This is a genomic window from Chitinophagaceae bacterium, from assembly GCA_016710165.1.
Lineage (GTDB): Bacteria > Bacteroidota > Bacteroidia > Chitinophagales > Chitinophagaceae > Ferruginibacter.
Map to the genome: position 1 here is coordinate 346029 of JADJLJ010000001.1, position 57671 is coordinate 403699.

At 45.8% G+C, this 57671-nt stretch carries 48 protein-coding genes and 1 pseudogene (2 of these 49 cut by a window edge); 31 read left to right on the top strand and 18 right to left on the bottom strand.

The window, feature by feature from the left end:
- Positions 1-1331: the 5' portion of a M20/M25/M40 family metallo-hydrolase gene (locus IPJ02_01585; protein MBK7374294.1), read on the bottom strand. Its footprint begins 298 nt before the window's first position; 1331 of the gene's 1629 nt are visible here — the first part of the coding sequence; the start codon lies at positions 1329-1331; its stop codon lies off the left edge, out of view.
- A 143-nt stretch (positions 1332-1474) separates the two neighbouring features.
- Positions 1475-2245 carry a cupin domain-containing protein gene (locus IPJ02_01590; GenBank protein ID MBK7374295.1) on the bottom strand — a complete coding sequence of 257 codons (771 nt, stop codon included), beginning with the start codon at positions 2243-2245 and terminating at the stop codon, positions 1475-1477.
- Between the two features lie 477 nt (positions 2246-2722).
- Between IPJ02_01590 and IPJ02_01595 the strand changes: the two genes are divergently transcribed.
- Positions 2723-3697, top strand: coding sequence for a Gfo/Idh/MocA family oxidoreductase (locus IPJ02_01595; GenBank protein MBK7374296.1), 975 nt, complete (start codon positions 2723-2725; stop codon positions 3695-3697).
- A 168-nt stretch (positions 3698-3865) separates the two neighbouring features.
- On the opposite strand, the gene IPJ02_01600 is transcribed toward IPJ02_01595, so the two are convergent.
- Positions 3866-7273, bottom strand: coding sequence for a T9SS type A sorting domain-containing protein (locus tag IPJ02_01600; protein ID MBK7374297.1), 3408 nt, complete (start codon positions 7271-7273; stop codon positions 3866-3868).
- A gap of 581 nt (positions 7274-7854) precedes the next feature.
- Between IPJ02_01600 and IPJ02_01605 the strand changes: the two genes are divergently transcribed.
- The 4 genes from IPJ02_01605 to IPJ02_01620 all read left to right on the top strand — a co-directional run bounded on the left by IPJ02_01605 (position 7855) and on the right by IPJ02_01620 (position 10726).
- Positions 7855-8217 carry a hypothetical protein gene (locus tag IPJ02_01605; protein MBK7374298.1) on the top strand — a complete coding sequence of 121 codons (363 nt, stop codon included), beginning with the start codon at positions 7855-7857 and terminating at the stop codon, positions 8215-8217.
- Between the two features lie 132 nt (positions 8218-8349).
- Positions 8350-8550, top strand: a complete 201-nt coding sequence (locus IPJ02_01610; protein MBK7374299.1) for a hypothetical protein — start codon at positions 8350-8352, stop codon at positions 8548-8550.
- A gap of 109 nt (positions 8551-8659) precedes the next feature.
- Entirely contained in the window at positions 8660-9955 is a 1296-nt protein-coding gene (locus tag IPJ02_01615; GenBank protein ID MBK7374300.1) for a hypothetical protein, read from the top strand.
- Positions 9956-10480: 525 nt separating this feature from the next.
- Complete coding sequence (locus IPJ02_01620; GenBank protein MBK7374301.1) at positions 10481-10726, top strand: hypothetical protein; 246 nt, start codon at positions 10481-10483, stop codon at positions 10724-10726.
- A gap of 979 nt (positions 10727-11705) precedes the next feature.
- Here IPJ02_01620 and IPJ02_01625 read toward each other — a convergent pair.
- The 8 genes from IPJ02_01625 to IPJ02_01660 form a co-directional block, all read right to left on the bottom strand.
- The gene (locus IPJ02_01625) at positions 11706-12398 is read right to left on the bottom strand and encodes a hypothetical protein (GenBank protein MBK7374302.1); all 693 of its coding nucleotides are present in this window, start codon (positions 12396-12398) and stop codon (positions 11706-11708) included.
- Positions 12399-12808: 410 nt separating this feature from the next.
- Positions 12809-13252 (bottom strand): hypothetical protein, encoded by a 444-nt coding sequence (locus tag IPJ02_01630; GenBank protein ID MBK7374303.1) that lies wholly within the window; start codon positions 13250-13252, stop codon positions 12809-12811.
- The gene (locus IPJ02_01635; protein MBK7374304.1) at positions 13249-13980 is read right to left on the bottom strand and encodes a HEAT repeat domain-containing protein; all 732 of its coding nucleotides are present in this window, start codon (positions 13978-13980) and stop codon (positions 13249-13251) included. Before IPJ02_01635 ends, IPJ02_01630 begins: the two co-directional genes overlap by 4 nt.
- 16 nt (positions 13981-13996) lie before the next feature.
- On the bottom strand, positions 13997-15487 hold the full coding sequence (locus IPJ02_01640) for a hypothetical protein (GenBank protein MBK7374305.1): 1491 nt from the start codon (positions 15485-15487) through the stop codon (positions 13997-13999).
- 74 nt (positions 15488-15561) lie between these two features.
- On the bottom strand, positions 15562-16497 hold the full coding sequence (locus IPJ02_01645; GenBank protein ID MBK7374306.1) for a metallophosphoesterase: 936 nt from the start codon (positions 16495-16497) through the stop codon (positions 15562-15564).
- Positions 16494-17027: a hypothetical protein gene (locus tag IPJ02_01650; protein MBK7374307.1), complete on the bottom strand. Its 534-nt coding sequence runs from the start codon at positions 17025-17027 to the stop codon at positions 16494-16496. The genes IPJ02_01645 and IPJ02_01650 overlap by 4 nt, the downstream gene beginning before the upstream one ends.
- Positions 17028-17501: 474 nt before the next feature.
- On the bottom strand, positions 17502-18770 hold the full coding sequence (locus IPJ02_01655; GenBank protein ID MBK7374308.1) for an aminopeptidase P family protein: 1269 nt from the start codon (positions 18768-18770) through the stop codon (positions 17502-17504).
- Between the two features lie 366 nt (positions 18771-19136).
- The gene (locus IPJ02_01660; protein MBK7374309.1) at positions 19137-19967 is read right to left on the bottom strand and encodes an MBL fold metallo-hydrolase; all 831 of its coding nucleotides are present in this window, start codon (positions 19965-19967) and stop codon (positions 19137-19139) included.
- A gap of 342 nt (positions 19968-20309) precedes the next feature.
- On the opposite strand from IPJ02_01660, the gene IPJ02_01665 reads away from it, so the two are divergent.
- From IPJ02_01665 to IPJ02_01685, 5 genes are all read left to right on the top strand, one after another.
- Positions 20310-21974 (top strand): hypothetical protein, encoded by a 1665-nt coding sequence (locus tag IPJ02_01665; GenBank protein MBK7374310.1) that lies wholly within the window; start codon positions 20310-20312, stop codon positions 21972-21974.
- A 259-nt stretch (positions 21975-22233) separates the two neighbouring features.
- Positions 22234-25215, top strand: coding sequence for a caspase family protein (locus tag IPJ02_01670; protein ID MBK7374311.1), 2982 nt, complete (start codon positions 22234-22236; stop codon positions 25213-25215).
- An 85-nt stretch (positions 25216-25300) separates the two neighbouring features.
- Complete coding sequence (locus IPJ02_01675) at positions 25301-27721, top strand: PQQ-binding-like beta-propeller repeat protein (GenBank protein ID MBK7374312.1); 2421 nt, start codon at positions 25301-25303, stop codon at positions 27719-27721.
- Positions 27708-29003: a caspase family protein gene (locus tag IPJ02_01680; protein ID MBK7374313.1), complete on the top strand. Its 1296-nt coding sequence runs from the start codon at positions 27708-27710 to the stop codon at positions 29001-29003. The genes IPJ02_01675 and IPJ02_01680 overlap by 14 nt, the downstream gene beginning before the upstream one ends.
- 90 nt (positions 29004-29093) lie before the next feature.
- Positions 29094-29951 carry a diacylglycerol kinase family lipid kinase gene (locus IPJ02_01685; protein ID MBK7374314.1) on the top strand — a complete coding sequence of 286 codons (858 nt, stop codon included), beginning with the start codon at positions 29094-29096 and terminating at the stop codon, positions 29949-29951.
- Between the two features lie 90 nt (positions 29952-30041).
- On the opposite strand, the gene IPJ02_01690 is transcribed toward IPJ02_01685, so the two are convergent.
- Positions 30042-30626, bottom strand: coding sequence for a PhnA domain-containing protein (locus IPJ02_01690; GenBank protein ID MBK7374315.1), 585 nt, complete (start codon positions 30624-30626; stop codon positions 30042-30044).
- 127 nt (positions 30627-30753) lie between these two features.
- On the opposite strand from IPJ02_01690, the gene IPJ02_01695 reads away from it, so the two are divergent.
- From IPJ02_01695 to IPJ02_01705, 3 genes are all read left to right on the top strand, one after another.
- On the top strand, positions 30754-31203 hold the full coding sequence (locus IPJ02_01695) for a hypothetical protein (GenBank protein ID MBK7374316.1): 450 nt from the start codon (positions 30754-30756) through the stop codon (positions 31201-31203).
- An 89-nt stretch (positions 31204-31292) separates the two neighbouring features.
- Entirely contained in the window at positions 31293-32087 is a 795-nt protein-coding gene (locus tag IPJ02_01700) for an AraC family transcriptional regulator (protein MBK7374317.1), read from the top strand.
- A gap of 179 nt (positions 32088-32266) precedes the next feature.
- Complete coding sequence (locus tag IPJ02_01705) at positions 32267-33022, top strand: hypothetical protein (protein ID MBK7374318.1); 756 nt, start codon at positions 32267-32269, stop codon at positions 33020-33022.
- Positions 33023-33105: 83 nt separating this feature from the next.
- Here the strand turns inward: IPJ02_01705 and IPJ02_01710 are convergent, their stop codons facing one another.
- Both IPJ02_01710 and IPJ02_01715 read right to left on the bottom strand, forming a co-directional pair.
- Positions 33106-34137: a hypothetical protein gene (locus IPJ02_01710; GenBank protein MBK7374319.1), complete on the bottom strand. Its 1032-nt coding sequence runs from the start codon at positions 34135-34137 to the stop codon at positions 33106-33108.
- 319 nt (positions 34138-34456) lie between these two features.
- Positions 34457-34627 (bottom strand): hypothetical protein, encoded by a 171-nt coding sequence (locus tag IPJ02_01715; protein ID MBK7374320.1) that lies wholly within the window; start codon positions 34625-34627, stop codon positions 34457-34459.
- 207 nt (positions 34628-34834) lie between these two features.
- On the opposite strand from IPJ02_01715, the gene IPJ02_01720 reads away from it, so the two are divergent.
- The 4 genes from IPJ02_01720 (at position 34835) to IPJ02_01735 (ending at position 40728) form a co-directional block, all read left to right on the top strand.
- The gene (locus IPJ02_01720) at positions 34835-36313 is read left to right on the top strand and encodes a carboxypeptidase regulatory-like domain-containing protein (protein MBK7374321.1); all 1479 of its coding nucleotides are present in this window, start codon (positions 34835-34837) and stop codon (positions 36311-36313) included.
- Between the two features lie 129 nt (positions 36314-36442).
- Positions 36443-38182: a hypothetical protein gene (locus tag IPJ02_01725; GenBank protein MBK7374322.1), complete on the top strand. Its 1740-nt coding sequence runs from the start codon at positions 36443-36445 to the stop codon at positions 38180-38182.
- A gap of 169 nt (positions 38183-38351) precedes the next feature.
- Positions 38352-39296 (top strand): aspartyl protease family protein, encoded by a 945-nt coding sequence (locus IPJ02_01730; protein MBK7374323.1) that lies wholly within the window; start codon positions 38352-38354, stop codon positions 39294-39296.
- A 643-nt stretch (positions 39297-39939) separates the two neighbouring features.
- Positions 39940-40728, top strand: coding sequence for a hypothetical protein (locus tag IPJ02_01735; protein ID MBK7374324.1), 789 nt, complete (start codon positions 39940-39942; stop codon positions 40726-40728).
- 37 nt (positions 40729-40765) lie between these two features.
- Here the strand turns inward: IPJ02_01735 and IPJ02_01740 are convergent, their stop codons facing one another.
- Positions 40766-43408, bottom strand: a complete 2643-nt coding sequence (locus IPJ02_01740; protein MBK7374325.1) for a carbohydrate binding family 9 domain-containing protein — start codon at positions 43406-43408, stop codon at positions 40766-40768.
- 288 nt (positions 43409-43696) lie between these two features.
- Between IPJ02_01740 and IPJ02_01745 the strand changes: the two genes are divergently transcribed.
- From IPJ02_01745 to IPJ02_01790, 10 genes are all read left to right on the top strand, one after another.
- The gene (locus tag IPJ02_01745; GenBank protein ID MBK7374326.1) at positions 43697-43909 is read left to right on the top strand and encodes a hypothetical protein; all 213 of its coding nucleotides are present in this window, start codon (positions 43697-43699) and stop codon (positions 43907-43909) included.
- Between the two features lie 4 nt (positions 43910-43913).
- Positions 43914-44270, top strand: coding sequence for a hypothetical protein (locus tag IPJ02_01750; protein MBK7374327.1), 357 nt, complete (start codon positions 43914-43916; stop codon positions 44268-44270).
- A 25-nt stretch (positions 44271-44295) separates the two neighbouring features.
- Positions 44296-44832 carry a GNAT family N-acetyltransferase gene (locus IPJ02_01755; protein MBK7374328.1) on the top strand — a complete coding sequence of 179 codons (537 nt, stop codon included), beginning with the start codon at positions 44296-44298 and terminating at the stop codon, positions 44830-44832.
- A gap of 25 nt (positions 44833-44857) precedes the next feature.
- Complete coding sequence (locus tag IPJ02_01760; protein ID MBK7374329.1) at positions 44858-45127, top strand: DUF3303 family protein; 270 nt, start codon at positions 44858-44860, stop codon at positions 45125-45127.
- Positions 45128-45371: 244 nt separating this feature from the next.
- Positions 45372-46196, top strand: a complete 825-nt coding sequence (locus tag IPJ02_01765) for a hypothetical protein (protein MBK7374330.1) — start codon at positions 45372-45374, stop codon at positions 46194-46196.
- A gap of 50 nt (positions 46197-46246) precedes the next feature.
- Complete coding sequence (locus tag IPJ02_01770) at positions 46247-46465, top strand: hypothetical protein (protein ID MBK7374331.1); 219 nt, start codon at positions 46247-46249, stop codon at positions 46463-46465.
- 175 nt (positions 46466-46640) lie between these two features.
- Complete coding sequence (locus tag IPJ02_01775) at positions 46641-47444, top strand: hypothetical protein (protein MBK7374332.1); 804 nt, start codon at positions 46641-46643, stop codon at positions 47442-47444.
- An 85-nt stretch (positions 47445-47529) separates the two neighbouring features.
- Positions 47530-48381, top strand: coding sequence for a dienelactone hydrolase family protein (locus IPJ02_01780; protein MBK7374333.1), 852 nt, complete (start codon positions 47530-47532; stop codon positions 48379-48381).
- Positions 48382-48417: 36 nt separating this feature from the next.
- Complete coding sequence (locus IPJ02_01785; GenBank protein ID MBK7374334.1) at positions 48418-49596, top strand: aminotransferase class I/II-fold pyridoxal phosphate-dependent enzyme; 1179 nt, start codon at positions 48418-48420, stop codon at positions 49594-49596.
- Positions 49597-49639: 43 nt separating this feature from the next.
- Entirely contained in the window at positions 49640-50011 is a 372-nt protein-coding gene (locus IPJ02_01790; protein ID MBK7374335.1) for a hypothetical protein, read from the top strand.
- On the opposite strand, the gene IPJ02_01795 is transcribed toward IPJ02_01790, so the two are convergent.
- The gene (locus tag IPJ02_01795) at positions 50012-51046 is read right to left on the bottom strand and encodes a mechanosensitive ion channel family protein (GenBank protein MBK7374336.1); all 1035 of its coding nucleotides are present in this window, start codon (positions 51044-51046) and stop codon (positions 50012-50014) included.
- A gap of 133 nt (positions 51047-51179) precedes the next feature.
- Here IPJ02_01795 and IPJ02_01800 point away from each other — a divergent pair.
- A pseudogene (locus IPJ02_01800) lies at positions 51180-53899 on the top strand (peptidase).
- Positions 53900-53993: 94 nt separating this feature from the next.
- Positions 53994-54218: a hypothetical protein gene (locus IPJ02_01805; protein MBK7374337.1), complete on the top strand. Its 225-nt coding sequence runs from the start codon at positions 53994-53996 to the stop codon at positions 54216-54218.
- A 20-nt stretch (positions 54219-54238) separates the two neighbouring features.
- Here IPJ02_01805 and IPJ02_01810 read toward each other — a convergent pair whose 3' ends face one another.
- Positions 54239-55630 carry a tetratricopeptide repeat protein gene (locus tag IPJ02_01810; GenBank protein ID MBK7374338.1) on the bottom strand — a complete coding sequence of 464 codons (1392 nt, stop codon included), beginning with the start codon at positions 55628-55630 and terminating at the stop codon, positions 54239-54241.
- A gap of 247 nt (positions 55631-55877) precedes the next feature.
- Between IPJ02_01810 and IPJ02_01815 the strand changes: the two genes are divergently transcribed.
- A complete protein-coding gene (locus tag IPJ02_01815) occupies positions 55878-56786 on the top strand; it encodes a hypothetical protein (protein ID MBK7374339.1) in 909 nt (302 codons plus the stop codon).
- Positions 56787-56795: 9 nt separating this feature from the next.
- Here the strand turns inward: IPJ02_01815 and IPJ02_01820 are convergent, their stop codons facing one another.
- Positions 56796-57080, bottom strand: a complete 285-nt coding sequence (locus tag IPJ02_01820) for a hypothetical protein (GenBank protein MBK7374340.1) — start codon at positions 57078-57080, stop codon at positions 56796-56798.
- 551 nt (positions 57081-57631) lie between these two features.
- Here IPJ02_01820 and IPJ02_01825 point away from each other — a divergent pair.
- Positions 57632-57671, top strand: partial view of a tetratricopeptide repeat protein gene (locus IPJ02_01825; GenBank protein MBK7374341.1) — the 5' portion only. It continues 1361 nt past the right edge of the window; 40 of the gene's 1401 nt are visible here — the first part of the coding sequence; it begins with the start codon at positions 57632-57634; its stop codon lies off the right edge, out of view.

Genomic DNA, 57671 nt, shown 5'->3' on the forward strand with positions numbered 1-57671 from the left:
TCCGGGTCCTTCTCTACATCAAGGCCCAGGTAACCGGCCGCAAATTGTACATTACCCATGATGCTTGAATGTTCGGCACCCAGCGGTACTACAGACAGGAGCGGCGCTATTACCGTAGGCATGTCTGTATTTACATCGGCAACAATGGAAGCAGCGGGTACTGTCGGATTTGCAGCAAAATAGGAAGAGCCGAGCAATCCCATTTCTTCCGCAGTAACCATCACAATTAATATGGAGCGCTTTGGTTTTGCCCCGGAAGACCGGTATACCCGGGCGATCTCCAGTAAGGAAGCCACACCCGATGCATTGTCGTGTGCGCCGTTATAAATGGAATCACCATTTACTGCCCTGCCAATACCTACGTGATCAAGGTGTGCCGAATGAACAACATATTCATTCTTTAAATTCTTATCGGATCCCGGAATTAAACCGATCACATTATAACTTTCAAAATCGCTGTGTGTGGTACTGTAAGAAAAAGAAATACTGTACGGAAGCTCAAGCGAGGCGTTCTTCCCTTTTTTGATGTCGGCCAGCAGTTGCTCAATATTCTTGCCCGAATTCATCAGCAGGCGGTTGAACAATTGCCTGGAGCCGGCAAGCACGCCATTCAGGTTGCCGGTAAACCCACGTCCGTAAGCGACTGATTTATCCGGGTTTAAAGCAACATTGGATTGAAGCACCGGGCTGAGATTTGCAGATGGTCTTGCATTTGGATTCACTGCGATAATTCCCACTGCGCCCTTATTAAAGGCCGTATTCAGTTTATTGCCGCCATTTGAAAAATGAGCGGTCAGCGTGGAGGATAATCCATCCGGTGCACCGGCCAATACGATCACGATCTTTCCTTTTACATCGATTCCCGTGTAATCAGAATATTTACCAGGGATCTCAATGCCATAGCCTGCAAATACAAGTTGTCCTTCTGCCGAAGCTGCCTGGTTCAGCGGGTGAGGAAGCGGGGAAAAATCTTTTACAAAAACCAATGAGTCAATATTGCCGTTCTTATCCTTAAGTACGGCGACTGCAGAACTGTTATTCACGATGGATTTCCTGAGCACCAGTTTTTGGGTAAAGCCGCCATCGTCGCCACGGGGAGCTATGCCGATCTGTTTGTACTGGCCGATCACATAATCCACTGCCAGCTGGTAGCCTTCTGTTCCGGGCAACCGGCCTTTTAGCCGGTCATCTGCTAAATAGGCAATATGGGAACGGATCGTATTGGTATCGATCCTGTTCATGGCCTGCTGAATATTCTTTTCAATTTTAATTTGCTGTGCAGTTGCTGTAAGGGCAGCCAGGCTGCAGATAACCAGGAAATATTTTTTCATGCTGAAAAGGTAATGAAATTAATTTACAGAATAAACCACCTGTGCGGGTAATACCGGTGCATAATACTGTGGAAATGCCGGCTCGTCCCGGTCTCAGACCGGGATGCGTTGGTCAATGGACTTAGTCCAGAATAAAATCCCATTCACCTCCACTTGAATGCAAAATACGTACAGGGCTTATCCGATGCATTGGCAACGCCGTGCATTTTTCCGCTTTCTGCAAGGAAGAGGTCGCCGGCGCCGCCCCGGTAGGTCTTGCCTTCGATGGTCATTTCAACTTCACCGCTGATCAGTAAAATGATCTCGGTGTCTATATGCTGGTGGGGCGCATGACTGGGGCCGGTCTTATTCAGCGTGGTGGTATGCATTTCATAGTTTGCACACATGGCGGTAGGGCGGTCAAAATATTTACGGGTGCCCTTATCGTTCTTTTCGGTGTAGGCCAGTGAATCGATGTTGAGCAATAAAGTGCCGCCGGCCTTTGTACTTCTTTCCATGTTCATCGGTTGCCTGGAACGGAACATCAGCACGTAATAGGTGACGGGCCCGTCGCCGGTATTTTCAAAGGTCTGCATCTCCTGCGGAGGTATCAGCAGCACGCTGCCGGCAGTTAATTCGGCTGATCTGTTCCCGATAGAACATGTAAGTTTGCCTTCTTTGATGATGATGAGTTCTTCAATATCATCCTGTGCATGTGGCGGCCTGGGCAGGGCTCCCTTGTATTGTGTAGTTGCATGTATCTCAAAGTATTCAAACTCGTTGGTTGTACCTTCTGCAATTTTACGGGATTCCCGTTGTGCTTCTTTCTTTACAGGCAGGTCGTTCCAGACATAAACGCCCGATGGAACCGGTTTGAGTTGTGCAGTGCTGATAATGGTGGTCGTTAACAGTAAGGCAAATAATAAAGGCTTCATATTATGTGCTTGTCTTCCCAAGTTAATTTTTTCTTTTCGGATTTCATCGCCATCTTTATGTCCCTCGTCCCGGTCTCTGACCGGGATGCATTGGTCATTGGACTTTGTCCAAAAAAGCCAACTTGAAAAAATCAACACAGTAAGCCCACTCGTCCCGGTCTCTGACCGGGATGCTATGGTCATTGGACTTTGTCCAAAAGCGAACACCGGCTCTGACCGGATGCTATGGTCATTGGACTTTGTCCAAAAAAGTTAACTTGAAAAAATCAACACAGTAAGCCCACTCGTCCCGGTCTCTGACCGGGATGCAGTGGTTATTGGGCTTTGTCCAAAAAAGCTAACTTGAAAAAAGTCAACAAAATAAACGTATCTATTCCTGGGAAAATACTGAACAAGTGAAGGGATCATCACCGAATCCAATACTTCAGCATGCTGCATTCTTTGCTCAATATTGCCCATGCCTTCGTAAATTAGAGCATGAACACGATCAACTGGGGCATCATCGGCTGCGGCGATGTGACCGAACTAAAAAGCGGGCCGGCATTTAATAAAGTTCCCGGCTCTGCCCTGGTGGCTGTTATGCGTCGTAATGCAGAAAAAGCCGCAAGCTACGCCCGACGGCATAATGTTCCCCGCTGGTATAGTGATGCAGGTCAACTCATCAACGATCCGGGAGTGAATGCGATCTATATTGCCACGCCGCCATCCTCGCATGAAGAATATACGATCGCCGCCATCAATGCCGGTAAACCGGTGTACGTTGAGAAGCCGATGGCCCTGGATTATGAAGCCGCCAAAAGAATGGCAGATGCCGCAAAAGAAAAAAATATAAAACTGGTGGTAGCGCATTACCGGCGTGAGTGGCCGATGTTTAAAAAGATAAAAGAGTTACTCGGTAATAATGCCATTGGTGAACCCCTGCTTGTACAGCTTGAGTTTTATCGCCCTGCACTGACCAGCGAAGAGCTTTCCATTGAAAAAAATGCCTGGCGGGTAGATCCTTCCGTTTCTGGCGGCGGGCTTTTTCATGACCTGGCCCCACACCAGCTGGATATACTGTACTGGCTTTTTGGCAATGCAAAAAAGATACACGGCACCGCATCAGATCAAAACAAACTGTATGCAGCACACGATACCGTTGCCGGCGAAATGGTATTTGAAAGCGGAATGGTGTTTAACGGCAACTGGTGTTTTGCTGCTTCCGGAAGCAAAGACCATTGCGAAATAACCGGCAGCACTGGTAAACTGAGCTTTGGTTTTTTCAGCGGCAACAGCATTGAACTGCTCATCAACAACCAAACCACCCGTTTTGATTTTGAACCCCTGCAGCATGTACAGCAGCCGATGATCGGAAAAGTAGTGCAGTATTTTCTGGATGAGGTTGATAATCCCTGCAGTGCAGGGGAAGGAGTGGAGGTGATGAGGTGGATGGATAAGATGACGGTTAAATGAATAGCGAACCTGCCTGCCGGCAGGCAAGGAACGAAATGAATATTGAACAAGGAACAAGGAATTTTGAATTTTGAAGTACATCCGTTCAATATTCGGCATTCCTTGTTCCTTGTTCAATATTCCCGACTTGCTTTCGGGGGCATTAGTATCATGCAGTCATCCTGCTAATTACTGTATGATCAGCCTTTCTGTATATTTATTTTGTTTATCAACGATCAACACATTGTATATACCCGGTTGCAATCCCTGTAATGCGATCGTTTCTCCATTCATGACTGTTTTACTCTTTATCATTTTCCCGGTCATGTCATAGATGCTTATTTCTGCTTTCGCTGTTCCCTTTGGCAGACTGATGCTGGTGAAATCTTTTGCAGGAACAGGGTACAGCCTCGGCTCAGATTGTGGATCATCCACTTTTACCCTCACAATAATGGAGTAGCTCATCCGGCCATCCAGGTCCAGTTGACGGATGCGGTAATAAACCGTTCCTTCAGGCCTGGAAGCATCGGTTATGCTGTAATCATTCTGAACGGCATTTCCTTTTGGCAGCACTTTCCGGATGAAGCCAAAGTTTCCATCACCGGTACCGCGTTCAACAATAAAAAGGCCTACATTCATCTCCTGCGCTGTTCCCCATTTCACTACGATGCCTGCATTGGTTTGCGTGGCGTTCACGTACAACCATTTTAAGGGCAGCGGTGTTGTTACCAGTGTACTGGTACTTACCACATTGACAGTATTGTAAACCGGCGCATCAATACCATTGTATTCAAACACGCTGTAGTGATAGGTCTTGTTGACCTGCAATCCTGTAACGGTAACACTGTTCCCGCTTCCTGCATATACCACGTATTCACCGGCGGCAATTTGAGAACCGTTCTGGAAAACCGCATTGGCAGGGTACTTGCTCAGGTCAGCCGGCACACCGCTTACGGCACTGCCTTCTTTCATCACTACGATCCTTCCGTCGCCCGGGCCGCTGGTCCAGCTGATGTTGATCGTAAGATTTGTTGCTGTTCCGCTCAAGGCAGTACTTCCCGAAGCCGGGGCTGTTGCAGTGCTGCGGTTCGCTGTTAATGCGCCTGCAATTAAATAGGTAGTTGTTGCTGCGCTGCCGTTGTATTCAAACACAGCAAAATGATAAACGGTGGAAGGAAGCAGGTTGGTGATGGCAACACTGCTTGTTGTACCGTTGAATACCACATATTGTCCGCTGCCCAGGTCGGTGCCGGTACCAAATGCTGCATTGGCCGTGTATTCGGTCCCATTTGCCGGGGTAAAACTTACCGGGCTGCCTTGCTTCATCACTACGATCCGTTTGGCGCCATCGCCATTGTTCCAGTTAAACGAAAATTTATTGCCGTCGATCAGGCTGAACAAAGCGGCGCTGGCATTGCTGGTTGGCGGCGTAACACCCGAACCCGTTGTGGTAAAATTGAATGAAGATCCGGGGCGCAGGTATACCGGTCCGGTGGAACCGTTGAATTCAAAAGCACTCACATAATATTGTGTATTGGGCGACAGGCCGGTTACTACCGTACTGGTCCCTAAACTGGTTTTAAGCACCACGTAATTTCCTGTACCGATCTCCTGCACGCCATACACCGAAGAATAATTATAACTCACCAGGTCCTGCGGCTCCACGTTCACCGGCGAACCGGCACGCATGATGAGCAGGCGGCTGCCTCCGTTGCCTGCTGAATAATTTATAGTTACCTGTGTATTCTGAATATTGCTTGCCGACAAAGCAGCGGTTTGTACAGAAGGCGCTGATAAAGTAGTTATACTTGCTGCAAGGAATGAAGAACTAAGATAATCAGGCCCTGCTGCAGAAGTATTGTATTCAAATACGGCCAGGTGGTAGGTGGTGCCGATCTCCAGGTTCTGCAGGTCAACAATACGGTTCACATCGTCGTATACCACAAACTGGCCGGGAGCGATCTCCGTTCCGTTGCCAAACACATTGCTTGCCGTATAGCTAACGCCGTCAACAGGCATGGCTGTCACCGCTGTATTTTTTCTTGCCACTACAATTCTCCTCGCTCCATCGCCTCCCGTCCATTGCGCCCTGAATGCATTGCCCTGCATGATGCTGAACGTCATATTGGTTCCCGGGGCCGTTGGTTCGTTGGGAATGGTTATGCTGGCGGTTGCTCCCGGTATGGCATACACAGGATAGTTATTGCCATTGAATCCAAACACCGCCACATGATAGGTTAGACCGGGAGTAAGGCCCGATACATTGAGTAAGGTTCCATTCTGTCCGCCGGTGAGTACGTAGTTACCGGGAGTGATCTCTGCACCTTGCCCGAAGAGTTGGTTACCGGTATATTTTATAAGATTGGTTGGCGTGGCATCAACCGCTGATCCCTGCTTCATCACTATTAAGCGGAAAGTTCCGTTACCGGCAACGTGCCGGATGTTCATGGAAGACCCGGTAACGTTTTCAAAAGTTACATTGCTTGCCTGCACGGTAGGTGCGGTTGCTGTACTGCCGCTGTTCTGCGAATAGGATGAAGTAAGGTAATAGGTATTGCCCCCGGCATCCATGTCAAAATCATAAACCCGGAAATAGTAGCTGGTGGCGGGCAACAGGTTGGTGAATGTGCGGTCGGTACCCAGGGAGTTCACTACCCATTCGCCGGGAGCGATCTGTTGTCCTGCACCCAATGCGGTATTGGCGGTATAAACCTGGCCGTTCACCGGTACGGCTGTCACGGGTTGTCCCTGCCGGGCGATGATCAGCTGGTACCTGCCATTGCCTGGGGCAAAACTGGTAGTTACCCGGTTGCCTTCAAAATTGCTGAATGAGATGGTACCAGAAGCCTGTGTAGGCCCGGCATTGGTAAGCTGGCTGCCCGCTGCTCCCGGTGTAAGGTAAACAGGGCCCAGGTTTCCGTTGTATTCAAAAACGGTAAAATGATATACCGTATTCGGATCGAGGCCGGTAACGGTAACATTGGTTCCCGTGCCTTTATACACTACATAGTTATCGCCGTTCAGAACAGCACCGCTGCCAAAGATGGGGGAGTATGAATAGTCGGTGAGGTTTACCGGAACCGCGTTTACCGCAGCAGCTTTGCGGGCGATCAGCAATCTTCTTTCGCCGTTGCCATTGCTCCAGCTGATGGTGAGTTTGTTGCCGGTAATGGCGGTAAAGCTGGTGATGGTTGCCTGCACCGTGGGCGCCGACTTGGTGGTCACATTCCCGCTGAGTGCAATGGTAAGGTACTCCGTGAGTGCGCCGCTGCCGTTGTATTCAAACACCGCCACATGGTACGTGGTTGCGGCCTGCAGGTTGGTCACTACCTGCGAAACACTGGCGCTGCCATTGCTGCCGCGGAACACCACGTATCCATCGCCGGGGGCGAATTCGGTGCCGGCCGTACCGTATGCTGCATTGGCGGTATACTCTGTTCCGTTCACCGGCAAGCCACTAACCGGGCTTCCGGCTTTTACCACAATGATGCGGAAAGCGCCATTGCCCTTGTTGAAGCTCATGGTAAAGCGGTTGCCATCCAGGCTGGCCGCCGGGAAATGCCAGGTTGCTTGAGGGAACCGTTGGCGGTGCGGCAAACCCGCTGAATACTGATACTAAAAGAATGAAGGATAAGATAAAATTCCTTTTCATAAAATGTTTTTATGGTTATACTTTAAGTCCTGTATGGGCTGGCGCAAAGTTGCCGCCATTCATTTTTTATAAGAAGGGCAGGAGGGATGAATTGGGGGAACCGGGGGGTGAATTGAGGAGATAGAACACGGATGACACGGATGCGGCTGATAAAGAAGGATCCTGACATGCTAAATGGAATATCATGCTGTTCCGATAGCTATCGGGATACCGAAGCAGGATCACGGTGCAAATATTGAACAAGGAACAAGGAATGATGAATAATGAACGGGATGTACTTCGTGATACGATTTTCCTTGTTACTTGTTCAATATTCTATGCCTATCGCTGAAGCTATGGGGCATGTGACTGAGGCTACTCGAAGATAAGTAGGCAGGGTACAAAGCATCTAACATTAGGAAGAGCTACATTTTAGGTAGTTCTACTGTTGTGCCACTCATTTTTACGGCATATCTTTAAGATATTTTATTGAAGCAGAGACTACTAGTTAAAAAAGATCCAAATTAACAAGATTCAATTCATCTATATGCCAAACTTAATTCTTATTGATTATGATAATTTAAAAACTGTTGATAAAAGGCAAGGTTTATTATATGTGATCGAAAAAGTTATAAAGAAAATTAATCCACCCGAAATTAAAGGAGTAAATATTGAAATTCGGCTTTATGGAGGATGGTATGAGAATAATAACCTTACTAGATTAGCTCAGGGATTATCCATTGAAATTAGTGCCAATTTCCCAGCAAGAATGTATTTGTCAGATAGTTCCACTTCTGTAATTGTTCGAGTTGAAATGGCTTATAGCTTAATTTCTGAACCATTAAAGCATTTGTTTCATACGTTTCGAATACGAAGTGCCCCAAATGGACTTAGATGCAAGAATCCCTAACTAACGGTTGCTCCAACAATCCATGTCCAATATCAAGTATATAATTTCATAACAACAAATATTTGCTCAGTTTGCGGGATAATAAAACCTGAAAACATCCTTTACCGTAGTGAACAAAAACTTGTTGATACAATGTTAACCTCTGATTTAATTTATGCAGCATACCAAAATTCTAATGTTGGAATTGTATCTTCTGATGATGATTTTTGGCCAGGAATACTTACGGCATTAGATACAGGTGTCAAAGTGACCCAAATTCATACAAAAGGACAATATATAAACCCATTTTATTTAAGAACTGCAAATTCTAACTATATTCAAAAGCAACTTTAACTATGAATTATTCTGATTTAAAAGAGTTATTATTTCATTTGCTGTCCAGTCTGATGTTATTGTAGAAAAAGGAAGAATTTTAGCTGATATCAGAGGTGAATCAATCGATTTGAAAGTTGAGGAAAAAGATGGGGAATTATATGTTATAGAAAATGATACTAGTCAAAAAGCTATTCATTGGATCGCAAATCGATTAGCAAATCTGCATCAATTAGCTGATAGAATATTGGAGTATACGCCAAGAGTAAAAAACTTTGTACAGCCTAGTGGGTTACTATTAGATGATACTGAGATAGACCCAACAGAAACTGAATCCTTTGTTGAAAAAGCGAGTAACAAACTAAGTGAAAAATTAAATGTGAAAAGCCCTGGTTCGTCTAGTGTTATTTATTTAACTTCTGATGCAGGGGAAGGTAAGACAACTCTTATAAATGAACTTGCATGTCAACAAGCATTAGCTTATAAAGCTAAAACTACATCATGGCTTTTAATTCCAATTCCGCTTGGAGGAAGGCCCTTTCTTAGATTTGATGATATTGTTATCGCATCTCTAGTTAATAGACTTAGATTTCGTTTATTTTACTACGATTCTTTTATGGAATTAGTAAAGTTGGGCATGATAGTTCCAGCATTTGATGGATTTGAAGAAATGTTTATGGAAAGTTCAACGGGAGAAGCATTATCTGCAACCGGAAATTTGATGAACAAGTTAAGCTCGTCTGGAGCAATTCTAATTGCAGCAAGGAAGGCATATTTTGATTATAAAAGCTTCAGTTCACAGGCTAAACTGTTTGATACTATCGGATCAAATGCAGTTACTTTCTCAAGATTGTCAATTAATCGCTGGGACAAGCAAAGATTTATTGAGTATGCAGAGCTAAGAAATATTCAAAATGCAGAAGGTATCTATGAATTTATAGTAAGAAAACTTGGAAATCCAGAACATCCATTATTGACAAGACCGGTTCTTGTAAACCAATTATTGGATGTTGCTCAAGCTTCAAATGACTTGAATTTAATAGGCAATTCACTTGAAGATACAACTCAATATTTTCCTAAATTTATCAATGCTATTATTGAAAGAGAAGCAGAAACTAAGTGGATTGATCGATCTGGTGAACCTTCCAAACCATTGCTAACAATTGAGCAACACTATGAGATTCTTTCAGTTATTGCAGAAGAAATGTGGCTTAATAATACAGACTCATTGCAAGAACCGATCCTTGATTTAATATCTGATATTTTTTGCGAATCACAAAAAATAACTCCACTATTAGGAAGACAAATAAAAGAGCGGCTAAAGCAACATGCATTAGTAATTAAATCAGAAACTAACAATGGTCAGTTTCGATTTGATCATGATGAGTTTAGAGAATTCTTTTGGGATATATTGCTCAAAGTTTAACAGAAATGAGATTTTGGAAATTAAAAATTTAATGAGAAAGGGTGTTCTATTCGAGACAACAACTAATACAATAGTCTCGCTAATAAGGGTTTCATTGAGATACTAATTGTTGTAGAAGTCTTAAATAAGATACAGATTGGAGAGGTTATCCCATTTTATTAGAGAACAATGGAGGAATCGCAATTAAATTGCTTACTAACGAATTTGTCAAACATGCAGATGTTGAAAATTGTATTTTTCCATCAAATTCATTATACAAAGTAGTCTTAAAAAATTTGGAAATAAAGAATTCATATTTTCAATCTACAAGTATCCAATCCTCAATCTTTGAGAATTGTTGTTTTGTGAATTGTTTTTTTGATAGGGTTGAGTTTGATAACACAACTGAACCTCATAAGGCAGGGTCATTAAAAGATTGTCAAATCTCTTGCATTCAAAATATTGATACAGAAATTGCCTATTATGATCCTATAAAAATAACTCGTTTGATTTAATCTATTTCAGAAATAAAAAGAAGAGGAAACTATGCAAATCGTAGAAATAGATGAAGATTTACAACTTATTGAAAAAGCCTTGAGAAAATTCCTTCGAACTACTTATGTAAACGACAACATCTTCAGAGTCCGTCTTGGAGTTAGAGCTGAATATTTTTTAAAAAATATCCTTCCAATCTTACTTGAAAATAAAATTTTGACTGAAGTTGAATATCAAGGCTCTGGGATAAAAAAATTAAAACTTTCTGTTCCTTTTGAAAAATTAATTATGCATTGACCAATGCAAATGGCAGCTTGAAAATTTTTAGAGATAATCAGTAAGTAATAATTCAGTAGAGTCTTTTTGCACCATCGTAATTGCTTCTAAAGATGGACGCTGCCTATTGTTATGAAAAAATAAGTAGTTAAAACCTAAAATACTTAATTCATACTGGATCTCTTAAGTTTGTATCAAGATGGGACCTTGCTTTAATAAATATGCGTCTCCCAACAATACAAGCGTAAATTCCAAAAAATAAGGTTATCACGGTATCTAACCATTTTAGCCCCGAAATCCAAATCACGATAAGGTAAGCCAGCATAAAATAATAGTAATCAAAGTGCTTTCGGATAAATCTATACAAGTTCAATCCTAAAGTATTATTGTTGGTTTTAACCTTCAAGTACCAGTTAGGAAATTTTAATGGCACCCCAATAATAATAAATAATAAGATATAATGGGAGACAGCTTAATGGAATTGAATTGGTTTGCAAAAATAAATGGCAAAGAAAACCAGCAGGCCCCAATTCCTGAATAGATTAAACCTTGAATTGTTTTATAATAATATTTTGGTTCATTATTTAGACTTGAGCTTTTCTTTCGTTTTAGACTAATAAAAAGCTTTCGATTAATAAAAACAGATAAATATATAATCAAAGAAAATGCAACAAATGTCCATATATGGATAATTTTAAAAAGAAATAATTTACTATACCCAAAATTAATATGGTTACAGGCCAGAAGATATTTAATAACTTCAATTCATCTTTGGTAAAATCAAGAGTATTTAATTCGGGCAAATAAGTCTTTTTTTTATTTACGGTATACTTATACCTGTTAAAATAATAAACATACAAGAAAACATCAATAAGCATTGGGAAACCAAGGGAATAGGTTAGTTTATGATAATTAATCTTCACACTGCCAAAGCTATCAAACTCATCAGAACCTCTATCTTTAAAATAATTTAGCATAGCAGCAAACAGTGCTGCTTGTACTAAAAGATAGCCATAAATATTATCAAGTTAAAATTGGGTAGAAAATCGTAGGCATTTTTATTCAACGGATCATAGCTTTTTTTACCAAATATTTTAAAGTAGTCTGGCCCTTTGAGACTTGTTTGCCTTATACGATAAACTACCTGTTGATCTCTGCGATAAGTATATCCGGTATGGAGTATAATTGTTAATAGGATTAACAATACGATTTCAGCGAACAAGTATATACCAAGTAAATTTGAAACAGAAAAAGATAAGATCGCTCCATCCATATTTTTTTTCACGTTTGCAACATCCGGATATATTCTAATCGAATCTATTTGCATTTTTGGACTATCAGATTCGAGTTTATTTATACTTTTTAAAGAATCCTGGATATAAATAGGTATGATTAAGTTAGATCCTTTTTCTGTTTTTGTATTATATACTGCAATACCTGATTTTGTGGCAGTATTTGAGTAAACAAATGCAAAACCTATGATTACAAATAGAACCGAAGACAAGAATTGAATAAATAATTTCTGATTGTGATTTTGATTTTCTGCAAATTGAGCAACGAAACTCTTTCTTATTTCCACTTTGTCCTCCTTAATTTCAATGACATCACTTTTTAAATTATTTTCGGGATCTTCCTGCTCAGGCTTCAGGAGACTTGCTAGCTTGAATATGATATGCCTTCTATTAGATTTCATATAAAAAGGATTATTACAAAGTAATATTTAATACTAATATTTTTCTTTTTGTTTTATCTTTTTCCCCCAACTGGCGCAAGTGTTCCCTACCGCAATTCTTAAATTACAAACGAAAAGTTATTGGGATCACTTGTGCCTTTTTTTAATCTACCGTACTGCGTCCGGGTTTTGCAAACGGAAATTTTATATTTTACCGCAGCCCGGTAAATCGGTGATATCCTTTTGCAGGCAGGCCCGGATTTAATCCGGGCGAATTTAACTGGCACAAGTGACCCGCCTGGGGCGGAACACTTGCGCCAGTAAGGGGGATCAGTCCTAGCGATTTAACGACACAAGTGACCCTGGGGCGGAACACTTGCGCCAGTAAGAGAACCATTGCTGAGAAAAAATATCATCTGCTGTAGTCTCTGCTAATACTTCGTATCAAAAGCCCACTTATTCTTCTTAACCTTACCATTCAACTGCTGCATTAGCTTCCCCCTTTTGGTCAACGGGAACAGGGCTTCCAGCCTGGCTTCAGTCCGGGAAACAATGCGTACGGTTCCTTTTGAAAATAACCTGCCCGACCTGCGTATGACCATCATCTTATAGGTCAGTTTATTTTTTTCAGGCAGCAGCATTATTTCCTGAGCGCTATAGCCGTTATAGTCATTCTCCCGCAGAAGCAGCCAGGTATCGCCCATGGCCCCTGCCTGGGAAAAATCCACCGGCGGCACCAGCAGCATCTTCAGCTTATTGGCCATCGTGAACGTTATAGCTTTTGCATGATCAAATTGTTTTTTATCGAGGTGACCGGCCATGGGCAGGTCCTGGTAAGGCCGGGCATCTGTTCTTTTTACGGTTAACTTTTTCATCTTGGTAATTTTTTATGTAATGGAATGAGCAGGGGCTTTGCCGGCCTCCTGGTTTCTGTTAAACCGGGGAAACCCGCCGGCAAGGGAAGTTTGTATCGCCTGCTGATGGTATGTGCGGCATAAACCAGTTGCTGCAGCACACCGTGTGCGCTTTCATTTTTTGCATGCTCCACCAGAACATTCAACAGGCCAGGCCTGATGTTCCGTTGCAATGCAACGATCACAGATCTGCGGATCGCATCACTCGGGTCTTTTTTCAATACGTCCAATAACAACTTCTCCGATGCCTGGTTATTCATATATCCAAGGGACAATATGGCCTGGGCACGTGTTGAAATGTTTGCTTTGCGGTCGCCGGTTATTTTCATTAACCATTCCTGTACCTGTGGTTGCGGAAAATAGCGCATGGCTGCCACCGCCCTGTTGAGGCAGTTATCACAGCAGCCATTGCCGCTACCGAAACCGGCTGCGATCTTTAATAAGATACTGCCCACCTGCGGGCCCGACCGCTGCAAGGATGCCAGCCCATGCTTTGTACACCCATGGTGCAGCACTTCTTCAACACCTAACCTTAGTATGGTCAAAGAATGAAGGTCCTTGTCCAGTTTAACTTTAGTTGACCTGATGACAGGTACTTTCAGGTCGGGGCGTGGTTCATTATATTTCAGGCGGATCCAGGATTTTCCATCCGCACTTTTTACACTTATTGGCTGATCAAATGTTTTCATAAAAAATAGTTTAGGTTTAACGAACGATCCGTGTAAATCCGTGGTTGAAGAATTTTTTGTACTGGTCGTATGTGAATTGCCTTCCGCCGCAGATAGAATGCATTACATTATCCCTCCCAAGGCTATCCGCATGATCGTGGCCTCCCATATAATGTCCCAGTTCATGGGCCAGGCAAACCATGCTGTTGCTCACGGCCAATCCATCACTCTCACAGGTACCATCCTTACCATCGGGGCCGGGGGCCGGCGACAGTCCCGCCACTGAAGCATAAAAGCCCCTTACCACAAAGCAGTCAACACTGTTACCCGGAACGGTCCAGTCATCAACCAGGTCATCAAATTCATCATCATCATTTAAAACAGTATAGCCCCCGGCCTGGGCATTGGAGATCGACCAGAAGTCAACAGAAGAAAAAGTGAGTCCGAAGTTCTCATACACATTCCTGGCATCCGCAATCCCGTTGCTGATGGTTGTCTGTTCTGCGGCGCTATAGCTTCCCACCATTATGATATTGATGCCCCAGCCACCCATGATCCGGCAGGTTATCGTTGCCGTTACCGGAGTACCGTCTGATTTTGTAAAGATCAGTTCAAAGGTCATGTCTTCCTTTCCTTCGTATTTTTTAAAGATATTATTACCGGGTGGGGCAGAAACAGAGAACCAGCCGCCAACGCTGCCATAAGGGCCTACCGATATGGCTGTTCCCCATGTCCATGTTCCGGAATCAACCAGGGAGCCGCCTACGCCGCCATCCCAGAATTTCCATACCATATTCCTTTGCAGTCTTACCGTTACATTATCACCGTTGAGTAAGGTAAAGTTGAATCCCGTGTTCCAGTTGGTCCCGTCCCAATCGGGCCGCACACTTCCATTATAAATGGAACGGTTTGACGGTGACAGGAAAAGACTGAAGGGATTGGAAGGGTAGCCCCATTCATCCAGTAAATAACTGCTGGCTCCTCCCGCAGCATCATAAAGCGTCAAGGTAAGCTCAACGGGCCCGGGAGGCAATGCATGTTCCTTACCTGCACGCAGGATGACGGATCCCTTTTTGCTTTCTTCCGGGCTCAGCAATTGCTGCACTTCAAAAGGCCGGCCCTTCCATTTTACTTCCATGCGGGCCATCGTTACCTCTCCGTCAAACGCCGGCACAAAGTCTATCTGAAAAGCATAAGGCTTGCCGGAGAACAGGCGTTCCCCGTCAATTTTAACCGATAAGATATTTATTTGCCCGGGCAAAGGAAATACAACCGAGTTCTCCAGCCTGGCCCGGACGGCTGAACTGAGTTTGATCCTTGATGCCAGGTCATTTACACCCAGTAACGCACCATGCTCATGTTCAGCTTTGATTGTTTCCGCCAGTTTTCTGGAAATCTTTGCCGTTTTAGCCAGGTCGGCAACACTTGCACTGCTTATATGCATTTTTGGTTTTGTAAGTTCCCGCCTTTTCAGCAGGTGCAGCCACGGGACTGGCTGGTTCAACCGTGCTTTTAATTTTGTTTTCATGATGTAGTATTTAAAATTTTTATTTTCAGAAATGCCCCGACGGGGTTTTAATTACAGCGGCTGATCATTGCCCTTTAAAATATCTTCTTCGTCCACACCGGTTGCTTCACTTTACTCAGGTCATAAAAATTTTCGGTGATGCCTGTCAGCACGTTATTTGTTGACTGAAGTGTTATCATGGCAAAGCCATTATACAATTGTTTTGATGGCGGTGGCTGCAGGTTATTGGCTTTGTATGCAATGGGTTTGCCATTCAGCGATGAAGCCGGTCCGTAGGGAAGCGAAGCATGACCCAGGCATCGGGCAAATGTTTTGGTGCTGAGGCCGGGAATGCTGATGGGCGAATTATACACGATGCCATTATGAACGTGCCCCCAGTACCAGGCATAGGGATCACCCTTAAGCGCCGCCTTGATCTCCGCCCATAAAGGAGAAACGGATGTGCAATCATCGGCAAAGCCGTTGTGATGGGTAAGCACAATTGTCTTGCCCGGGGCCAGGCCAAGCTTTTGTATCCACTGGCCCTGGAACCCGGAGGTCCCGCCGATGCTGCCGTTCATGAATGCATTGCTGATACTGGCCATGTAGGCTGAGTCGAGGCCGAGGATCGTCCATCCTGCATATTGCAGGGCAAAACAACTGGCGCCTTTTTGGGCGCTGAAGGGGCTGCCATTACCCGGTGGATTTGCTTTGGCAGCCAATGCACGATAGAATAATCCATTTGCCCCGCTGTACATTTCATGGTTTGAGTTAAGGGTAAATGATCTTCCGGCATAAGCGGGTGGCCATTGAACAAGCAGGTTGTTTTGTTCTTCGCCGGGGTCAAAATAATACTGGCCATTGGGATCCGAAGCCAATGGCGTTCCTGCATAATATACGTCGCCCACATGAACAATATAATCGGGTTTTAAAGGCGTTACCTGGTTGATGATGGATTTGGAAACAGTGTCTCCCGTGCCCCAGTCGCCGATGATGGCGATGTTTACCTTACCGGGCACAGCGCCTTTCAATGGGATGATTGGGGAGTGGTAGTGGGTAAATATTCGCCGCTGTACCATAGTACACGTACCACCGATTCCAGCAGGTTAATGAATGCAATGAACCAGCCCTGGTCGTAAGTAGCCCATTTTCTCGTGCCAAGTACCGAACCGTCGGTATAGATCAGTTCTTTATTTGAAGTAAAGAAACCATAATTGGGCAGGGTCATCTGTGAAGGGGCAAGCAGGAAGTCGACCAGGTCGATGAAATCGAGGATGTCTTTCTTCTCCTTTGCGGTGAACTTGCTGAAATCGATCTGCCCCGGGTTCTTTAACCAGTAAAGGATCAATCCCAATTCAATACTTCCGTTACCGGCCTTGAAGCCGGAGGGGGGCGGAGGTACAAATCCCTGCCAGGTATTTTTCTGAACCATAAAAACTATCAGTTCATATTCACAGGCGGGTAAGTAATCCAGTAATTCTTTAAGGTCTGACAGGATCGATTGATCGGCATTGATGCGTTCCCTGAGTTCTGCAATGTCTTGCTGGCCTGGCTTCTCCATGTTGGTGATTTTTAGGAGTTATAAAATAAGTGGCCAGGGGCAGGATCGTTATCCGGCATTGGACAACGATTGATGGACAAAGTAGAACAAACCCATTAACAAAAAAACCGTATTTATACCTGTTTTTGTTAGCACAACTGTTCGCAAGCGGGATCAATATTTACCCGGTTAGGTTTTCAGTAACTCTCACTTGCGCCAGGAAAGAAAGTGCGAAAAGAATATTTTCGTCCCAGCGGGGTTTTCACAGACTACTTCTTAAGCTCTTAAAGCTCTTACGTGAAACCCCGATGAAGAATGCTGTAAAACCAGCATTCTGTCACTCTATAAATCTATACTAAAGTCAGAGAATTGGAAGAATTATTGTGCAAGAGTCTTTATTCATCGGGGTTTCACACAAGAGTCATATTATTCAGGTGTATGCAGTGAAAACCCCGCTTAGACAAAAAAAATGATCTGTACACGGAATTAAACCAACTACCCAAAAGGCTCGCTGACCGACTTACTTAACGGGGAAAACCATTTTGGCCCGGCTTCGGTCATATAAACACAGTCTTCGTGACGCACACCAAATTCACCGGGTATCGCGATGGTGGGCTCGATGCTGAAACATATGCCCGGCTCCAATTTCAGGGTATTTCCTTTTACGATATTGCCCCATTCATGTCCGTCCATGCCAATGCCATGGCCGGTGCGGTGCGGAAGTCCCGGTAATTTATAGCCGGGGCCAAAGCCGGCATCGGTGATCACTTTACGGGCAGCGGCATCCACTTCCTCACAGGGCCTGCCAATTTTTGCAGCGGCAAAGCCAGCAAGCTGGGAGCGTTGTTCCAGGTTCCATATCTCCAACTGCCGTTTGCTGGGCTCTCCAAATACGGTGGTACGGGTGATATCGGAGTTATAGCCTTCCACTTCACAACCGCAATCCATCAACACGACGTCTCCCATTTTTAACCGCTGAGGTTTGGTGGTGCCATGCGGAAAAGCGGATGCTTCTCCAAAAAGCACCAGGGCAAAACCGGGATCATTGCCCAGTTTACGCTGGGTGCCGGTGATGATCGCAGCCACATCGCCGGGTGACATTCCCTCTTTCAAACCCTTTATTCCTTCTTTGATGGCAGCCACCGTTATATCACTGGCTTTTTGCATCAGGGCAATTTCTGCAGCAGATTTTATCAGGCGGCAGGGGATGGTGACCGGGTCACCACTTACCATGTTCAGGTGCGGCGCTTCTTTTCTTAATCCATCCATTATAAAAAACCGCAGCCGTTCTTCCATGCCTATGTTCCCGGACCGGATGCCCGCATCTTTTAGTGCATTCGCCATTTGTTTATACGGACTTTCATCTTCCTGCCAGGCATACACCTCTTTTCCTGTTTTGATAAGTTCACGCAAACGGTCTTCTTCAAAAGCCGGGCAAACATAGCTTACTTCTCCCCGGGCGGGTATGATGGCAACCATGGGCCTTTCGCTGGGCCACCAGCTGATGCCGGTAAAATATATCAACGATGTTCCGGAGTCAAGTACCAGGGCTTCTATTTTTTGTTCATTGAGCAGGCGTTGTGCTTTTTCTACCCGTGCTTTTCTTTCTTCTACAGTGATGGGCACCACATCCGCCAGCATAGCGTGCATTTTATCCGATGATGTGTTGTTTGCGCCGGCATTCTTGGATCCAATGCCTGGAATGATCCCCGCAGCAGCAGCAAGTGCAGAAATGTTGATGAAATCTCTTCTTTTTAATGACATGATGGGGGTATTTGATGTTAACTTTAGAATAAGGGAAGTTAACATTTTTATTTATACAGGTATATTCCGGGAAGTTATGGTAGTATCCTATTTTGAATATTTTGCGACTTGTCATGCTGAGGAACGAAGCATCTCAGGTTAAGGAAACGATCCTGATCAGGAGATCCTTCGTTCCTCAGGATGACAATCATTCAAAATAGGACACTACCGAAGATATGAATATTGAGCAGCGAACCTGCCTGCCGGCAGGTTCATTATTTGCCCCGGAATCGATCCTTTACTGCGTTGAACTTTATTTCTGATCAGTTATTTTGGACAAAGTCCATTAACCAGTGCATCCCGGTCAGAGACCGGGACGAGGCATATTTATCCAAACAAAGCTAACTGCATCGGCTTTACAGGTACCGGATGCGTATTGGTTTCCACGGTTCCCGTTGCAGTAATGCTGTAAACCGCTGTAGCCTGGTACCGGGAAGCCACAATGACCTCTGTTCCGTTCGCATTTTCTTTGAACAGGGATCCAACGAGGTCCGGGCTATTGTTCTCTTTTGATAAATGCGCCAATAAAAGATGCGACATAAAGGAGGGCCGGTGCTGCAGGAATAATTCCAGCGCCTGCCGGTTCGATAAATGCCCCTTATCACCACGGATGCGGTTCTTTAAATGCAGGGGATAGCCACCGTTCTCCAGCATGGCATCGTCATAATTGGCTTCTAAAAAAGCAGCATGGCATTGCTTGAAATAATGTATGACCTGTTTGCATACGGTGCCGATGTCCGTAAATACACCAACGGTTATGCCCAGGTGACTAATGATAAAACTATGCGGATCGGCTGCATCGTGATTTTTAGTAAAAGGGGTTATTGTCAATTGACCAACCACTACAGGTTCGTCTGCAACAAATGTTTTTGAAAGATGCCTGATCAGCCGGGGGCCATTGCCGGCGGTCAGCCCGGTGATATAAACAGGCAGGCTGTACTTATTGGCCAGTGTGGAAACCCCTTTGATATGATCGCCGTGCTCATGCGATACAAAAATGGCCTTCACGGTTTTCATGGAGAGACCCAGTTGCTTCATCCGCTTTTCTGTTTCCCGGCAGGAAATGCCTACATCGATCAAAACAGCCTCCTTGCTGTTCCCGACATAATAACAATTGCCGTTGCTGCCGGAGTTAAGGGATGCGATAAATAAAGCCATAGAAGTTGCAAAGAAAAGTAATTTTAACGGACCCGGCGTATTTATTAGCTGCCGGTGAAGCTTATCTCCGGAAGGGGATACGGGGGTGCCGGGTAAACCGGTAAATTCCCGGAATTTAATTATTTAGTAACCGGGTGATCTTTACGCTTAACGGAAAAAACCGTGTTTTTACCCTATGAAATGAACCAGGAACTTACCACATTGTGGTATATGAATGTTCAGTGACCTGCAGTACATTTCTGATCCCTACCCGGCATTTTAATATGGCCATGCTTCCTTCCGTTGAGATCAAAGAGAAAAATACATCCTGGAAAATATTTTTAAAAAATTAAACAAACCTGTATGCGCTACTACAACACCGACAATGAACTGAAAGCCTATGCTGTGGCCGGTACACAAACCGTGCTGCTGGCACTGGAGATCAATAAAACAAAAGTTACCGGGCAGGGCTTTATGGGCTTTAAGATATCCCGGAAAGAAGGAAATGCCCAGCCTGTATTGCTGAACGGGTCCAAGCGCTTTGCTTCAGACGATCCCGCTAACCCGGTGCAAAAATTATCGCCGCTGCAGACCTTTTTATGGAAGGACTATACTGCCGACCCGGGAAAGACCTATAAGTATACCTTCGAAGCCATGTTTGGCACCTGGGATAATATGCAAGCCAGGTATTCAACCACCTTAAAAGTGACCACCGAAAAACTGCACGACGGGGAACATTCGGTATTCTTTAATTTCGGTGTAACGGGATGCCAGGCCTATGCAAAAAAGTTTGATAAGAAAAAGATCACGGCACTTCCCGCAGCAGATAAGGCAAGGGCCTTTGCCATTTTAGGCAGGGAATTGTATACCGAAGGCCTGTTGAAATTTGTTGCCCAGGCCAAGATCAGCAAATACAAACTGCTCTGTGCATTTTATGAACTGGATTATCCTCCTTTCCTGGAAGCGCTGAAGGAAGCAAAGAACAAAGGGGCCACCCTTGAAATAGTTTACAGTGCCCGGCCCGATCAGGTAACGGCTAATGAAAAAGAGATAAAGAAGGCCGGGTTAAAGAGCATCAGTATTCCCCGGGATTACCAGGTGGCACAGCCGCACAATAAATTCATGCTGCTGCTGGAAAATGGAAGCCCTGTGCAGGTCTGGTCCGGCTCAACCAATATAACCATCCGGGGCATTTTCGGTCACAGCAATACCGGCCACTGGATACGTAATAAGACGATTGCAAAGAAATACAAGGATTATTGGGATACCCTTGCACAAAATCCTGCCAAGGAAACTTTCACAGCCAAAACAGAGAGCATCCAGAAAGACATTGACGGCACAAACCTTACCCAGGGAACAAAAGTGATCTTCAGTCCGCGGAAAACAGACGCCCTGCTGAAGGAATATGTAAAACTGATGGACAGCGCCACGGATGCGGTCTGCATCATCTATCCCTTTAATATTGAAAAGATATTCAAGGATTTCTATGCGGAAGACCGGGGCTATTTACGGTTCATCATCACGGATAAGGGAGGGGATAAGAACAAGGTGATCACCAACGACCGGGATGTGATCAAGACCCAGGGCGCAGTGCTGAATACCGCTGTGGAGAAATGGGTGGTGGAAATGACCAGTAAGGCAACCACGGGGGCCAGCACATTGTATGTACACAACAAGTTCTTTATTGTGGATCCGTTGAGCGCTTCGCCCGTGGTGGTATCGGGCTCAGCTAATTTCAGTGATGAATCACTTACCCGGAACGACGAGAACATGCTTGTTGTAAAAGGGAATAAGCGGGTAGCGGATATCTACTTCACCGAGTTCTCCCGGATGTTCGATCATTTCATGCCCCGTTACCTGCAGAAGCTGAAAGAAGCGGAACCTTCCACACATAATTTTTCCACGGCAGGATTCAGCAAGCCCCTGGATGAAACAGGAACCTGGTGCGATACTTACTATGACCCGGAGCGCCTGGTAACAAAACGAAAGCAGATGTTCATCAAGATGAAAGGAGCGGTGAAGGGTTAAGAACAGCTTTCAATTCCATGTAACCACCCTTTGCGCCCTTTGCGTTGTAATTTCTTTGCGTCCTTTGCGGTTACTGTATTTTTACCGCAAAGAACGCAAGGTTATTCGCAAAGAACGCAATGGGAATAAAACAGTATCCCCGTTCTGCTTCCGGGAACACGAACCCTTTCACCGTTGAAAAAGACATAGCAACGATGGGAGATCATGGTAAAACAGCTTAAACCGGCAGTTTTGTTTTATCTTTTAGCAAAGTTTCCATATGCTGACCCGGACTGTATTAGTATTCTGCATTTATTTTTTATTCATCGCACTAAGTATTTGTATTGCACAGCCCCCCAGACTTGTAGTGCCGGTAGGGCATACAGGTTCGGTTACAGAAATTCAGTTCAGCCCGGATGGGAAAAAACTGGTCACGGTTTCCAATGATGGTACGGGTAAATTATGGGAGACCCGGTCGGGTAAACTGCTGATAGACTTCAAACCGTATGTAGATGCAACGCTGGCGCCATTGAAATCTGCCCGGTTCACGCCGGACGGGAATTGCATGGTACTGAACTTCCAGGATCAATATAATGACGCATATGGTGTTATGGAAATATGGGAGATGAACACAGGGAAGAAGTATTCCCAATACTATCATGATGAATATATTTCGGGCAGTACAAGAATAAACCAGTACAATGCTGCCGGGAAAAAAACCGGCACTGTTACCGTGGATGAAACAATGGGGAAAGGAATTCAAGGCAGTAAAAAAATGGTAAGCGTTTTCGAGGCTCTTGTTGATACCGTAACAGCCCTTAACAAGTATGTACAATATGTTTCAAGCCCCGACGGGAACATAGCAGGACAGATCACCCAGTACGAAATTGACTTTGACGACCCCCGGAAGAATTATTCAACGGCCATATTCTTTGATGCACGCAATGGCAAACGGCTTTATACGTTAAGCAACCTGGTTTATAAAAGCATTGATGAGAATGATTTCCTGCTCTTCTTCAGCCAGGATGGGGAAAAAATGATCATGCCCGAACGGGATTCCACCGTTTCTGTCAGGAAGGCAGAGAACGGGAATGTCATTATGAAATTGAGGGGTTTTACCGACCGGGTTAACATTGCCCGTTTCAGCGGGGATGGAAGAAAAATAATAACTGCTTCGGGGAACCAGGTTAAGATCTGGGAATCTGCTACGGGAAGATTCATCATGGAATTAAAAGGACATGCCGGACAGGTGAATGATGCCCTGTTCAGTCCCGACGGGAAAAAGATACTGACCGCATCTGCTGACCAAACTGCTAAAATATGGGATGCAGTTTCCGGAAAGAACACGGTTAACTTAACAGGCCGCACCAATAAGATTCTGAATTCAGTTTATAGTGCTGATGGAAAGCAGGTTCATGTCTTCACTTCCAGCGGTACCCTGGTATTAAATATTGAGAATGGTAATTTTCAAATTGACAATTCGATAAAGCCGGTTACCAGGAAAAGGATCAAAGATCCCCGCTATGCAGATATGCTTGACGAAAGAAGAAAATTCGTAAGAGATAGTACCAGTCCCGACGGAATGGTACGTATTGGCTGGGGCGCAAATGTTGTGAATTACTGGTCTGTACCGGAAGAGACCAGGAACGAGATCATTAATACAGTAATGAGTATTGCCGGGATGCCAGTAGATACATCTAAGCACTATCCGGGAAAACCGGATCACGAAGATTTAGAGGGTGGATTTGGCCTGGATGATTTTGTCACTGATATACACTTCAGTCCCGACAGTAGAAGACTACTGATAACCTGCGAAGACAATACGGTTCGTTTGTATGATATGTTTAAGCATGAATTTGTATTTTCATTTTTTCCCGTGGACAGTGCGGATTACCTGGTTCGGATCCCCTCCGGTTATTATCAAAGCACTCCCGGGGCGGCCCGGCTGCTTCATTATGTTACCAATGACCTGGAAGTGATCAGCTTTGAGCAACTGGATGTAAAATATAACCGGCCCGATATCGTGCTGGAAACCATTGGCAATGCAGATACATCCCTGGTATCCACGTATCGCAATGCCTATTACAAACGCATAAAAAAACTGGGCATTGATACAACCAGTTTCCGGGACGGGTACAGTGTACCAGCAGCCAATTTTTTAAACAGGGGATCCATTGCATCGGAACAAAAGACCGAAACGCTTACCCTGCAGATCACAGGCCGTGATAAGGCTTACAAACTCGACCGCTTCAACCTTTGGGTAAATGAAGTGCCGGTATTTGGACAACGGGGTATCAGTATCCGCAAAAAAAATATCAACAGTTTTGCCAGAACAGTCAGCATTAAATTATCGCAGGGAGAGAACCGGATCGAGACTTCGGTTACGAATGTAAACGGTACCGAGAGTTACCGCATACCATTAACCGTTACTTATATCCCTGCAGCCAGGCAAAAGGAAAAAACGTATTTCATCGGCATTGGTATCGATAAGTTTGCCGATGCAAACTACAATCTCCGCTACAGTACAAAGGACGTACATGACCTGGCTGACAAACTGAAAGAGAAATACGGGAATGCGATCATCATCGATACCCTCTTTAATGAGAACGTTACCATCAGTAATGTGAAAGCGCTGAGGCAAAAGCTACAAAAGACCACGGTGAATGATAAGGTCATTATTTCGTATTCCGGGCATGGATTGTTGAGTAAGAACTATGATTATTATCTCTCTACCTATTCTATAAAATTTGATGACCCGAAAGAGAACGGGTTGGCATATGAGGAATTGGAAAATTTACTGGACAGCATTCCCGCCAGGAAAAAGCTGATGCTGATCGATGCCTGCCACAGCGGTGAAGTGGACAAAGAAGAATACCGGCAGGTGGAAATAAATAAGGCTGAACTCGATTCCAGCCACGTGGTTTCAAGAGGGGTGATCCTTACCGGAACAGGGGATGGGTCAAAAAAGCTGGGATTGAAGAACAGTTTTGAACTGATGCAGAATCTTTTTGTGAATGTAGGCAAGAGCACGGGAGCAACTGTCATATCAGCCGCTGCAGGAACCGAGTTTGCACTGGAAAAAGGAGATCTGAAAAACGGCGTGTTCACGTATTGTGTGATGGAAGCTATGAATACATATCCCACCATGAAGATCAGTGATTTGAAAAAGATAGTGGGAGCAAGGGTAGTAGAACTTACCAAAGGAATGCAGAAACCAACATCAAGAAATGAGGCCATTGCGGTGGACTGGAATGTCTGGTAGTTCTACATAAAACTGCTAATTGACTTATCCTTTTATTTGATAAGTATTTGGCAAAAAGATATACCTTTTAGTAAATCTTCGTAATATGCTAAAGCCTTTTTTTAAGGTTTGTATTTGTTTTATTGCATCTTCCTGTAATTATTGTTTTGCACAGCAACTTCAATTGGTATTGCCGATCGGGCATACCGGTAAATTATATGAAGCCCGTTTCAGCCCCGATGGGAAAAAAGTTGTTACTGCATCTAAGGACAATACAGCTAAAATATGGGATGTCAGCTCCGGAAGCCTGTTGGCAGATCTGAAAGGCCATACTGATTTCGTTATTCATGCACAATTCAGCCCGGATGGGAAAAAGGTTCTTACACAATCGTATGACCTTACCGGCTGGAAAGATAACCAGGGACGGGTTAAGATCTGGGATGCGGTATCAGGTACATACATCGCAGACCTGACAGCTGAATTTGGAATCACCACTATGGCCTGTTTCAGTCCGGATAGTAAAATGATCCTGACGATCGCTGATAGCGGTAAAATATGGGACGCTGCTACCGGCAAACTTATTTTTAAGTTACAGGGACAAACAAACAGGGTAAGTAGTATACACTTCAGCCCTGATGGTATTTGGATTGCGGCTGCCCTCAGAGATAATTCCCTTCAGATCTTTAATGCGAAAACAGGCAAGGTGGTACACAGGTATAAAAATCATACATCCTTGCCCAAGACCATGCAATTCAGCCCCGGTGGGAAAAAGCTCATCACAGCATCATTCAATGAGACCATAACCTGGGATGTTGCTGCATGGAGGCCGAAACGTACTGTTACCGTTAAGATAAACGGCGATTCAAATGAATTCAACGACGATCCTTTCTTCTTTACACCCGACCTGCAGAAGATGATCGTAGCCGATTACCGGCCCGATACTAAAGCAGTAATGGTTTGGGATGCTGCAACCCGTAAATTAATACAAACAAAAAAAGGGAATACCAATAAGGTTGAAAATTCCGAAACAATGCTGGAAGATGGAGGCCCCAGGGGAAATGTGGCCGCCGCATCCGGTAATGCATTTGCTGCGGTTTTAAATACTGCCATCCATAATAATTTACAGCTAGGACCAGAAAATGAAAAGACCGCTTACCTGTGGACCCTGGATAAAGGGCTGTTGGTTGATTCACTCACCGGTCATACCGATGCGATCAATTTTATGCAGTTCAACAAGGATGGTACAAAACTAGTAACAGCTTCGGATGACGGTACAGCCAAAATATGGGATGCGGGCACCGGGAAACTGCTTGCTGACTTGCGGAGCCATACATTCAACAGCAGGGCGGCAGATTTTAGTCCCGAATACGTATTAGACCCAACAGCCGCAAAAAAAATGATCACCGCATCGGATGACGGAACCCTTAAAACATGGGACAGGGAAACAGGAACATTGCTGAAAGTTTTTTCAAAACACGATGCAGCTGTTTTCTCGGTTCAATACAGCCGGGATGGAAAAAAGATCGTAAGCGGATCGGAGGATGGAACCGTTATAGTATGGGATGCCAATTCCGGCAAACATATTGATCTGAAAGGAACCTCCCGGGTAGTAATAGATCCCACTTCTGAATCAGACCTGGAATCTGTAACCAGGCTTGTTCCTCCAGAAATGAGCCCGGACGGGTTAAAACTGCTGACAGCCATTCAATCACCTGTTGCAAAAATATTCGATGCCACGAATGGAAATTTACTTTTTGAACGAACCGGTACCCGTTACCCGGGAATGGCCTTTGCACATTTCAGTAATGATGGCAGTAAGATAATAACCGGCTGGAGCTATTATGATAATGAACCCGATAAGAAGGATACAAACACGGTAATAATGGATGCCAATACGGGGAAGCTATTATTTAAGATAGAATCAACTGCTTCACAATTCAGTTCAGATGACAAAAAGATATTTGCAAATACTACCAGGGCACCCAGGGTATTTGATGCAACAAACGGAAAATTCTTATTTGGATTAAGATGCGATACCTGCAGAGAAACTACCTGGGGCATGATGAGCCCCGATGGGAAAACGATATTTTCAACGGATTGGCAAGAGGGAAACGGTTATTTCTGGAATGCAGAGAACGGTAAGTTCCTGTATAGTATGAAGGGCCAGGGCTCGTTTGTAGGTTCAAAATTCAGTCCCGACAGCAGGTACATACTCAATTCAACAGCTGACAACGGGATGGAACTATGGGATGCAACGAACGGGAATTTCCTGCAGCACTTCACGGGGCATACCGATGTTATAAATTATTTTGGCTTCAGCCCCGATGCAAATAATATCATCAGCACATCCAGGGATAACACATCCAAATTATGGGATGTACAAACAGGGAAATGCCTGTATACTTTTTTTGCAGTGGACAGTGCAGATTATTTTATCCAGCTTCCTTCTGGCTATTATCAAAGTACTCCCAATGCATCAAAACTCCTCCATTATGTAACAAAAGGATCTAAAAGTGATCTCCTTTGAACAGCTGGATGTAAAATACAACCGGCCCGACCTGGTTCTGGAAGCCATCGGCAATCCGGATACAAACCTCATCAATGCTTACCGGCATGCGTATTATAAACGCATCAAAAAACTAGGTATAGATACCACTTCATTCCGTGATGGCTACAGTGTGCCCGAAGCTGATTTTGTAAACAGGGAGGAAATTGCACCTGAGCAAACAAACGAAATACTTTCCCTGCATATAAAAGGAACAGACAGCACTTACAAACTTGACCGGTATAATGTTTGGGTAAATGAAGTGCCGGTGTTTGGGCAAAAGGGAATCAGCCTGCTTGATAAAAACGGTAAAAAATTTGATAAAACCATAACCATTCAGTTATCACAGGGCGTGAACCGTATTGAAACCTCTGTTACCAATGTCAATGGAACGGAAAGTTACCGCATGCCATTGCTGGTGAACTATGCTCCCCCGGTAAAACAAAAAGAAAATATCCATTTTATCGGGATCGGGATCGATAAATTCGGAGATGCCAAATACAATCTCAATTACAGTGCAAAGGACATCCGTGACCTTGCGGTAAAACTAAAAGAGAAGTACGGGAACGGCATACGCATCGATACGCTGTTCAACCAGCACGTGACCACTGCAAATGTGAAGGCTCTTAAGCAGAAACTGTTGCTAACGGGGGTAAATGATAAGGTCATCATTTCCTATTCGGGCCACGGACTGCTTAGTAAAGAATGCGATTATTATCTCTCCACGTATTCAATCAATTTCAGTAAGCCACAGGAGAACGGGTTACCGTATGATGAACTGGAAGCTCTGCTGGACAGTATTCCCGCCCGTAAAAAACTGCTGATGATTGATGCCTGCCACAGCGGCGAACTCGATAAAGAAGGATACCTGCAGTTCCAGGTTGAAATGAAGGAAATGACCCCTGATTCAACGAACAATGTAGTATCCCGTGGAGTGATCGTTACCGGTTCGGGAGATGCTTCCAAAAAGATCGGGGTAAAAAACAGTTACGAACTGATGCAGAACCTTTTTGTGAATGTAAGCAAGCGTACAGGCGCTACGATCATCTCCGCAGCAGCCGGAACCGAATTTGCCCTGGAAAAAGGGGACCTGAAGAACGGCGTGTTCACCTATTGTGTAATGGAAGCTATGGATAAATACCCCACCATGAAGATCAGTGATTTGAAAAAGACAGTAGGAGCAAGGGTGACAGAGCTTACCAAAGGAATGCAGAAACCAACATCGAGAAATGAAGCTATTGCAGTGGATTGGGATGTGTGGTAGTATATTGGTTCATTCTTCCTGCTTCATTTCTTATGGATCATTTGCCGGTTTTTAGAATAAAAGGATCGAACAGAGATACAAGTATCAATCATGCAGGGAACCAGTGAAAAAAATATCGCCATCGTCTGCAACCCGCTTGCAGGGGCCGGAAGGGCAGTACTATTTGCAGAAAAGGTCTGCAGTGAACTGACTAAACGGAATAAGACATACCGCTTATTCACCGGGACCTGGCCAATCCATTTTGATGGATTTACCGATGTGTTCATCGTGGGTGGGGATGGCACGCTGAATTATTTCATTAACAAGTACCCGGGTATTCAATTACCATTGGCTGTTTTCAATGCCGGCACCGGCAACGATTTTCACTGGTTGCTTTATGGCCATAAGACATTGGAGGAACAGGTGCAGCTCATATTGGATGCCGCTCCCAGGCCGGTAGACATCGGCAGGTGCAACGAAAATTATTTCATCAACGGGGTAGGGATCGGTTTTGAAGGAGAAGTGGCCAAAGCATTGACCGGCCGGAAAAAACGTCCGGGTAAGACCTCTTTTCTTTTCTGTATCCTCCAAAAGATATTCACGTACAAGTCAAAAAACTATAGGATACGATCAGCCGAATGGGAAACAACCGGAAAGAAACTACTGGTTGACATTGCCAACGGCCGACGGGCAGGTGGTGGATTTCATATTGCACCGGAGTCGGATGCAAACGATGGGTTATTTGATGTGGTGGTTGCGGATGCACTCAATTCCCTGGAGCGCTTACGCTACCTGCCCGTTATTGAAAAGGGCAAACACCTGGGCCTGGCAATTATTCATCACCACCGCACCCGTAAGATCCTGGTTGAAAGTGATGCTGTTATTCAATACCACCTGGATGGGGAATATGGGGAAGCAAAAAAACTGGACATCGAGATATTGCCTGCCCGCCTGCAATTCCGGTATTAGCAGTAAAGTAATCATTGTGACCGGGTGGCTGGTGAATGGTCCGTGGAGACACGAACCATGGAGGATGGAGACACGAACCACGGCGGGCAATTAAGCCTGTTGCTTACGCACATATTTGGTAAGTATCACGATCTGCTGCCCTTCGATCCTTCCCTCGATCTGTTCGGTATTGTCTTCCACGATCCGGATATTTTTTACTACGGTTCCCATTTTGGCATTCAGGGTGGAGCCCTTAACGTCCAATGATTTTATCAGCACCACTGAATCGCCGCTCTGCAATTGATGACCGTTGCAGTCTTTGTGCAGGTCCACACTGGCGTCATTCTCATGATCACCGGTTGCTTTTGCCCAGGCAAGTATTTCGTCCGGCAGGTAAAGCATATCCAGGTTTTCCATGGCCCAGCTTTCATTGCGTAACCGGTTAAGCATCCGCCAGGCTGTTACCTGTACAGCCGGAACTTCACTCCACATGGATTCTGTCAAACAATGCCAGTGCTTGCTGTCCAGTTCTTCTTTCTTTTCGATCTGTGCCAGGCATTTGGGGCAGATCAGTATGGAAGTATCGGCCGAAAGGCCATCCTGGGGAGGCACTTCATACAATTTCAGGTTGTCTCCGGATTTACATAATTCACATTTATTTCCGCTCCGAATCGCCAGTTGTTCTTCTACTTTCATTATCCTTTTTTTAAAATTGCTGCAAATGTAAGGATATTTAAACCACAGGGATCCTGCTTTGTATTTCACAGTAACGATCTGCCGCTGCGGTTCAGTCATTCAATGCGTATCTTTACTGCCCTCATCAATGAACCTGAAACAAAAAATTCACGATCACTACCTGCAGGTATTAAATGACCGGGAGGCGATGCTGCAGCAGGTATTGGCCGGCCTTAAGGAAAGCGGCAGCAACGAAACAAAAAGTACGGCAGGCGACAAACATGAGACCGCCCTGGCCATGCTGCAGATAGAGCAGGCAAATACCCGTGGGCAATTGCAGGAATTATTGGTACAAAAAGCAATGCTCAAAAAACTGGATCCTGCACTGTCGGCTGCCATGATCGTGAACGGCAGCCTGATCAAAACCAACCGGGGATATTTATATTTGAGTGTTGCGTTGGGCAAGGCCGTGATAAATGATATTACCGTGATGGCACTATCGCCTCAGTCACCGCTCGGACAGAAACTGCTGGGTTTAAAAGCCGGTGAGTTTGCCAGGATGAATGATACCGAATACCTGGTGGAAAGCATCGGATAAGGAATACAGGCCCGGTAAACGATTGACAATTCTTACGTACTTTGTAAAAAAATCACCTGGTCACCAAGTTCTATACGCCGCATCCGTTGTTGCAGGATCTCATCCAGTGCATCATGGTGGTGCATGCAGAAATGAATGCTGCTGCAGGGCCGGTCATTGTTCCGTATCCCCCCACACCGCAAAACTCATTGTTCTTCTATATCAACGACCGCATCAAAGTACAGGTAAGGGCGGAGGAAGGTTTTTTATTGCAGCCACGCAGTGTACTTGTTGGCCCCCAACTGACCCGGGTATTGCTCAACCTCAATCAAAACCACAAAGCAGTACGGGTGGGTTTTCATCCCGGCGGCCTGCACCGGTTACTCGGCATCTCCCTGTGTGAAATGATCGATGATAATTACGATGCAGCCGATGTTTTTGGCCATGAAATGGAAGAAGTGAATGAACAGCTGCAGGAAGCAGAAAGTTTTGATGAGATAAAAGAAGTGGTGGAGCAATTCCTTCTGCAGCGATCAAAGATACTTAAGCCATCCCTGCCATTTGATAAAGCCATGCTGGAACTGATGCGGCAGAACGGGAATGTTCCCATTGAAAAGATCGCCTCCTTATCCTGTTTAAGCCTGCGCCAGTTTGAACGGGTATGCAAGACCCGTATCGGCATCCCCGCCAAATCTTTTGCCAGGCTGGTCCGTTTCTCCAGGGCATACCGGCTTCATGAAAGCAGCCCGCAAATGGCCTGGACAGCCATTGCCTACGAATGTGGCTATTTCGACCAGATGCATTTGATCCGTGACTTCCGGGAATTTGCTGCGGCCACACCGGGTGAAATTGAAAAAGAACTGCAGCACATACCGGTACGGATGCAGGCAACCATGCGTTTATAATGTCGTTTTTGTACTATTTATGATCAGCCAGGACTTTGAATTTTGTATTCAAAATTTAAAGTTATGCAACGCAACCTTTTTCTTACAATGCCCAGAACGGGGACAAATTAAATCAATTAAAAAATGTTCCCGTCAGAACATTCTACAGCAATGGCGGGCATGAACAACGGGCAACGGGTATGGCCATTCGCATCGGCAAAGCCATCCGGTATCAGCAGCAGCTCACCGGGTTTAAACCGGAAGTGACATTATTGGTGCTGGATACTGCCGACTGGAAATTGTATGCTGCCAATCCCGTTTATGGAATGCCGCATTACAAAGGTGTTGACAGCCTGGTGGTGGCAGCAGAAGACAACCCGTTCTGGAAAGGGTTTTTACCACCACTGAACCAGCTGCCCGAACAACTTAGCAAACAGGTACAGGCCGTTTACCGTGTTGAAGACGGCACGGTGAGCATGCGCCCTTTTTTTGACCTGCTTGCCATTCATGAACTGGGGCACGCTTTTCATTTCCAGGGAGGGCTTAACATCCAGCGCTTATGGATGGGTGAGCTGTTCTGTAATATTTTACTGCACACCTATATTGCAGAGAACGAACCGGAGCAATTGCCTGCCCTGACCCTTTTTCCAAAAATGGTAGTGGGTGCCGGCACAAAAGAATATACCTATACCCGGCTGAATGACGTGGAAGAATTGTATGAAGAGATGGGCAGTAAGCACCCGAAGAACTATGGATGGTTTCAATGCCGCTGGCATTCGGCTGCTGCCGGCATTTATGATACCGGTGGCAAGGAACTGTTTACAAAATTATGGAAGGCATTGAAAGCGCAGAAAGAAAAATTACCGGATGCATTGCTGGTTGATTTCCTGGAAACAAAGGTCAGCAGGTCCGTTGCAGATGTCATGCGTAACTGGGACAGAGAAACCTTACAATAAATATACTGTTCCGCATTGCTGTAACCTATAAATAAAAACAGGAAGGACGGATCCTTCCTGTTCTGTTTATTTGTGCCCGTTGATCAATTTGCTTTTATCACTTCATACCAGATCTCGCCGTTCTCAACCACCACGGGTTTGTATTGGGCGCCATCAACCACGTAATAGGTCTCGCCGTCGATCACCACGGTCTCATAACCATCGGGTAAGCTTTCCACAATGGCTCCCAGCGGCGGAGAAACAACATAGTAATTGCTTCCACGCTGGTCATAGTACGTGCCGTTGTAATAGTAGTAAGGATAATTACGTACATATATCCTGCGGAATCCAACCGGCAAAATATTTATATAGATACCGACAGGAGGAGCGCAAACGGTAAATAGGTTATTGTAAGGACGGTAGAATACACCATCCCAGTAACGGTAACTGAACCCGCCAAAACTTATACTGAAATAAGTTGATGGCACGTTATAGAAGTAACTGTTTCTCCTGGGCAGGTAATTATATCGCCAGCTTGGATCATAACGGTTATACACCGGCCTGCGGTCGTACTGGTAAACAGGGCGATAACCCGGCCGGTCCCTTGTGTACATGTTGCGGCGATAATCATTTCCACGCCCGGCAATATTATCATTGCCACCCCGGTTGATGTTGCCGGGATTGTCATTTCTCCTCCTGTTATTTATGTTGTCATTACCAGGGCGGTTGATGTTACCCGGGTTATCGTTTCTCCGGTTGTTCTTCCAGTCATTGTTACCTGGACGGTTGATGTTACCCGAATTGTCATTTCTCCGGTTATTCTTCCAGTCATCATTTCTGCCCTTGTTCATGTTGCCACCTTCATAATTCCTGTTGCGGTTGAAGTCGGGTGCATCATTTTTTTTCCAGTCACCACCCTTGTTGCCCCTGCCCATGGCCACATCGTTCCTTCGTTCGCCACCCGGTGGCTGGTTCGATCGTTCTTTCCAGTTGCCATTCCCTTTTTCTCCGCCACGCCGGTTGCCCTGGGCTGTTGAAGTCCCGGCGTACAGAACCGATACTATGAATACAGTGATAATGGATGCCAGGGAAAGTTTACGGAAGGTAACGTTCCTGATCCGGTCGTTCGTTTTCATGTGTTTTTATTTAGATGTAAAAAATGAATTCATATGTAGTGTTTGTAAGACAGGAAATAAATACAAGAACCTTACCACATTAGGTGCTTTCACAGAAATATAACTATTGTAAAGAACCGGTTAACAGGACCGGGGAATGGATCGTATGCAACAGCCAGGGCATGCCACACGGGCCTGGCATTTTAGTACAAGCTTACTTGTTTAGTGCATTTCCATTAAAGTCAGACTGTGTTTATGGGAAACAGATATATACATTTGCGGTATATCCATCCGGAAATCAATTCCATAGGTATTGGGCGATACTTTCCTGAAATGAGGATCATTTCATTACTTCATCAATTTCTATATCGCCTTTGTCATCCCTTGGTTTGCGGTAATCGTGCTTGATCTCTTCTTCCAGTTCCTTTTCATCTTTCTGGTTACGTACCACCAGGAATACGATCAACCCAACAGCAAGGATGCCAAAAATGATAAGTACAGGCCAGTTCATGGTCTTAAGTTTCCATAAATCTAATAAAGCTTTTTGATGTCCAATGTTAAGTTTCTGCATGGCCTTCCGGACCGGTTCGGGTACCCGGGAATTATCTGCTGCTTAAATCACCCGGCCAAAAAACGGTGAAAACCCCGCACTCTTTTGCCTGGCGGCAGGGTAGGTTTGCATACGTATTACATCTTACATCACCCGTAAAACATTTGTATGCATATTACCTTAAACAAACTCATTTCAATAAAACTGTGGCCGGTGCTGGCGGCAGCCTTCTTATCCGTTGTTCTTTTGCAATGCAAAAAGAATGAAGTGAACGATAAGACCTTTACCGTTTCGGGCATTGTCACCGATGAAACCGGTTCGGCTGTTTCGGGAGCCACCGTAATACTGGGCGGACAGACCACCACTACCGGTGGTGATGGCAGGTTCAGCTTTTCCGGGCTGCCCGATATGGCCAGTTACCAGGTAGAAGCATCGGCCACAAACTATTTCACCGGCTACAAGAACGTGGATAATATCGACGGTTCCAGCCTGGAAACAGAAATTTCACTGATGGCAAAAAACAACCTGGGCACATTGCCTGCAGGGGGTGGCTCCGTTGGCAGCACGGGCCTCCGGGTAACAGCAGCACCCGGTGCTTTCAGTAATGCAGATGGTTCACCCTATGCCGGGCAGGTTAAAGTGGCGGCCAGGTATATCCGGCAGGATAACCCTTCCCTGGCTTCACTGATGCCCGGCGGAGATTTTATGGCAAGAGAAGGAAATGATGTGGGTGCCATGATCAGCTATGGATTTGTTGCTACTGAATTTACGGATGCAGCAGGTAAAAAATTAGTTGCCAATGCCAATGTAAAAGCAGCGGTGACGGTTCCGGCCGGTGCAGGCAACCCGGTCACCAATGGTGCCAAAGCATGGAGCTACGATCCGGTTTCGGGCAAATGGAATAATTCAACCGGCATTACCCAAACCGGGAGCGAATATTTTTTCCCGGTAACAACCCTTTACCAGAATATTGACCGCTTTGTCCTTGGCTTTGGAACAATTGAAGGCCAGGTGAAATGTACGAACGGAAGCCCGGTTGCGGGTGTGAAGGTCACATTGGCTTCCACACAATACAATAACAAATACATCACCTACACCAATGCCAATGGAAAGTACCGGGCTAAAGTGGCTGTGAAGGATGGGAACATCACGTTCAACTACAATGTATCCACAACCAGTTCCACGGTATATGCCGGTACAGCCCCTGTTGGCGGAACGGTTACCGCACCGGTGATAACCACCACAAACTGTACAGGATCCGGCGGCGGTGGGGGTGGAGGGACCGGTTCGGGAAATTATACAGCCGGCGGAGTTTACCGTTCCGGAGTATGTACATCTGTACCGGATGTGGGCACCGGCGGTCCGCTGGGTAATATTGATGTGGCAATAATCACATCGAACGGCGAAAGTTTTATCATATACAACATGCCCCAGCAAAGCAGCGGCAGCTATGCATTCAACGATGGGTATAATTCAAGCGGAGGCAGCGTGCTCTATGGTTTGATGAGCCAGTCCTCCAATGTATATGGCACAAGAAGCGGCGGTACGGTCACGAAAACCGGGGCAAAGAGTTTCACTTTTTCCTGTACCGTCTACGATATAATCACCAAGCAGAATATCAGCGTGACAGGAAGCGGAAATTATTAACCCTAAGATCACTTTTAACAAGGGCTGATGGCTTTACCAGCTATCAGCCCTTTTGCATCATCCCTGTGAAAAAATATTTGGATTCCTGCATGGCTTGTTTGTATCTTTTATGCTGATAAATCATTCCATATGCCAACACGGTTATTTCTTTCAGCAGCAAGCCTGTCGCTCATCATTATGTTTGCATTCCGCTTCAGCGGATCAAAAAAAGAAGTTTCCCTGAACATCGATGCGTACAAGGCAAAAAAGGCCATACGATGCAGCCCCGACTGGAATGAACTGAGGACATGGATCGAAGAGATCGATATTCCCCCCATGCCCGGCGCAGGAAAACACCAATGGAAGATCTCTACAACAAATGACAGCGCCCAGTTCTACTTTAACCAGGGCATCAACATGTATTATGGCTTTCACATCATTGAAGCAATGGCTTCGTTCAAGAAGGCGGCCCGTTTCGACCCCAACTGTGCCATGCTTTACTGGGCGCAGGCCTTGGGCTATGGGCCCAACATCAATGACTTCGGTTACCGGGCATCGCCCGATGCACTGGCTGCCGTGAACAAAGCAAATGAACTTGCCGGCCATGCAACCGCCTTTGAAAAAGGATTGATCGGTGCCATGTCGGTCCGGTACACTGCCGACTCAACGGATGTGACCAGGGCTCAACTGAACCAGGTTTATACCGACAAGATGAAACAGTTGTATGAAAAATATATTTCCCTTTCGGATGCCCAGGCTCTTTATGCCGATGCCATGATGCTGCAGCATCCCTGGGACCTGTGGAATGCCGACGGCACACCCAGGCCATGGACGCCGCTGATACGAAACGTGCTGGAAAAATTTCTGGTGGAATTTCCTGAGCATCCCGGCGCCAACCATTATTACATTCATGTGATGGAACCTTCGCCTTTTGCATCGCTGGCATTGCCGAGCGCCAACAGGCTGGGCATTACCAACCCGGGCCTCTCACACCTGGTACACATGCCTTCGCATATTTACCTGCGTACCGGTAATTATAAAAAAGGAGTGGAGGTGAACATCCATGCGGTGAACAGTTACCAGAAATACATTCCCTTATATGCCCCGGTAACGGGCGCCGATTTCCTGTACATCATCCATAACCTGCACATGAAAACAAACAATGCCATGATGATGGGGGATTATGCGGTAGCGGAAGCGGCTGCCATGGAAACAAAGAACAGCATCCCCGCCGATTATTTATCCATCCCGGCACCCATGGGAACCTATGTACAATACATAAACATGACACCCGTGCTGCTGTACATCCGTTTTGGGAAATGGGATGAACTGCTGCAGGTAAAACAACCCGATGCATCGCAGGTGTACGCAAACCTGTTGTATCATTTCGGCAGGGGTATGGCTTTCTCTGCCAAAAGCAATTTTACCGGGGCATCAACCGAACTTGATAAATTGAGGGAATGGATGAAAGACAGCTCGCTGAAAATACCTTTAACGCCTTTTTCACCGCTGACCGAAGGAGCCCGGGTTGCTGAGCAACTCTTGCTGGGAGCCGTTCATCTTGACCGGAAAATGTATGACGGCGCAATCCGGCATTTTAAACAGGCCGATTCCATAGAAGCCAATATGGTTTATAACGAACCCCGTGACTGGTTACTGAGTCCCAAGCATTATTTAGGCACCGCTTACCTGGAAAGCGGCGATGCGGCCAATGCAGAAAAGATCTTCCGCAAAGACCTGCTCTATAACAATGAGAACGGCTGGGCCTTATTTGGTTTATACAAGGCGTTGCTGGCACAGAAAAAAAATGCAGAAGCGTTGCGGGTACATACAAGATTCAAAACAGCCTTTGGCAAATCCGGTATTAAAATATCAAGGCCGGTATTTTAATTGCCATGTCCAGTTAATACAGAGCCGGTTTCTTTCGTAAAGAAACCGGCTGTTTTATCATCCGGGTTCAAGTATGCAACAACAAGTTAATTCTCCCGGGGTATTGTCCCTTTCATTTAAATTAGCATTTCAATAGCCGGTCATAAGCCCTGTAACACGATATATCTGTTTGATCATTGCTGCCGTATTTGCAACAGCAACACTGCATGCTGCCCATGATAAAACAGGGCCGTTGCCGGTAAGGAAATCACCGGTCCGCATCGATGCCCTGGCAACTGATACGGTTTCCTGCACGATCCCTTTCAGCCGTGCCGGCAATCTCATTCTTATCCGGGCCATGGCCGATACCACCGAGGGTAATTTCATACTTGATACTGGTGCGCCGGGCCTGGTGCTGAACCTTACCTATTTCAGGGATTACCCGGTCAGCACCGATCTGAATGAAGAACAAAGCGGCATAACAGGAGCAGTAACAATGGTACAAAAGACCCGGGTAAATGAACTCCGTTTTGGCTGCATAAAGCGCAGCGTTCTTACTGCAGACCTGGTGAACCTGGGACACCTGGAGAATACAAAGGGAGTACGGATATTCGGCCTCATCGGGCTGTCGCTTTTGCGGCAGTTTGAATTGATCATTGATTACGAGAACAGCCTGCTGCATTTCCGCCGGGTACTTAAAAAAGACAGTTTTAAAAATCCCCTGCTTGCCGATACATCGGCATACAGCATTGTTCCGGTTGAGATCTGGAACAACAAGTTGGTTACCCGTACCACCATGGCCGGTAAAAAATTAAGACTTATGATCGATTCCGGTGCCGAATCGAATTTGCTGGACAGCCGGCTGCCGGATAAGATCTTTGATAACGTAGAGATCTTAAGGCGCATTCAACTCACCGGGGCAGGAGCGAAGAAGGTGGAAGCCCTGTACGGGAACCTGAACAACCTGCAGATCGGAAGACAGAATACCGGTAGCCTGCCTGTGATCATCACCAACCTCGAAAAAACCTGCCTGGCGGATAACAGTTGTATTGACGGAATTTTAGGTTTTGATTTTCTTTCGTTGCATAAAATAGGATTTAACTTTGTAACCAATAAAATGTACATATGGAAATGAGGAGCACTGAAATGACCTGGAAGAAAGTACGGAAGATCTGCTGCTGCATGGCACTGGTGATGGCTTCCTTGCAAATGCATGCACAGGTACCGGTGCGTTCTTACACCGTCAAGAACGGGAAAATGTTCATTGCACTTGGCAAGGACATTGAAAGATCTTCCCTGGACAGTTTTATAACAAAGTATGAACTCTACGACCTGGACCTGCTGAAGTGCATGAGCCTGGGTTCTACCGATACCCTGAAAAAACTGGGCTGGAACATTGACATAGATAATAAAGAACTTCTCGTCATCAGCAAACCCCTGTTCAGTGCAGACAACATCAGCAACGTTGCAGACAAAATAATCTTTACCCAAAAAGGACGTGAGCCGGTACCCGAAGCCCAGGTGCATTTCGGGTATAACCGGTTTAAGAACAAAGCAGCTTTTGCCGTTGCCGATTCTGTTGTTGGTTTTTTTCTCCGGGGAAATGTACATGCAGGTAACGTGAAGCTGGCGGGAAGCTTTACCAACTGGGAAAGGGGCGCACTGCCCATGACAAAGACCGACAGCGGCTGGGTAACGAATGTAAAGCTGGCCCAGGGAAACACCTCTATAAATTCATCATTGACGGGAACTGGACAGTTGATAAGGATAATCCGAATGTGGACAATGACGGAATGGGCAATGACAACTCCGTTTATTTTAAAACCAATCATACATTCAGCCTGGAAGGATATACCGGTGCAAAACGGGTTTACCTGGCCGGCAGTTTTAATGAATGGAAGGAAAGGAACCTGCTGATGCAACGTACCCTCACCGGTTGGGCATTGCCGGTCTACCTGTCTGAAGGCACACACACGTACCGGTATATTGCCGACGGAAAATGGATCACCGACCCGGGCAATACTGAAAAGTTACCGAATGAATACAACGAATATAATTCGGTGATACGGATGGGTAATCCGTACCTGTTTGTACTGGATGGCTATCCCGATGCAAAAAAAGTGATCCTGTTCGGCTCGTTCAACAATTGGAAAGAAGGTGAACTGTTCATGAATAAGACAGCATCCGGGTGGGAGTTACCTTACACCCTTGGTCCGGGCAATTACGAATACCGGTTAAAGATCGATGGAAAGGATTTTGCTGACCCCGTTACAAAGAATAATCTTATACTGGTCATCCGGCCCAACTTCATTTTCCGGTTAAAGGGTTTTGCAAATGCAAAAAAGGTTTTTCTTGCCGGCGACCTGAATAACTGGAACCCGGGATCTTTCCAGATGAAGCGGGAAGGAGACGAATGGGTCTTCAGGGCCCACCTGAACAAAGGAAAACACCGCTATAAGTTTGTAGTGGATGGTAACTGGATACTTGATCCTGCCAATAAATTATGGGAACAGAATGAACACCAGACAGGCAACTCCATTTTGTGGATGGATAAGGATGAACAATAGTTTGTTTCCGTTTACCGCAGGAACCGGTAGGTCCATTTCACCAAAAAGATATTGCGGGCATTGCCCCCGCTGAAAGCATTATTGAACATGCTTGTAAAGAGGGGGCTGTCCAGGTCATCATACGCATCTGCTGTATTTCCTTCAGACCACACAGGTACAACTCCGAACCGGGCCGGTATTCCCACCGTATGACCAGGTTGGAACGGAACTGCACGAAATTAAAATCGGGTTTGCTGAAACTGTAATCGGTGATGCCGTCCCTGTTCGCATCCACCAGGTAGCTGCCATTCACCTGGCTGAGCTGGTCTGCAGAGAATTGCGTGAACCTGTCATCCAGTTTTTTTACCAGTGGATCGGAAACATAGGCAAAATGGCTGTACAGGGGACGGGTGATAAAAGGCTGCCCGTAATATTGTACCGTCAGGTCCGGCGTGATGTTGAAATTGATCCTTCCGGTAAAACGCAATGTTCTTTGTTTTACCTGTGCCACGATGGTACGGGTTGAATTGTTATAAGATACATTCCGCACGAACTGGTCCTGCCGCCGCCAGTTTTGATCGTAATTGGCGCTTAAACTTATGCTGAGGGCATTGATGGGTACAATGTTGAGCGTAAGTCCTGCACTGTTAACGGTCATGCTGTTATCAAAGCCCCACCATTTAAAAAGGGTCAGGTTTGCATACACTTTTTTCCGGTAGTCGCTGTTCACATAATAGCTCCAACCGATACCCGGCGGCCTGCGCAGGGAACCGGCGCCTCTTAATGCCGTATTGGAAACATCATACGGGTTCCAGGTCACGCCGGTACCGCTCGGCCAGTTACTGCGGAAAGTTGCATGGGCATTTACATTGAATTGTTCATACAACAACTGTCCGCCAAAATCCCAACGGAACCAGTGATTGTAATTGAACCGTGCATTTCGGAAAAATGCAAATGGTTTCTGGTAATGCAGCCCCAGCCATGTCCAGTGATTTATTTCATTGGACGTGAGCATGAAGCCGATATCATTCAGCTCCAGTTGAGGAGAACGCAGCGTAAGGCCTGTCTCAAATTTAAATACCTGTCCTTTTTTACCTACCCGTCCGCCTATCTTGCCGATACGGAACGTTCCGCCGGTGCCCGTAAGGTAGGTACGGCTGCTATCAACCGAAAATTCTTTTGCACCCGGCCGCTGGAACAGGTGTTCAAATGCGGTTTGTGTCCGCAGGATCGCTTCTTTGGTCCCGGTAACATGACTGTATACCAGGTTGCCCCGGATATACCAGGTGCGGTGTTTCCAGTAATGTAAGAAATCGAGCCCGCCGGAATAAGCGCTGCGGTGAAGCATGTTGTCCAGTCCATGCTCCCGGTTTACCGCTGTGAATATCCCGCCAATGATCGTATTACCGCTGTGGATGTCCTTCTGCAGCCTTCCTACAAAAAAATTTGTAAGGGGCTCTACCAGTTCTTTTCTTCTTTTACCATTATTGTCAACGGTCGCTTTCTCTCTTTCCGTAACAGTTTCCAATACGCCGATGCTCCACCCGTTCTTTGTTTTACCGCTGAATTTGGCTGCGCCCAGTATGCTGGTGTTTTGTGGATGTTTTACATATTCGCCATTGGATAAGCTGGCATACCCATGCGGTGAACTGCCTATGCGCCGGGAATAAAAAAGAAGGTCTGAATCGTACTCCCCGCCGGCCTGTGAACCCGTGATCTGGTATTCAAAAATATTCCGGCTTTCAATAAAGAAGGGCCTCCGTTCGCTGAAGAAATTCTGGAACCCGTCGATCCGAACCTGTGATGGGTCTGCTTCCACCTGCCCAAAATCGGGGTTGATGGTAAAATCAAGTATCAGGTCGTTCGTTACGGCTACTTTACCATCCAGCCCACCCGTGAGTTTCATATCAAACCCATCGGCAAAAGGATTGCCGGGCTGCTTCCTGTATTTATCTGCCTGAACGGTCATATAAGGCGCAATCTCCACCTGGCGGTGAAAAGGAATATCATTCAGCCCGTGCAGTTCACCAAAACGGCTCACCCAAACCCCTGAGTTTTGAGGAATGAGTTGCCAGGTGGAGCGTTCCTCTTTCCGGAATATCCGCCGCATTAACTGTATGCCCCACACTTTTTCTTTTTCATTCCCGTAGCGCAACTGGCTCAGGGGTATCTTTACTTCAGCCGTCCAGCCCGAACTGTTCACATGGGTCTTTGCATACCAGATGGGGTTCCAGTTTGCATCCCAGTTGTTGCCGTCGTTGCTCACAAACTCATCGCCCCTTACCCCGGAAACAGACAGTGTAAAAGAGAATGCGGTACGAAGGTCGTGGTAACTGTCGATGTTTATCTCTACAAAATCTCCGGGAAAAGCATCCCGCCTGCCCATTCGTTTATCAATGGAATCGGGGGCCCGGTCAATACAGTTGTAGGCAATGTAAAGGAATTTATTATCGTACAGTATCTTGAACTGGGTAGGCTGGGACGGGGGTTTCCCTTCTGCAGGCTGCCATTGTGTAAAATCGCCGCCCCATTCCACGGCATTCCAGGTTTCTTCCGAAGGGATGCCGTCTAAAATAACGGGAGTGCCGGTCAGCCGTTTCGTATGATACTGCTTTCGCTCAATAACCGTATCTGCCGGGTTGGCACTGGCAATAGAAATGGCTAAAACAAAAATGAAAAAAAGCAGGCTATACTTTTTCATCCAACAATTTAAAAAGGGATAGCATGGTCAAAATCATAAAATATTGCAACGGTTATTTTTAGCTATGTGTGGTTTGCTGTTTGAAGCAGATGTAAAAAACGGCAATGGCCCGATTGGCCGGGCGGTAAAAAAAAGTACCGGGAATGTATTAACTTAACCAGCCATTAAACAGGCTGGTATGAAGATACCGTTGTTCATATGCGGGTTGGGTATTTGGTTTTGCTCCTGTGACCCGGTACAGGAGGCGGGCAGCCTTTCAAAAACACCCATTTCATCAAAACCGGGAAGGTGGATTTTAAGACCCAGGTTCAGCCCATTCTCCGCAAGATCTGTTCACCCTGTCATTTTCCCGGCGGCAGATTATATGACAAACTTCCTTTTGACAAAGCAGAGACTATCATCAGCCATGAGGCCGGCATTTTAAAAAGGATAAAAAAGGAAGCGGATATAAAACTGGTCAGGCAGTTCATGGCGCAAAATAAAGCTGTAGCTTTAAAATAAAAACATGAGCAGGTATAATATATTCCTTTTACTTTTCATCCTGTCTGTTGTGGCAGCGGTTGTTTTTATGGTAACCTACCTCAATGCCATCTTCGGATTCGTATTTCATATAGATGATCATTCGGGTGCCGATCCCTTTGAATTGCTGGCCAACATCTTCAGCCCGGCCGTGCTCATCCCGGGACTTGTACTCGGCCTCAGCAGCCTGGCTTACCGCATACTGGGCATTGTATATGTTGCAAAAAGCAAAACGGTCTCCGACGGGGAAAAGGCATTATGGATCGTTGGGTTCATCATCATGGGTTTTATAACCGGCATCGTTTTTTTGGTAATGGCCAAAGGCCGGAAATTTGTTGAATAGTGATCCTTCGCTTTATTTTTACCGCATGACAGTCTCATTTTCCGATCCACGTATTGCCGTTGCTGCTGCAGCAGACATTGCTGCCATAAAACACCTGCTCAACAACACGTACCGGGGAGAAGCGTCCAGGCGGGGGTGGACCACGGAAGCCGACCTGATCGAAGGTGATACACGGGCGGATGAACCGATGTTGCAGGAAGTAATGGATAAACCCGGTTCGGTAATGCTGAAATATGCTGACGACGCAGGGCATATCATCGGCTGTGTGAACCTGCAGCAACATGGTTCAAGGATCTACCTGGGCATGTTCAGCGTTTCACCGGAACTCCAGGGAGGTGGGATCGGTAAGCAGTTATTAAAAGCATCCGAAGAATATGCCCTTGACCAGCATTGTTCATCCATTTACATGCGGGTAATATCGGTACGTACCGAACTTATCAACTGGTATAAGCGGCATGGTTATGCAGATACCGGATTACGGGACCCCTTTGAGGAAGACGGCATGACCGGCAAACACCTGCAAAAACTGGAATTCATGATACTGGAAAAAGCTTTGAAATGAATTCAAACCGATCAAAACGATACACATGGTTTATATGATCATTGAAAGATTTCACCCGGGTAAAGTAAAAGAACTTTACAAACGCTTTGATGAACGGGGAAGAATGTTGCCCGAAGGCGTACATTATATCAACAGCTGGATCAATGAGGAAGTTAGTGTCTGCTACCAGGTAATGGAAAGCAGTTCCGAAGAAAAACTGAAGGAATGGATAAGCCATTGGAATGACCTTGCCGGGTTTGAAGTGATCCCGGTCATAACATCCGCGGAGGCAAAGGCTAAGGTTTTTACGAAGTAGAACTACTGTTTTTTTTAATGATCATCCATGCTGCGTTCATTGGCTTGATTTTTGGGAATTCATTCCGGCTAAAATCCAGTCTATGAGAACCAGTTTCTGCTCACTCATTTTTCTTCCGGGTATTGCACTGATCCTTTTTACCGCCACCTCCTGCAGCAAAAACACGGAAGCGGTTCAACCAATGAACACAACGGGTGGTGGGGGAGGAACTGTTTGTTCAGCCACCAAAACAGCGGCAGAGAACATCCAGGTATTCCCGGCAGATAATCCATGGAACCAGGATATATCGGCCTCGCCTGTTGACCCGTACAATACACAGATCATTGCAGCCATATCCACGCCGGCCATAAAAGCAGATTTCGGAAGCGGTCTATGGCAGGGTGCTCCCATTGGTATTCCTTACATAGTGGTATGCGGCAATCAGCCGAAAACGGCCATCCACTTTACGGATTATGGCGATGAAAGTGATCCCGGTCCTTACCCGGTTCCGTTGAATGCGCCCATCGAAGGCAATGGCATCGGAGATGCGCATGTGATCGCCCTGGATGTTCAGAATAAAATGCTGTATGAACTTTTTAATGCGCATGTCAACGGCAATCACTGGGATGCATCATCGGGCGCTGTCTTTGACCTGAATTCAAACCAGATGCGCCCCGAAGGATGGACATCCGCCGATGCAGCAGGCCTTCCCATATTTCCGGGCCTTGTACGCTATGATGAAATTGTAAAAGGAGAGATCGATCATCCCATACGTTTTACACTGGCGGGTAATAATGTAAAACCTGCCTACATCTACCCGGCCCGCCACAAAGTGAACAGTACCGGCGGACAGTACGCCTTGCCATTTGGTGCACGAATAAGATTGAAAGCAGGTTTTGACATCAGCGGGTATTCGGCCACCAACCAGGTCATCCTGCGTGCCATGAAAAAATACGGGCTTATCCTTGCCGACATTGGCAGTAACCTCTACATAAGCGGCGCCCCCGACGAAAGATGGAATAACGATGACCTGCGCAGGCTTGGCCAGGTACATGGAAGTGACTTTGAAGTGGTGAAGTTCAATAATTGAGCTTGCAGGTTGTGCCTTAATAAAGTATATTTAACAGGTAAAAACCTCCCATGAAAAAGCAATACATACTGATGCTGTCAGCCATCTTTTTTGTTTCCGGTGCAAATGCACAGAATATAAAAAGCCAGGTGAAAGATACCGGGAATACATACCGTGCCAATGACCGTCTCAGGAATGCAGGGCCTGTGAATGGCAACAAACCCGATTCAGTAAAAAAAATAAAAAGTAAAGCCATGCCGCCCCGCAGCAAATCTTCCGGCGGCAGGTAACCCTTTCTTGACCGCCGCTGGGCGGAATGCTTCCGGGTTCTTATTTCCTTTGAAGACCCCACCTTTTATACCAGGGAACAACAATGCCTTACAAACGGGCCGGTAATACCCACAGCTGTCCGGAAGATTTTATAGTTAGTGAAAGAAAAATACCTTATTTTGAAAAGAAAAAAATATGAAATCAATAGAAGAACTCCAATCCGGTAATTCTACTTTTTCAATCAGCGATGCCCTTTCAGAAGGATGGGCCCTGATCTCCAAACACCTGGGATACTATATCCTGGGAGGGATACTGGCCGTTTTCATCGGCATGGCTGCCGGCATCATCCCCTTTGTAGGAAGCCTGGCCAATAATCTGATCCTGAGTCCCTGCTTTATGGCGGGCGGCATTTACATAACCTGGCGTATCTCCAGGGGCATTCCCTGGACAGATTTTGGAGAAATGTTCAAAGGATTCAATTACCTGGCACAGGTCATGGTAAGTTCCCTGATCGAAACAGCGGTGATGGTCTTCCTCCTGCTGATGTTCTTCTTTAATCTCATACCACAGATCATGGACCTCATCTCATTGTCGCAAGGCCAGGGTATTTACAGAAACCAGGCCGAGATCGAATCGCTGGTAAGGGGGATGTTCCTGAATGCGAGGGTCATCATTATGTTTTTGCTGTTCATGGTTGCTGCCTTGCTCATATCTGTGATCTGGGCATTTAAATTACACTTCATCGTTATCTACAAAATGGAAGCCTGGCCTGCCATGGAACTTTCCCGGAAAGTAAGTACAAGGAACCTGCTGCCATTGATCGGGTTATTCATTTTGCTGGGCATCATCATACTGATCAGCGCCCTGCCATGCGGAATAGGATTGTTATTCAGTCTGCCCCTGTCGATCGGCGCCGTTTACAGCGCCTTTGCACAGATCACGCAGTGCAATCAGCCCGACGAGATCGAATTGGATTATACAGGTGAAAGAACCGTATAAGAGTTACAAGCCATCGCCTGAAAATTACATGCGTCCTTTATCCGAATAAAGTAAACGCATTTTCTAACTTTAAAAGAAAACGAATATGGATCAGCGTATCATTAATCTCTACGACGATTATACCCATATCCCTTTAACAAGAAGTGAATTCATCAGCCGCCTGGTCCTATTAACAGGCAGCCTTACCGCAGCCATGTCGGTGCTTCCCATGATTGAAGTGAATGCCGCCGGCATGAAGGTCACCAGTGACGAAGACCTGTTTACGGAAAGGATCAGTTATCCGGGCGTGCCACAGAACATGCAGGCCTATGTGGCCCGGCCAAAAGCAGAAAATAAATATCCGGCAGTGATCGTGATCCATGAGAACAGGGGCTTGAATGCACACATTGAAGATGTGGCCCGCCGTGCTGCCCGGGAAGGTTTTTTGGCCATTGCACCCAATGCCTTATCAGCCATCGGCGCTGCTCCTGCCAACGAGGATGAGGCCCGCCAAAAATTCCAGGAGCTGAAGGCAGAGAATAACCTGCAGAATTTCATCAATGTGTATGATTACCTGGGTACCCGTAAAGATTATAATGGCAGTGCCGGCTGTGTAGGATTTTGCTGGGGCGGCGCCATGAGTAATAACCTTGCTGTAAAATTACCGGGTCTGAAGGCGGCGGTTGCTTTTTATGGAAGGCAGGCGGCGGCTGAAGATGTGGTCAATATAAAAGCGGCTGTACAACTTCATTATGCAAGCCTTGATGAAAGGGTGAATGCGGGCATTGCTGCTTATGAAGAAGCGCTGAAGAAGAATAATACCCGCTACGAATTGTACATGTACGAAGGGGCCAACCATGCATTTCACAACGACACGGCGCCCACCCGCTACAATGAAGCCGCAGCAAAACTTGCCTGGCAACGGACCATAGCGTTCTTCAAAAAGCACCTCGGGTAAACAACCGTTTTTCCTGATCATTTAATATTTTGAAACATGTCTTCCTCCAGCAGAAGAAATTTCTTGAAACTATCCGGGCTTTCCGTCCTTCCGGCCCTGGTACCTGCCGGGGATCTGTTTGCCAGGGAAAGGATCACCAGCCAGCCTGTATGGGATGAACCGGTAGTTAAATTTTTTGGCGACGGGGAAATGTTTGAACCGGCTGCTTACATCGATATACTGAAACAGGTAAATACCAATGCAGCCATTGTTCGGGACCGGTACGGAACGGATGGGGCAGTGGCGGCATTGGAAAAGAAATTTGAAGAGATCACCGGGAAAGAGAAAGCCATCTTCATGCCCACGGGCACCATGGCTAACCAACTGGCCCTCTCGGTGCTGAGCGGTGAAAACACCAAAGTGTTTGTCCAGGACCTCAGCCATGTATACCGTGATGAAGCCGATGCCGCACAATCTGTTTTTCAAAAAAGACTGATGCCCCTGGCCAAAGAGGAAACCTGCTTTACCGCAGATGAATTGAAGCGGGCTGTTGAATCACTGGGTGAACAGGAAGTTTTTAGATCAGGTATCGGTGCTGTATGCATCGAAAACCCCGTACGCCGTGCCGAAGGGAGAATGGTATCGCTGGAAGAAATAAAAAAGATCAGCGAATACTGCCGTGCCAATAATATCCGGCTGCACCTGGATGGCGCAAGGATATATATGGCGGCTGCCTGGTCGGGTGTAAGTATAAAAGAATATGCATCTTATTTTGATACGGTCTATATTTCCCTGTACAAATACCTGGGCGCTGCAGCAGGGGCTGTACTTTGCGGGGATAAGAACGTAATTGAAAAAATGCCGCATCTTATCAAGATCCACGGCGGAAGCATGTACAGCAACTGGACCAATGCCGCCATGGCGCTGCACCGGCTGGAAGGCTTTGAAAAAAGATTGCAAAATGCAGTTGCAAAAGCTTCGGAGTTATTTACTGCACTGAATAAGATACCCGGCATTACTGTTTCTGCCTTGAATGCCGGCACCAATATATACCAGCTTCAATTGGGTAAAGAAGTGGAGGGTAAAAAAATGGTGACCACATTGCGTAACACATACAATATCCGGATGCCGTTCCCCGACAGCAAAAATAAAATAATGATCACCGTGAATGAGACCCTGCTCTACCGGGATAATGATCTCCTTGCAGAAGGATTTAAAAAAGCCGTTGCCTCATAGATTTCACACTGTTTGGCTTAACTTTATATTTAAATGGAAATATATGAAATCCCTTTTCAGCTTATTGCTTTTTAACCTGGTTGGATTCGCTGCTTTCAGTCAATCAGCCGCAGTGAAAAAAACAGTTCCCGATCCCGATAAAAAGGTCCAGACCGTGGAAGCCTCCTGTGGTAAATGCAAATTCGGACTGCCGGGCAATACCTGTGACCTGGCCGTTCGGATCGACGGCAAGGCATATTACGTGGATGGTGCTGCCATTGATGACTTTGGTGATGCACATGCGCATGATGGTTTTTGTAATTCTATACGGAAAGCCGAAGTGCAGGGAGACCTGGCGGATAACCGGTTCAACGTAAGTTATTTCAAACTTCTGCCGGAGCAAAAAAAGAAAAAAGCCAAAAAGCAGCAGGACTGATCAGTCTGGCTGTGATCCGTCTTTCATAATATACACTGATTGCACAGGCAAAGGCATTTTAATGCCTTCCCGCCGGAAGCGGTGCTGCAATTTTTTTATGAATTCGTGCCGCACACGGAATTTGAATGAATATTCGGATACCCGTAGAATGGCCCGGACGTTCACCCGGTTGTCTCCCACGGCAAAAAAGCGTATCACCGGCTCAAAATCCTTCAGGCCGCCTTCTGTTTCTTTTAAGGTATCACTGATGACTTCCCGGGTGATCCCTTCCACCAGGTCAAGATCATTTTCATAGCTTACCCCAAACTCCACCGAAAAAGAAAGTTCCCTGTCGGGTAAATAAAAATTGGTAACGATCATATCGGCCAGTTTCGAATTCGGAACGATGACAATATGGTCCGCTTCGCCGCGGATGGTGGTGCTGCGCCAGGTGATGTCTTCAATAAAACCTTCTTCACCGGATGCCAGTTTTACAAAATCACCGGGATTGAGCTTGCCCGAGGCGATCATCTGAAGCCCGGCAAATAAATTGGAAAGCGTGGGCTGTAAGGCAAGTGCTACGGCCAGTCCGCCCACCCCCAATGCAGTGAGCATGGGCGTGATGGAAATGCCCTGTGATTGCAGTATGATCAACAGCCCGATGACGTAAATAATGATGCGGACGATATTGCCAATAATAGAGGAAGAAGGAATAATAGTATCCGAATGGGAAGATTTTATCCGTATCATTCCCGAAATGACCTTGGCAGTGATCAACGTAAATGAGAAAATGAAAAAGATAAGCAGCCCGTTGAATATCCGGTCGTGGTATTGCGCTTCCATCTCAATACGCCGCAGGCCTGAATAAAGGCCCAGGGCCACAAACCAGGGGATGACCCAGTTGCGGATGGTATTAATGATCAGGTCATCCGATTTAATAGAGGTTTTTGATGCCAGCCTTGCAACCAGGGGCATCACCAGCTTGTAAATGACAAAACCGGCTGCCAAACCGCCAAGTATATACATGGATAATTCCAGGATCTCTTTCTCAGTCATGCACCGGGATGTTTAAAACCGTTACACAAATCTAACTCATAACGGATTCTTTTTACCATGGGTAAACCTCTTTTTAAAAAATAACGCTCCGTGTCAATAAATGCCTATTTTGGTATCCAAAATTCAAAAAAATATGGTTGCCAGGAGACTTATTTACCTTTTGTTGCTGCTCTGCTTTGCAGTGAACCCATCTACTGCACAAAAAATACCAACACCCAAAGAACATTTTGGTTTCAACATAGGGGATAACTACCAGCTGGCAACGTTTACCCAAACAGAAGCTTATTTTAAAAAACTGGCGCCGCTTCCGGCCGTGCAAAATATACGGTGATCGGTAAGACCGAAGAAGGGCGGGACCAGTTCATGCTGATCGTTACGTCGCCCCAAAACCTGAATAAACTGGAGCAGTACAAACAGATCGCACAAAAAATGGGCAATGCCGATGTAAGCATGGAAGAGGCAAAACAAATGGCCAAAGAAGGCAAAGCGGTTGTCTGGATCGATGGGGGACTGCATGCCACCGAAACGGTAGGCATACACCAGCTCATTGAAACGGCATACCAGTTGCTGAGCAGGAATGATGAAGAGACCATGCGCATACTGGATGATGTGATCATACTGATGACGCATGCCAACCCCGACGGACAGGAACTGGTAAGCAATTGGTACATGCGTGACAGCGTGCCTGCGAAACGAAGTATGGCAAACCTGCCCAGGCTGTATGAAAAGTATGCCGGGCATGATAATAACCGGGATTTTTATAAACTCAACCTGAAGGAATCACAAAACATTGCCCGGCAGCTATTCGTGGAATGGATCCCGCAAATCATGTATAACCATCACCAGTCGGGGCCGGCAGGTTCTGTTGTGGCCGGGCCGCCATACCGGGACCCTTTCAATTATGTTTTTGACCCGTTGATCATCACCGGGCTTGATGCAGTAGGTGCTGCCATGCAAAACCGCCTGAATGCTGAAGCCAAACCGGGTTTCACCAGCAAGGCAGGGTCTGTTTTTTCAACCTGGTATAATGGGGGCTTACGTACCACCACCTATTTCCATAACATGATCGGCCTGTTGACAGAGATCATTGGCAACCCCGCCCCGTCAGAGATCCCGCTTGTTACCGGCAGGCTGATCCCAAATGCGGCAACGCCCAACCCGGTCACCCCACAGAAATGGCTGTTCCGCCAGTCAATCGATTATTCTGTTTCGCTGAACTATGCCGTATTGAATTATGCTTCCCGTAACCGCGATGACCTGTTATACAACATATACCGGATGGGAAGGAATTCCATCGAAAAAGGGAATAAAGATACCTGGTCCTTATCACCATCGAGGATAGAAGAGATGAACAGGCTGTACCAGGATTCACTTAAACGGGCGAACCGTACCGCTACCGGGACTGTGCCGGTCAGGTTCTATGATTCCGTAATGAAAAATCCTGCTTTTAAAGATGCAAGGGGGTATATCATACCGGCTGATCAACCCGATCTTGCCACGGCAGTTGAATTTCTGAATGCACTCATTAAAACAGGTGTGGTTGTGCAAAAAGCAACAACTGATTTTATGGTTGCCGGGAAAAAGTATCCGGCTGGTTCATACATCATCAAGACAAACCAGGCTTTCCGGCCGCATATCCTGGATATGTTCGAACCGCAGGACCATCCGAATGACTTTCAATATCCCGGCGGACCACCCGTGCCCCCGTACGATGCAGCCGGTTGGACCCTGGCTTACCAGATGGGTGTGCAGTTTGACAGGGTGATGGAAGGATTTGACGGGCCGTTTGAATCAAACCCAAGAGGAGCCTTACTTGCATTGAGTGGTTCGGTTGTATCATCTGCCGGAGGGCATTTGCTGGATGCCCGGGCCAATCAGTCTTTTAAGGCGGTGAATATTTTATTGAACAACGGTGTGGAAGTATACCGCATTTCCGGTAACACAGAAAATAACATGGGTTCATTTTACATTCCTCCGGGGAGCAGATCAAGATCTGTCATTGATAAAATTGCCCGGGAGAACAGTGTGCATTTTTCAGCCGTTTCAAAAAAACCTTCTTCATTGATAAAAATCAAAAGGGCAAGGATCGCTTTATGGGATACATACGGGGGTTCCATGCCCTCCGGATGGGTTCGCTGGATGATGGAACAGTTCAATTACAGCTTTGACGTCATTTACCCCAAAGGGATCGATAGCGGTAACCTAAGATCGGGATACGATGTTATCATTTTTGTTGGAGGAGCCATTCCGGGTACCGGCAGCCGGGGTTTTGCAATGGGAGGAAGGGGAACAGCTGACAGCATGATCCCCCCGCAATTCAGGGCAATGACGGGACGTATCACCGTAGAAAGATCCATTCCCCAATTAAAGAGTTTCATGGAACAGGGAGGTTCTGTTATTACCATCGGGAGCAGTACCCAGTTGGCTTACCATCTTAAGTTACCGGTCACCGATGCCATGGTGGAGGTAGAAAACGGTGCCGAGAGGTCGTTGACCAGGGAAAAATATTTTACGCCCGGAAGTATTTTGAAAGTAACCACAGATAACCAGCAGATGACCGCGGCAGGAATGGCAAAAGAAACAGATGTTTATTTTGACAACAGCCCGGTATTTCGCCTTAATCCCGATGCGGTCAGCAGCGGAACCATAAGACCGCTTGCCTGGTTTACCGCCGATAAACCACTTAGAAGCGGCTGGGCATGGGGACAGGCTTATTTAAAGAACGGGATCGTGGCTTTTGAAGCGAATATCGGAAAAGGGAAACTGTATGCTTTTGGGCCGGAAATCACTTTCCGGGCGCAATCGTACGGCACATTTAAATTCCTTTTTAACCAGTTGTATAATTATCAATAGTGGGGATTGCAGAAAGCAGACAGGCCAATTTTTTATTCCAAAATTTGAATTATTGGATTATAAATTGTAAACTTATATCCTAAAACCCCAAAAAATGAGTAAAAACACCAAAATTTTCCTGCCATTAATGATTGTGGCCTTTTTATTTGTGTCCCTTGTTGTGACCAGTTGCAATAACAGCGGCGACAAAAAAGATGAGGCCCCTAAAGATTCTGTCAGCACTGAAAAACAAATGGAAGCTGCACCTGCTGCTCCTGCCGTGCCTGATACAACAAAAAGGGATACTGCTGCAACAAGGCCCACGCCGGGTGGTGCATAGTGGCAGGATGACAGCCGGCCTTAATTCAAAGGCTCCTTTACTTTTAATTTAAACTTTCGCAATTTAATTGACCCATCCCGATGGGTCAATTTTTCTATAAGCCATTGTTCAAAACGGTGATGAGCCGGTATCAGTACGGCAGCGATGGAAACAAAGATCAGCATTTCATAAACGGGGGTATGATTGGTCAGCGTGGCAACCGTAGGATGTAATAAGAGGGTGAGGTACTCAAATAATATCAACAGCGATAATATACCCATCACCTTGATAAAACGGGTATGGATCCGGATCCTGCTTAACAGTAAGGTCAGTAAGAAAAAACCCGGAATGAATATCCCGATAAAGAGGTATTGCAATTGCTGCTTTCTTTCCCGCCGGGCGATTTTCTTATTTTCTTCTATTTCCTGCTGGCGCAGTTTTTCGTTACTGGAAATAACCTGCAGCTCCCGGATCTTTGCCTTGCTGTTTATGGAATCGTTGAGTTGCTGTACCATGCTTAAATAAAGATAGGCGCTGTCAATATTCTGTATCCCCTTGTAATGACCGGACAGGAAATCTGCCGCTTCCAGTTGCTTGGGTAAGATGGCCGCTTTTTCTGCGATCTGCAGTGCCTGGGAGGCATAAAAAACCGCCGAATCATTTTTATGCAGCTGCTGTTCGTATAACTCGGCCAGGCCAAGCATGGCTTCGCAAAGCACATCCGTATTGCCGGTCTTTTCCAGGTATGAAATGGCAGTGCGGTAATACAAAAGTGAAAAAGGGGCATTGCCTTGTTTGAAATACGTATGCCCCAGGCCGGTCATCGAATTGCCGGTATAGTCATCATTCTTTAAATTATTGGAAAGGATCAGTGATTTATTGAAGTAGCTGAATGAGGAATCAACATTGTTAAGTTTGTCATACACATCACCCAGGTTCATGTAGATATAATATTTTACTTCCTCGATGTTGTTTTGCCTGATCACCGAATCGGACCGGTAATAATACTTCAACGCCTCGCTGTATTCCTCCTGGTAGCGGTACACAATTCCGATATTCAGCAATGTCATGGCCAGGTTGCGGGGGTTATTCTCTTTTTCTTCCAGCTTAAGCCGGCGCAGGTTCAGTTCCAGTGCTTTGGGATAATTACCCATGATATTAAATGTATAGGCCATGTTGCCCAGCGCCTTGGATTGCCCTTCGTTGTATTTGATATTGGTGGCCAGTACCAGGGCCTGCTGCGATAATAACAAAGCCCGTTCCGGGTCATTCACGTTGATCACACCGGCCAGTTGCCACATGAGTTTCACCTTGCCGGTGTCGGTCTTTTCTGCAGTAAGTAAGTTCTCCAGGCTGTCGGCCTTTTGCTTTTGCGCAGGCAAACAGGCAGGCACAATAAAAAATAAGAGAAGGGCGATGTATTTGTTGATCATTTTCCGGTTCGCTGGTTAAAGATTTTCCTGGCAACTAATTTAGTGGTTATAACTGATTTGGCGTTCTTTTTTTTAGACCCGCAATTAAAACCGGGGTTGTTTCATAATTTTAAGCCAAAACCCGGAAACCCCGGGGCCCGCCCGATCAACTACAAAATAATATGCCGCGTATTCCGTTTTATCAGCATTATTTGAATAGCAGATCCCGGACCTTTTCTTATATTCCACATTACAAAATCAAATCCCCATGATCAAACGTTTCTTAATTGCACTCGGCTTCACGGGCCTTCTTGCATCCGGGTCAAAGTCACAGTCAAATGGCATCCTGCCATTATCGGGACTAAAATATTTCCATGAAGGGATCCTGGCAAAAGAAATTGATGTGAAGGTGGATGGAGCCCGGTTATTAAGCAACCGACTGCCTTTGAACAAGGAAATTGAAGTGGTCGTTTCGCAACCAACAGGCTTTACCGCCGATGCTGTCAAAACAGTTTATGCAGGAGCGGAGTTCATCCTTGTTTCACCAAGGGGAGATATTCTTTTAAGAACACCCAACCTTTTTTTGAACAAAGAAAAAACCGGATTTGGTTCCAAAGACCTTGTTGTCCTGAGCATAAAATTTGCCATCACCCCAGAAATGGCCAGGGCCAATATGAACGGAACGGTAAAACTGAGGTTGTATGACCTGAAAGGTAAAAACCAGCTCAGGCTCGAAATGCCGGCTACATTTGCCAGGCCGGGTGAGGCCCTGCAGGTTTCAAAAGCAACCCGGGCAATTCCTGTAAAAGACGGGGCGGTTGGAATGATAAACGGGCTTAAGGCAAAGAATATGCTGGTATCCGTTGACACAAGCATCCGGGTATCGCCCAAAATGGCTTATACCAGCCTGAACATCTCATCGATAGAAGGTTCCAGCATTCCGGGCATATTCCAGGGAAGAGAGAATTTCTGGGTGTATGATGATAACCTGAATGAAGTGAAAATAACCGATATCCTTTTAAAGCAGGTGAAAGGAGCGATGGAGAACAACAATGTTGATTACACATTAAAGATACCATACCGCTTAAAAAACAATACGGCAAAACTTTACACGGTCCGGTTCCGGTGGGAAAGCCCCGATAAGAAACAATTGATCGATGTGGTGGTGAAGATCTGATGCAGCCTGTTACCTGCAGTTATTCACAAATTCGATGAGTTCCACTAGCGATATCTTCTTTGCGTCCTGGTAATCGTGGTATCTCTCGGCCACCACATCCACGGCACAATCGCAATATTTATAGGCATTGTCTTTGCCAACAACCAATTTGGCCTTATCCGCGCAGGTGGAAACAAATTCCTTTATCTCCCGGTTGAGCCAGTACTTTGCAGCAATCCGGCCCACGGTCTTACAGGAAACCACGATGATCATCGCCATCAAAAAAGCAAACAGTAAAAGGTACCTTCTTTTCATAGACATTATTTGTAAGGCCAGGTTCATTCAGCAGGCACTATTCAATACCTGCTTTGCTGTAAACTTACTTTAAGTTTTTAATATCACCTGTAAATCTACTTAGTAAAAAACCGGTGCGTATCTTTTTTATTCACATTAGGTAACTCTTGGTTCAGTTTTTGTTAAATTTATTCTCATAAAATCCACCACTATGAGAACTATTGCTTACCTGGCTGTTAGTTGCCTCACGCTTTTATTTATTGCGCTGGTATTGGTTGTTGTACTCTTCATCAAGCAATAAATCATTTCCACCCGGTTCGTTGATCCCGGCGCTGGTTTTCTTTGCCGGGTCAGCAGGCTATCCTTTTCAACCTGCGGTTTTCCATGCAAAAGCAGGCTTTTTCGCTTTTGCCGGCCATTACTCCATTTTCCCCCACGGGTTTTGCACAAAATCGTCACATCTTGTGAACCCGCCGGACCAAATTACATAAAAGATAGGTGGCAAAACCCTTTACTGCCATACATTTGCGGAGAGAACAATGTTATTATTTAACCTGCCTAAAATTTATGTGATGTTGAGAAAAACCATTCTTGTTACCTGTCTATTTTTTG

Excerpts from the sequence above, each read along its gene's own strand:
- IPJ02_01590 (MBK7374295.1), bottom strand. The coding sequence starts at position 2,245 with ATGAAGCCTTTATTATTTGCCTTACTGTTAACGACCACCATTATCAGC.
- IPJ02_01595 (MBK7374296.1), top strand. The coding sequence starts at position 2,723 with ATGAACACGATCAACTGGGGCATCATCGGCTGCGGCGATGTGACCGAA.
- IPJ02_01605 (MBK7374298.1), top strand. The coding sequence starts at position 7,855 with ATGCCAAACTTAATTCTTATTGATTATGATAATTTAAAAACTGTTGAT.
- IPJ02_01610 (MBK7374299.1), top strand. The coding sequence starts at position 8,350 with ATGTTAACCTCTGATTTAATTTATGCAGCATACCAAAATTCTAATGTT.
- IPJ02_01620 (MBK7374301.1), top strand. The coding sequence starts at position 10,481 with ATGCAAATCGTAGAAATAGATGAAGATTTACAACTTATTGAAAAAGCC.
- IPJ02_01625 (MBK7374302.1), bottom strand. The coding sequence starts at position 12,398 with ATGAAATCTAATAGAAGGCATATCATATTCAAGCTAGCAAGTCTCCTG.
- IPJ02_01630 (MBK7374303.1), bottom strand. The coding sequence starts at position 13,252 with ATGAAAAAGTTAACCGTAAAAAGAACAGATGCCCGGCCTTACCAGGAC.
- IPJ02_01635 (MBK7374304.1), bottom strand. The coding sequence starts at position 13,980 with ATGAAAACATTTGATCAGCCAATAAGTGTAAAAAGTGCGGATGGAAAA.
- IPJ02_01640 (MBK7374305.1), bottom strand. The coding sequence starts at position 15,487 with ATGAAAACAAAATTAAAAGCACGGTTGAACCAGCCAGTCCCGTGGCTG.
- IPJ02_01650 (MBK7374307.1), bottom strand. The coding sequence starts at position 17,027 with ATGGAGAAGCCAGGCCAGCAAGACATTGCAGAACTCAGGGAACGCATC.
- IPJ02_01655 (MBK7374308.1), bottom strand. The coding sequence starts at position 18,770 with ATGTCATTAAAAAGAAGAGATTTCATCAACATTTCTGCACTTGCTGCT.
- IPJ02_01660 (MBK7374309.1), bottom strand. The coding sequence starts at position 19,967 with ATGGCTTTATTTATCGCATCCCTTAACTCCGGCAGCAACGGCAATTGT.
- IPJ02_01665 (MBK7374310.1), top strand. The coding sequence starts at position 20,310 with ATGCGCTACTACAACACCGACAATGAACTGAAAGCCTATGCTGTGGCC.
- IPJ02_01670 (MBK7374311.1), top strand. The coding sequence starts at position 22,234 with ATGCTGACCCGGACTGTATTAGTATTCTGCATTTATTTTTTATTCATC.
- IPJ02_01675 (MBK7374312.1), top strand. The coding sequence starts at position 25,301 with ATGCTAAAGCCTTTTTTTAAGGTTTGTATTTGTTTTATTGCATCTTCC.
- IPJ02_01685 (MBK7374314.1), top strand. The coding sequence starts at position 29,094 with ATGCAGGGAACCAGTGAAAAAAATATCGCCATCGTCTGCAACCCGCTT.
- IPJ02_01690 (MBK7374315.1), bottom strand. The coding sequence starts at position 30,626 with ATGAAAGTAGAAGAACAACTGGCGATTCGGAGCGGAAATAAATGTGAA.
- IPJ02_01695 (MBK7374316.1), top strand. The coding sequence starts at position 30,754 with ATGAACCTGAAACAAAAAATTCACGATCACTACCTGCAGGTATTAAAT.
- IPJ02_01705 (MBK7374318.1), top strand. The coding sequence starts at position 32,267 with ATGGCCATTCGCATCGGCAAAGCCATCCGGTATCAGCAGCAGCTCACC.
- IPJ02_01710 (MBK7374319.1), bottom strand. The coding sequence starts at position 34,137 with ATGAAAACGAACGACCGGATCAGGAACGTTACCTTCCGTAAACTTTCC.
- IPJ02_01715 (MBK7374320.1), bottom strand. The coding sequence starts at position 34,627 with ATGAACTGGCCTGTACTTATCATTTTTGGCATCCTTGCTGTTGGGTTG.
- IPJ02_01720 (MBK7374321.1), top strand. The coding sequence starts at position 34,835 with ATGCATATTACCTTAAACAAACTCATTTCAATAAAACTGTGGCCGGTG.
- IPJ02_01725 (MBK7374322.1), top strand. The coding sequence starts at position 36,443 with ATGCCAACACGGTTATTTCTTTCAGCAGCAAGCCTGTCGCTCATCATT.
- IPJ02_01740 (MBK7374325.1), bottom strand. The coding sequence starts at position 43,408 with ATGAAAAAGTATAGCCTGCTTTTTTTCATTTTTGTTTTAGCCATTTCT.
- IPJ02_01750 (MBK7374327.1), top strand. The coding sequence starts at position 43,914 with ATGAGCAGGTATAATATATTCCTTTTACTTTTCATCCTGTCTGTTGTG.
- IPJ02_01755 (MBK7374328.1), top strand. The coding sequence starts at position 44,296 with ATGACAGTCTCATTTTCCGATCCACGTATTGCCGTTGCTGCTGCAGCA.
- IPJ02_01760 (MBK7374329.1), top strand. The coding sequence starts at position 44,858 with ATGGTTTATATGATCATTGAAAGATTTCACCCGGGTAAAGTAAAAGAA.
- IPJ02_01770 (MBK7374331.1), top strand. The coding sequence starts at position 46,247 with ATGAAAAAGCAATACATACTGATGCTGTCAGCCATCTTTTTTGTTTCC.
- IPJ02_01775 (MBK7374332.1), top strand. The coding sequence starts at position 46,641 with ATGAAATCAATAGAAGAACTCCAATCCGGTAATTCTACTTTTTCAATC.
- IPJ02_01780 (MBK7374333.1), top strand. The coding sequence starts at position 47,530 with ATGGATCAGCGTATCATTAATCTCTACGACGATTATACCCATATCCCT.
- IPJ02_01785 (MBK7374334.1), top strand. The coding sequence starts at position 48,418 with ATGTCTTCCTCCAGCAGAAGAAATTTCTTGAAACTATCCGGGCTTTCC.
- IPJ02_01790 (MBK7374335.1), top strand. The coding sequence starts at position 49,640 with ATGAAATCCCTTTTCAGCTTATTGCTTTTTAACCTGGTTGGATTCGCT.
- IPJ02_01795 (MBK7374336.1), bottom strand. The coding sequence starts at position 51,046 with ATGACTGAGAAAGAGATCCTGGAATTATCCATGTATATACTTGGCGGT.
- IPJ02_01805 (MBK7374337.1), top strand. The coding sequence starts at position 53,994 with ATGAGTAAAAACACCAAAATTTTCCTGCCATTAATGATTGTGGCCTTT.
- IPJ02_01810 (MBK7374338.1), bottom strand. The coding sequence starts at position 55,630 with ATGATCAACAAATACATCGCCCTTCTCTTATTTTTTATTGTGCCTGCC.
- IPJ02_01815 (MBK7374339.1), top strand. The coding sequence starts at position 55,878 with ATGATCAAACGTTTCTTAATTGCACTCGGCTTCACGGGCCTTCTTGCA.
- IPJ02_01820 (MBK7374340.1), bottom strand. The coding sequence starts at position 57,080 with ATGAAAAGAAGGTACCTTTTACTGTTTGCTTTTTTGATGGCGATGATC.